This window comes from Serratia montpellierensis, assembly GCF_020858655.1.
Classification (GTDB): Bacteria; Pseudomonadota; Gammaproteobacteria; order Enterobacterales; family Enterobacteriaceae; genus Serratia; species Serratia montpellierensis.
This window is the reverse complement of the sequence record NZ_VOSN01000015.1, coordinates 2,035-58,483: the sequence shown is the minus strand read 5'-3', so window position 1 is coordinate 58,483 and position 56,449 is coordinate 2,035. Positions and strand designations below refer to the sequence as shown.

Below are 56,449 nucleotides of genomic sequence, written 5' to 3'. Positions count from 1 at the left end.
CGCATTCTTGAAGCGTGGCGCAACCAGCTCAGGGACGAAGTGGACCGTACTGTATCGCATATGCAAGAAGAGGCAGCCAACTTCCCTGATCCGGCCGACCGTGCTACCCAGGAAGAAGAGTTCAGCCTTGAACTGCGTAACCGTGACCGTGAACGCAAACTGATCAAAAAGATCGAGAAAACGCTGAAGAAAGTGGAAGACGATGATTTCGGCTACTGCGAATCTTGTGGCGTGGAGATCGGCATTCGTCGCCTCGAAGCGCGTCCGACCGCCGATCTGTGCATCGACTGCAAGACGCTGGCTGAGATCCGCGAAAAGCAGATGGCCGGCTAATACCGTTGTTACCGCTGCGGCGTGCGCACCTGCGTGCGCCGCACAGAGAAAAGGGAACCTCTCCCCTCTGATATGCAAGAAAGTCATTATGTGGGGCGCTTTGCCCCATCGCCTTCCGGGGATCTGCATTTCGGTTCGCTGATTGCCGCTCTGGGAAGCTACCTTCAGGCTCGCGCCCAACGCGGGCAGTGGCTGGTTCGCATCGAAGATATCGACCCGCCGCGTGAAGTTCCCGGCGCCGCCGCTCGCATCCTGTCCGCGCTGGAACATTATGGTCTCCACTGGGACGGCCAGGTCATCTATCAATCCCAACGTCACAATGCCTATCGCGCCGCGCTGGATCTGTTGCAGCGCCAGGGGCTCAGCTATTACTGCACCTGCACCCGCAGCCGCATCCAGCACATCGGCGGATTGTACGACGGCCACTGTCGTGACTTACAGCTCGGCCCGCAGGGCGCCGCCATCCGCTTGCGCCAGACCGCGCCCGTTTACGGGTTCCACGACCGCCTGCAGGGAGAACTGCACGCCGATCCGGCGCTCGCGGGGGAAGACTTCATCATTCGCCGTCGCGACGGGCTGTTCGCTTACAACCTGGCGGTGGTGATCGACGACCATTTTCAGGGCGTGACCGAGATTGTGCGCGGCGCCGATTTGATCGAACCGACGGTGCGCCAAATCGCCCTCTATCGCCAGCTGCAGGCGCCGGTACCCACTTATGTGCATCTGCCGCTGGCCCTGGGCGCCAACGGCATCAAGCTGTCGAAGCAAAACCATGCGCCGGCATTGCCCGCAGGCGATCCGCGCCCGGTACTGATCGCCGCGCTGAAATTTCTGCGCCAACCGCTGCCGGAAAGCTGGCAAGATCTTGACCTGCCATTATTATTGAGCTGGGCGGTCGCACATTGGCGGTTGGAAAACGTGCCGCGTCAGGAGGCTATCCCTCTGGATGAAAACACGCCGGCATTCTCAAAGGAGCCATGGTGAGCTATGATTAGCCGCTATTTTTTGTTAGCTCCATTTTTATCAGTCACTATCGAGGTGTACCATTTTTACCCGAGTAGCCAACTTCTGTCGTAAGGTACTGACCCGCGATGACAAGCTGCCCCGCGACGACGCGGCGGCCGGCGATAAAAACGTAGTCCGCGAAGAGCGTGCCGCGGCGCCAAGCCGCCCTGCGCCGCAGCCGCGCGCCGCCGATAACGGCAGCAACGCCCCTGCCCGCCGCTCAACGCCGCGCAAGCGTCCGCCTTTTCCTATCGCCGAGAGCAACGACTCGATGACCGTGATCCCGCGCGAACAGCACTCGATCTCCCGTAAAGACATCAGCGAAAATGCGCTGAAAGTACTTTATCGCCTGAACAAGTCCGGCTACGAAGCCTATCTGGTCGGCGGCGGCGTGCGCGATCTGTTGCTCGGCAAAAAGCCGAAAGACTTCGACATCACCACCAACGCCACGCCGGAGCAAGTGCGTAAGCTGTTCCGCAACTGCCGCCTGGTCGGCCGCCGTTTCCGCTTGGCGCACGTGATGTTCGGGCCGGAGATCATCGAAGTGGCCACCTTCCGTGGCCACCACGAACAGAATCAGGAATCCGACAAAAACTCGTCACAGCAGGCGCAAAACGGCATGCTGCTGCGCGACAACATCTTCGGCTCGATCGAGGAAGACGCCCAGCGCCGTGATTTCACCATCAACAGCCTGTACTACGGCGTGGCGGATTTCACCCTGCGCGATTACGTCGGCGGGCTGAACGATCTGAAACAAGGCGTGATCCGCCTGATTGGCGATCCGGAAACCCGCTACCGCGAAGATCCGGTGCGTATGCTGCGCGCGGTGCGCTTCGCCGCCAAGCTGGATATGCGCATCAGCGAAGAGACCGCCGAGCCGATCCCGCGCCTGGCCTCGCTGCTGCACGAGATCCCGCCGGCGCGCCTGTTCGAAGAATCCCTCAAGCTGCTGCAGGCGGGTTACGGTTTCCAGACCTACCTGAAGCTGTGCGAATACCAGCTGTTCCAACCGCTGTTCCCGCTGATCGCCCGCAACTTCACGCCGAACCACGATACGCCGATGGAGCGCATTCTGGCGCAGGTGCTGAAGAACACCGATCACCGTCTGCAGAACGACATGCGCGTCAACCCGGCCTTCCTGTTTGCCGCCATGCTGTGGTACCCGCTGCTGGAGCATGCGCAGAAGCTGGCGCAGGAAAGCGGCCTGGCCTACTACGACGCCTTCGCGCTGGCGATGAACGACGTACTCGACGAACAGTGCCGCTCGCTGGCCATCCCGAAACGCATCACCACGCTGGTGCGCGATATCTGGCAGCTGCAGCTGCGCCTGTCCCGCCGCCAGGGCAAACGTGCGCACAAACTGATGGAGCACCCGAAATTCCGCGCCGCTTATGATCTGCTGGCGCTGCGTGCGGAAGTGGAAGACAATCAGGAAATGCTGCGTCTGGCCGAGTGGTGGGGCGAGTTTCAGGACGCCACGCCGGCGCGGCAGAAAGCCATGCTGAGCACCCTGGGGGACGATCCGGCGCCGCGCCGCGCGCGTCAACGCCGTCCTCGCCGCCGGGCACCGCGTAAAGAAGGGGCATAATGATCCGCGTTTATATCGCGCTGGGCAGCAACCTGGCGCAGCCGCTGCAACAGGTTAAAGCCGCACTGGAGGCGCTGGAGCATCTCCCGCGCACCCGGCTGGTCACCTGTTCTTCGTTTTACCGCACCAAGCCGCTGGGGCCGCAAAACCAGCCGGACTTCCTCAACGCGGTGGTGGCGCTGGATACCCTGTTGCCGCCCGAACAGCTGCTCGACCATACCCAGGCGATAGAACGCAATCAGGGACGCGTGCGCAAGGATGAACGCTGGGGCCCGCGCACGCTCGATCTGGACATCATGCTGTACGGCGACAAGGTGATCCATACCGAGCGCCTGACGGTACCGCATTACGGCCTGAAAGAGCGCGAATTCATGCTCTACCCGCTGGCGGAAATCGCCCCCGATCTGATTTTCCCCGATGGCGAACCGCTCGCCAGCTGCCTCAAGCGCGTGCCGGAAAACGGCATGGCGCTGTGGCATCAGCCAAAACCCAAGTCCTGACCCTCCTACAGCGCCAACCGCGCAACAAATCCGCCCGCCGGGCGATTGGCGAAACCGATCTGTAGACCATGCAAGCCGGCAATACGCTGCACAATCGATAACCCCAACCCGCTGCCGGTTTGTTCCTGTCCCGGCGGGCGATAGAAACGTTCTCCGAGCCGCGCCAGATGCTCCGTGGTCACCCCCGGACCGTCGTCCTCCACCGTCAGCGAACGTTCGCTCAGCGTTACGGTGACGACACCGCCCTGCGGGGTATAGCGCACCGCGTTGTCCAGCAAATTGCGCAATAGCAGCGACAGCAGCAAGGTTTCCCCCTGACGCGGCGGTGGCGTTCCCCGATGTTCATAGCGCAGCGTCACGCCCGCCGCATGGGCCTGCCGATCCTGCTCCGCCAGGGTCATCGTTACCAGATCGTTCCAGTCGATCGGCGCCAACTCGGCCAGATCTGACAGCGAATCCAGCCGCGACAGCGTCAGCAGCTGATCCACCAGCCGGGTCGCGCGATCGATGCCGAGCGTCAGATTGTCCAGCGCGTGCTCGCGCATCGGCGCATCCTCCCCCGCCAGCTGCACCACTTCGGTCTGCACCCGCAGCGCCGCCAACGGGCTGCGCAGCTCATGTGCGGCATCGGAGGTGAATCGTCTCTCCCGTACCAGTAAAGCGTTGATGCGGGCGAACAGCGCATTGAGCGCATCCACCAGCGGGCGCACCTCGGTCGGCACCTGGCGCGCATCCAACGGCGTCGCATCATCGGGTGCGCGCCGGCGCAAACCGGCGGCCACCGTGCGCAGCGGCCGCAGTTCGCGCCCCACCATCAGCGCGATCAGCAGCATCAGCACCGGCAGCGTCGCCAGCCAGGGCACCAGTTGGCCCGTCACCATGCCCAGCGCCATATCGCGCCGGTAATCCCACTCCTGGCCGACCACGATGCGGTAGCGCCCGTCCGGGCTGGTCAGCCACACCAAGCGCCAGCTGTCGTCATCGCCTTTGCGCTCACCGTCGGTAAAACCTTCACGTTCCCCGTCAAACAGAAAGTCGGCGCCGTTCTCCCCGTCGTTGAGCAGCATCTTGCCTTGGCGATCGAAGATGGCGAACGCCAGCGCGTCGTCGTCCTGCTCGCCGCGCTTGCCGTGGTGCACCAGCTTCTTGGTTTTCGGCAGGCTGCGCGCGCTTTCATCGGCCAGCAGATCGCCGAGGTTGGCGGTCGCCAGCCGTTTGGCGAACAGCATCTGCTGGGTGTCGAACACTTCGTTGATGGTGTTGCGCGACATCACCCAGGCCACCACGCTGGCGGTGCTCCAGGTCAGCAGCGCCAGCAGGCTGAAGATCAGGATCAGGCGCAGCCGCAGGCTGAGACGCTTCACGGCGCATCCCCCAGCGTGTAACCCACGCCGTGGATGGTACGGATGAAGCCGTTGCCCAGCTTGCGCCGCAGGTGGTGAATATGTACCTCCACCGCGTTGCTGCTCACCTCGTCATCCCAGTTGTACAGCTTCTCCTGAATTAACGGCCGCGCCAGCACCCGCCCCTTGTTGTGCAGAAACAGCTCCAGTACCGCCAATTCGCGCGGCGTCAGCGTCACCGGCTCGCCGTTGCAGCTCACGCTGCGGGTGGCGCTGTCGAACACCACGTTGCCGTGCGTCAGCTGCGGCATCAGTTGGCCGTGGCGACGGCGGATCAGCGCCTGCAGGCGCGCCGCCACTTCGGCCAGCGCGAACGGCTTGCACAGATAATCGTCGGCACCGCTTTGCAGCCCGCTGACCCGCTGCTCCAGCGCGTCGCGGGCGGTGAGGATCAGGACCGGCACGTCCTGCCCGGCCTGGCGCCACTGGCGCAGCAGATCCAGGCCGTCGAGGCCCGGCAGGCTGAGATCGAGGATCACCGCATCGTACGGCGCACTGTCCAGCGCATTTTTGCCGACGGCGCCGTCGGTGAACCAGTCCAGATTGAAGCCGAGTTTGGTCAGCCCGGCCTTGATGCCGTCCCCGATCAGTTTGTCATCTTCGATCAGCAAAATTCGCATGAGTATCCCTTTTCAGTCATGGCACCATTGCACCACAAGGTTCTTAAGAACCGCTTAAGCATGGCGATCCGCGCTACCCACCCCGATCGGGTTACAGTAGAATGGCTGCACTTTTTTGCAGCCTGGGCCTGCGTAAGCCGCACGGCCCGTTTCAGGAGACGTTGTGATGAAACCCACCACCGTGACCCATTTGCGCCAGTGGAAACAGGAGCAGCGCAAGTTTGCTACCCTTACCGCCTACGATGCCAGCTTTGCCAAACTGTTTGAAGAGCAAGGCATCAAAGTCCTGTTGGTGGGCGATTCGCTGGGCATGACGCTGCAGGGCCACGACTCCACGCTGCCGGTCACCGTCGCCGACGTGGCCTACCACACGCGCGCCGTGCGCCGCGGCGCGCCGGCCTGCCTGCTGCTGGCCGATCTGCCGTTCATGAGTTACGCCACCCCGGAACAGACCTTCGCCAACGCCGCCGAGCTGATGCGCGCCGGCGCCAACATGGTGAAACTGGAAGGTGGCAGCTGGCTGTGCGACACGGTGAAAATGCTCGCCGAGCGCGCAGTGCCGGTGTGCGGCCACCTGGGCCTGACGCCGCAGTCGGTCAACGTGTTCGGTGGCTATAAGGTGCAAGGGCGCGACGAACTGGCCGCCAAACAGCTGCTGCAGGACGCGCAGAATCTGGAACTGGCCGGCATTCAGCTGCTGGTGCTGGAATGCGTGCCGACCGAGCTGGCGCGCCAGATCACCGAAGCGTTGTCCATTCCGGTCATCGGCATCGGTGCCGGCAACGGCACCGACGGCCAGATCTTGGTGATGCACGACGCCTTCGGCATCACCGGCGGCCACACGCCGAAGTTCGCCAAGAACTTCCTGGCGCAGAGCGGCAATATCCGCACGGCGGTGCAGCACTACATTCAGGAAGTGGAGCAAGGCCTCTACCCGGCGGCTGAACACTCTTTTAACTAAGCGATGGTTCCAGGAGTCACCCAATGATTATTATCGAAACCCTGCCGATGCTGCGTCAGCAGATCCGCCGCTGGCGCCAGGAAGGCAAACGCATCGCGCTGGTGCCGACCATGGGCAACCTGCACGACGGCCACATGACGCTGGTCGATGAAGCGCGCGCCCGCGCCGACGTGGTGGTGGTGAGCATCTTCGTCAACCCGATGCAGTTCGATCGGCCGGACGATCTGGCGCGCTACCCGCGCACGCTGCAGGAAGACAGCGAGAAGCTGACCCGCCGCGGCGTCGATCTGGTGTTCGCCCCGGCCCCGGCCGCGGTCTATCCGCAGGGGCTGGAGCAGCAGACCTACGTCGACGTGCCCGGCATCTCCAGCATCCTGGAAGGCGCAAGCCGGCCGGGCCACTTCCGCGGCGTTTCCACCATCGTCAGCAAGCTGTTCAACCTGGTGCAGCCTGATTTAGCCTGCTTCGGCGAGAAGGATTACCAACAGCTGGCGCTGATCCGCAAAATGGTGGCGGACATGGGTTACGACATCGATATCATCGGCGTGCCGACCGTGCGCGCCAAAGACGGCCTGGCCCTCAGTTCGCGCAATGGCTACCTGACCGCCGAAGAGCGCAAGATCGCGCCGCAGCTGAGCAAGATCATGAACGCGCTGGCGCAGCAGTTGGCCAATGGCGAACGCCATGTTGAAACGCTGCTGGAGCAGACCGCCGAGCAGCTGCGCGCCGCCGGCTTTACGCCGGATGAGCTGTTTATTCGCGACGCCGACAGCCTGCAGCCGCTGACGGTAGATAGCCAGCGGGCGGTGGTGCTGATGGCCGCCTGGCTGGGCAAGGCGCGTCTTATCGACAACCAGCAGGTCGACCTGACGCTGTAAGCCGTTTTTTATACTATCGTCACCCTGAACCCAGGCCATTGGTAGACAATGGCGGGGCAATCGGTGACGATAGAGATTGCAGGGATGCAGGAGAGATGTTCAACCCCAGCGCCTGTGAAGGCCGATATTCAGTTAGGTAAAGCTATGATACGTACTATGCTGCAAGGCAAGCTGCATCGCGTCAAAGTCACTCAGGCTGACTTGCACTATGAAGGGTCCTGCGCCATCGACCAGGATTTCCTGGAGGCCGCCGGCATTCTGGAATATGAAGCGATCGATATTTACAACGTGGATAACGGCCAGCGCTTCTCCACCTACGCCATCGCCGCCGAGCGCGGTTCGCGCATCATTTCGGTCAACGGCGCCGCCGCGCGCTGCGCCTGCGTGGGCGACAAACTGATCATCTGTTCCTATGTGCAAATGACCGACGCCGACGCCCGCCAGCACCACCCGAAAGTCGCCTATTTCGAAGGTGACAACAACCTGCAGCGCAAGGCGAAAGCCGTGCCGGTTCAGGTCGCCTGACACTAAAACGGGCGCCTTGCGCGCCCGTTCTTCCTTACTGCACCACCACCGTGCCCGGCTTGTTGGCTATCCGATCCGCCATGGTTTGGATCGAGTCGGTGCGCAGAATATACAGCCGCTTCAGCGTATAGGGGTTATCCCCCGGCTTCACCTTGCCCTGCACCGTGGTCACCGCCAGATGGAAACCGGCGTCCTGCGCCGCCTGAATCGCCCGCTGGTTGTAGCCGCCGAACGGGTAGGACAGATACAACACGTGCGGGTTGAACTGCGACAGCGCGCGGCGCGAGCGCTCAAAATCGAACTCAATGTTGTGCAGCGAACGGCTCAGCAAAATCGGCTGGCGATTGCCGTCGGTGCGGTGCAGGAAGTGGGTGTGCGACTGCACGTCGAACACGTCCTGAATCTGCTTCAGCTCCGAGACGCTCATAAACTGCAGCGAGTCCGGGTTCCATTTCTGCGGATGGCGCTTGATGCGCGAAGAGATGATGAACGCCGTCGCGCGGAAACCGTAATCCTTCAGCACCGGATAAGCGTAGCGATAAACCGACTTCAGCCCGTCGTCGAAGGTCAGCACGATCGCCTTGCCCGGCAGGTTGATCTGGTTCTTCAGGTAGGCTTCCAGCTGATACAGCGAAATGGTGTCGTAACCCGCCTGCTTCAGGTAGGTCATCTGGTTGCTGAACGCCACGTCTGAGGTGGTGGTCGAGGTGTGGCGGAAGCGTTTATTCTCTTCGTTTTTCAGCAGGTGGTGGTAAGTCAGCACCGGGATGCCGTTATCGATCTCACAGTCCAACTCATTGACGAACCCCAGCCGATCGCCGATGTTGACCTCGTACCAGGTGTTGTTCAGCCGGTCCTTCAGCTTGCCGATGATCGGATAGCGCAGGTTGCCTTCCAGCGTGCCGAAGACCTCGCTGTCCTTGTCCGCCGCGGTGTATACGTCAATCGCTTTTTGAGTGATCAGATTCTGGTTGGTCAGCGGTTTGTTCAACTCGCCCAAATCGTCTTGCACCTTGCGCGACTTCTTCAGCTCACGCACGTCGTCTTTATCGATAAAGCCGGTGCCGTGCCCGAATTTGAATTCATAGTATTCCGCATCCGCCGGGAACACCTGAATCAGCTGCCCGCGCTTCACTTCCCCTACCGGGATCACATGCTCGCCCACCAACGCATAGACTTCGCTGTCGCGCTGCGCTTCCATGTATTCAGATTTAACCGCGCTGTCTTCCGACAGCAGATTCGCCAGGCTCACAGGGGAAACCAACGACATCAGAATGCCGAGTAACCCAGCCGTTAACGTGTATTGAAGCCGCATGATGATGTTCTGCTTACGAGTGCGTAATAACAAAAGTGAAGGAAATGTGGAGCGCCAGCATAGCACGATTTGAACAGCGGGGAACTAGCGGTTATCTGAGCAATTCTATTGATTTACGCGCCGTCTGCGCCAAATCAAGAAAAGCGCCCCCGCCGGGAAAGCGAGGGCGCGATACGATCAGCTGCGCAGGCCGCGGCCGCGCTCGATCAGGTACCAGGACAGCAGGTAGAACACCGCGATAAACGCCACCAGCACCGCCATGGTGAACGCCAGCGGCACATCGTTGATGCCGAGGAAACCGTAACGGAAGCCGCTGATCATATAGACGATCGGATTCAGCTTGGACACCGCCTGCCAGAATGGCGGCAGCAGCGACAGCGAGTAGAACACCCCGCCCAGGTAGGTCAGCGGCGTCAGCACGAAGGTCGGGATCAGGCTGATGTCGTCGAAGGTGGTGGCGAACACCGCGTTGATCAGCCCCGCCAGCGAGAACAGGATCGCCGTCAGCAACAGCGTCAGCGCAATCACCCACCAGGCGTGCACCTGCAACGGTACGAAGAACAGCGAGATGATGGTCACCAGCACGCCGACGCAGATGCCGCGCGCCACGCCGCCGCCGACATAGCCGGCGATCACCACGTGGGTCGGCACCGGTGCCACCAGCAGTTCTTCAATGTTACGCTGAAACTTGGCGCTGAAGAACGACGAAGCGACGTTGGCGTAAGAGTTGGTGATCACCGCCATCATGATCAGACCGGGCACGATGAACTGCATGTAGCTGAAGCCGTGCATATCGCCGATGCGCGAGCCGATCAGGTTGCCGAAGATGATGAAGTACAGCGTCATGGTGATCACCGGCGGCACCAGGGTCTGGATCCAGATGCGCGCGAAGCGGTTCACCTCTTTGGCCCAGATGCTCTGTAAGGCCACCCAATACAAACGCGTCATGCTTTTTCTCCATTGCCGTTAACCAGGGTGACAAACAGCTCTTCCAGGCGGTTCGCCTTGTTGCGCATGCTCAGCACCTGCACGCCCTGCGCGCTCAGCTGGGCAAACAGGCCGTTCAACCCCTGTTCGCGCATCACCTCCACTTCCAGCGTCGAGGTATCCGTCAGGCGGCTGTGATAACCGTCCAGCTTCGGCAGCGGGCTTTTCGCCGCCAGATCGAGGATAAAGGTTTCCGACTTCAGCTTGGCCAGCAGCCCCTTCATCGAGGTGTTTTCCACCAGTTCCCCGTTCTGGATGATACCGATGTTGCGGCACAGCATCTCCGCCTCTTCCAGATAGTGGGTGGTGAGGATGATGGTGGTGCCCTGGGCATTCAGCTCTTTCAGGAAGCCCCACATCGAGCGACGCAGCTCGATATCCACCCCGGCGGTCGGTTCATCGAGGATCAGCAGCTTCGGTTGGTGCATCAACGCGCGGGCGATCATCAGACGGCGCTTCATGCCGCCGGACAGCATGCGGGCGCGCTCGTTGCGCTTGCCCCACAGATCCAGCTGATTGAGGTATTTCTCGGCGCGCGCCATCGCTTCGCGGCGCGTGACGCCGTAGTAACCCGCCTGGTTCACCACGATCTGCAACACGGTCTCGAACGGGTTGAAGTTGAACTCCTGCGGCACCAGGCCGAGCTGGCGCTTGGCGTTGACGATGTCTTTATCGATGTCGTAACCGAACACCCGCACGCTGCCGGCGGTTTTGTTCACCAGCGAGCTGATGATGCCGATAGTGGTGGATTTTCCGGCGCCGTTTGGCCCCAACAGGGCATAAAAATCCCCTGCCTCGACGCTCAGGTCGATGCCGCGCAGCGCCTTGACGCCACCGGCGTAAGTCTTGGTCAGCTGCGCTAATTCCAGTGCATAATTCATATGTAAAATAGTACCTTATGACGATGAGTATGCCGCCGCGCCCCCTGTTTGCGAGGCTTGAAACAATAACAATAATCCTAGCATCGACGGCGTTTTCACTGCGTCGAATCCGTGCGGAAAATGAGGGTGCACCACTGTTCCGATTTCCAAATTGTGACGCTTACCCTATATTACCCCAACGCAATCTGTTCGTTACGAGCCAATAACCTCCATGAAAGAAATCGAAGCGCTTATCGCCAACAACCATGCCTGGTCGGCCAACATCAGTCAGGAAGACCCGGAATTTTTTGAACGTTTAGCCCAGGCGCAAAAGCCCCGTTTCTTATGGATTGGTTGCTCTGACAGCCGCGTTCCCGCCGAACGCCTGACCGGCCTCGAGCCGGGCGAACTGTTCGTCCATCGCAACGTGGCGAACCTCGTTATCCATACCGATCTTAACTGCCTGTCGGTGGTGCAGTATGCGGTAGATGTGCTGGAAGTCGAACACATCATCATCTGCGGCCACCTGGGCTGCGGCGGCGTGCAGGCGGCGGTGGAAAACCCGGAGCTGGGATTGATCGACAACTGGCTGCTGCACATTCGCGACCTGTGGTACAAGCACAGCTCGCTGCTGGGCGAGGTGCCGCCGGAACAGCGTTTCGACATGCTGTGCGAGATCAACGTCATTGAGCAGGTGTACAACCTGGGCCACTCCACCATCATGCAGTCCGCCTGGAAGCGCGGCCAGAAGGTGATGATCCACGGTTGGGTGTACGGCATTCAGGACGGCCGTCTGCGCGATATGGAGGTGCTGGCGACCAGCCGCGAGAGCCTGGAGATGGGCTACCGCAAAGCGATAGCCAAACTGAAGCAGGATAAAGGCGTATAATCCCGCCGCGGGCGCGGCTTGCCGCGCCCCACATCGATTACTCGTCCAGCAGCACCACTTTGCCGACGTACGGCAGGTGACGGTAGCGCTGAGCGTAGTCGATGCCATACCCCACCACGAACTCATCCGGGATCGAGAAACCGACATATTCGACCGGCACCTGCACTTCACGGCGCTCAGGTTTGTCCAGCAAGGTGCAAATCGCCAGCGATTTCGGCCCGCGCAGCGCCAAAATCTCGCGCACTTTGTTCAGCGTGTTGCCGGAATCGATGATGTCTTCCACGATCAGCACGTCTTTGCCGCGAATGTCTTCGTCCAGATCCTTGAGGATCTTCACGTCGCGGGTGGTGGACATGCCGCTGCCGTAGCTGGAGGCGGTCATAAAGTCGACTTCGTGCGGCACGTCGATCGCGCGGCAGAGATCGGCCATGAACATAAAGGAGCCGCGCAGCAGCCCGACCAGCACCATGTCACTGCCGCTTTCGCGGTAATGTTCGGTGATCTGGCGGCCAAGTTCGGCGATACGGGTCTTAACTTCCTGCTCGGAAATCATTACGTCTACAGTGTGTTTCATAGTATTCAGGTCAGTTGCCGGAAGAAAGGCGCAGAGTTTAGCATAGCCTTTCGCCGGTGGCGACGCGAGCGCGCCACCGCTTGAGCACCGGGCCGCCATCAATCGGCGACGGTGAACCCCATCATCATGCCGGTATCTTCATGTTCCAACAGGTGGCAGTGGGCCATGTACGCATGTTCGCTGCTGGCCGGATGGTCAAAACGCACCAGCACTTCACTGCGCCACCCTTCGACGCGCACCGTGTCCTTCCAGCCACTGCGATGCGCCGCCGGCGGTTTGCCGTTTTCCGACAGGATGCGGAACTGGGTGCCGTGAATGTGGAACGGGTGCAACATCATGTCGCCCTCGCCGGAAATGGTCCATTTCTCATACTGGCCCCGTTTGGCGGCGAACATCGGCTTGGTCATATCGAAGGCCTTGCCGTTGATCATGTTGCCGTGGCTGAAATCGAACGGTTTGGCTTTGCCCTGCGCGCCGCCGTGATCCATCCCGGCCATCTTGCCATGATCCATGCCCTTCATGTTGCCATGGTCCATGCCCTGCATGCCGCCCTTCTCCATGCCTTTCATGTTGCCGTGGTCCATGCCTTTCATGTCCCCACCGCCCGTCGCGCCATGATTCATGCTCATGCCGGCCATCGCCTGGTGACCATAGCGATCCATCAGCGCCTGCATGCCGAGCATATCCAGCTGCGGATCCATCATCAGCTGCAGCCAACGCTCCTGGATGCCGGTGGTGGCAGGCAATGTCGGCAGCTTCACCAGGCTGTCCGGCATGGTTTTGATGCCCTGCGCCAACGATGGCTGAATGCACAACACCGGCAGCGGCCGATCGAACGGCGCCAGCGTCATGCCCATCTGTTTCACCGGCAGCGTCACGATATCGAACGCTTTCCCGTCGGAGGCATCAACCAGCACTTCAAAGCGTTCGCCCATCAGCATCGGCAGCTCGGTCAGCTTCACCGGCTCCGCCAGGAAACCGCCGTCGCTGCCGATAACATACAGCGGACGGTTGTCACTGGCCGCCAGATTCAACGAGCGGGCGTTGCAACCGTTGAGGAAACGCAGGCGCAGCCAGCCGCGCGGCGCCAGATGTTGCGGATACTGCGCGCCGTTGGTGAACATGCGATCGCCAAACCAGCCCACCGCCGCGCTCATCACGTCCAGGCGGTATTCGATCTGCGCGTCTTTGCCCAGCCGCTTATCCTGCAGGATCACCGGAATATCATCCTGCCCCCAGGTTTTCGGCAGCGGCAGTTTGGCGCTCTCTTCGTCTTCCAGCAGCACCAGCCCCGCCAGCCCCATCATCACCTGGCTGCCGGTTTTACCGTGCGTATGCGGGTGGAACCAGCAGGTGGCCGCCGGTTGATCGACAGTGAAATTCACCGTGCGCGTCGCGCCGGGATGAATCAATGCCTGCGGGCCGCCATCGACGTCGCCGGGAATTTCCAGGCCGTGCCAGTGGACGGTGCTGGCCTCCGCCAGACTGTTTTTGATATCGACCGTCACCGGCTGGCCACGCTGCAGCTTCACCGCCGGCCCGAGCAGCGCGCCGTTGAATCCCCAGGTTTTGGTAGCGGCACCGGGTAACCAGCGGGTTTCCCCCGCCTGCAGCGCCAGCGCAATCTTTCCCTGCGCGTCCGGCATCAACAGCGGCGGTACCGGCAGGGCCGGCCGATCGGCCGCCCAGGCGGCCCGGCTCCATAACGGCAATGCGCTCGCGGCGCCCAGCGCAGCAGTTAATTTAATAAAATCACGGCGTAACATCGCTGACTCCCTTTTCTCAGTGACATAACTCAATGCCGCCAGCCTAAACCTTCCCCCTGGCGGAAGGTCAAGCCTTTCCTGGCGGTATTTTAAGCTATGCCTCACAATCAAGAGAGCGCCATCGACGAACGCGATGCCGCGCCCAGCGGCAATAAAATTTGGTGCCTTTACAGGCAAGTGTGTTAACGTCTGCAGACGACAAACAGGCCTATTTCATGATGAAAAAAACAACGTTATCGATGCTGATGCTGGCGATGCTGGGCTTCTCCAACGCCAGTCTGGCGCTGAATGAATCCGAGGCGGAAGATCTGGCCGATCTGACGGCGGTATTTATTTATTTGAAAAATGATTGCGGCTACAACGATTTGCCAAATGCGCAAATCAAACGCGCCATCGTCTATTTCGCGCAACAAAACCGCTGGGATTTGAGCAACTACAACAGCTTTAACATGAAGGCGCTGGGCGAAGACAGCTATCGCGATCTCAGCGGCATCGCCATTCCAACGCCTAAAAAGTGCAAATCGCTGGCGCGCGATTCCTTGAGCCTGCTGGCCTACGCCAATTAATTTCGTCCCTTCTCCCGCCCGTCTAACGCTCTCTCTGTCTGAAATTCAACCGTGCATCACCAGGCAGAGTTAGCTATGATGTTGCGCCGATTTTTCATGGCTGTTATTACGGAGTTTCCCGCACATGACCCAGAAAGAAATTTGGTACGAAACGCTGCATACGGGCTTCGGCCAGTACTTCTCGGTAGAGAAGGTGCTGTACCGCGAGCAGACCGATCATCAGGATCTGGTGATCTTCGAAAACCCGGTGCTGGGGCGCGTCATGGCGCTCGACGGCGTGGTGCAAACCACCGAGCGTGACGAGTTCATCTATCACGAAATGCTGACCCATGTGCCACTGCTGGCGCACGGCGCGGCGAAGAAAGTGCTGATCATCGGCGGCGGCGACGGCGGCATGCTGCGCGAAGTCAGCCGGCACCCTGGCGTGGAGCAGATCACCATGGTCGAAATCGACGCCGGTGTCGTCGAGTTCTGCCGCCAATACCTGCCCAACCACAGCGCCGGCGCCTATGACGATCCGCGCTTCAAGCTGGTGATCGACGACGGCGTCAACTTCGTGAACCAAACCGACGAAACCTTCGATGTGATCATCTCAGACTGCACCGATCCGATCGGCCCCGGCGAAAGCCTGTTCACCTCGGCGTTTTATGAAGGCTGCGCCCGCTGCCTGAATGACGGCGGCATTTTCGTCGCGCAAAACGGCGTCTGCTTCCTGCAACAGGATGAGGCGGTCAACAGCCACGCCAAACTGAGCCGCTACTTTAGCGACGTCAGCTTCTACCAGGCAGCGATCCCGACCTATTACGGCGGCATCATGACCTTTGCCTGGGCAAGCCAGAACCCGGCGCTGCGCCAGCGCGATCTGCCTACTCTGCAACAGCGCTTTAACCAAAGCGGCCTACACTGCCGTTATTACAACCCGGCAATTCACGTCGGCAGTTTTGCCCTGCCGCAGTATTTGCTCAATGCCCTGAACGTAACACGTTAAGCGAGAAGATAAAGGAGGTGGCCCAAATTGCATAAGCTAAAACTGCACGGCTTCAACAACCTGACCAAGAGCCTGAGTTTTTGTATTTACGATATTTGTTACGCCAAGACCGCAGACGATCGCGACGGCTATATCGCCTACATTGACGAACAATATAATGCCAACCGGCTGACCGAGATCCTGAGCGAGACCTGCTCAATCATCGGCGCCAATATTCTGAACATAGCACGTCAGGACTACGAGCCGCAGGGCGCCAGCGTCACCATCCTGGTCAGCGAAGAGCCGATCGATCCAAAAGACGTCGATACGTCGGAACACCCAGGCCCGCTGCCGAACACGGTCGTTGCGCACCTGGACAAGAGCCACATCTGCGTACACACCTACCCGGAAAGCCATCCGGAAGGTGGGCTGTGCACCTTTCGCGCCGATATCGAAGTCTCGACCTGCGGCGTCATTTCGCCCCTCAAGGCGCTGAACTATTTAATTCACCAGCTGGAATCCGACATCGTCACCATGGACTATCGCGTGCGCGGTTTTACCCGCGACGTGAACGGCGTGAAACATTACATCGATCATGAGATCAATTCGATCCAGAACTTTATGTCAGAAGACATCAAAGCGCTGTACCACATGATGGACGTGAACGTTTACCAGGAAAATATCTTCCATACCAAGATGTTGCTGAAAGATTTCGATCTGAAGCACTACCTGTTCAACGCGGAGCCGGAAGCGTTGAGCGCCGCCGAGCGCAAGCGGATCACCGATCTGTTATGGAAAGAGATGCAGGAAATCTATTACGGCCGCAATATCCCGCATCTGTAATGGAAAGGGCGCGGCACGCCGCGCCCTGATGCTTAGTACTTCAGCATGAAAGAACGATAGGCCTTCAACACCAGCAGGAAATCCTCAACGCCGCAGAATGAGAGGCTTTCTTCGTCGTAGTAGTTCATCCCCTCTTCCATTTCATCGCCTTCGAACTCCAGCTGATTGGCGCGGATCATCACTTCTTCACCATCCATCAACAGCGTATATTCATGGCCTTCCAGCTGCCATTGACGCTCGCTACCTTTGACCTCGGCCGCACCGGCTTCTATGCGGTCCAGCAGGTTGAAATCGCCTTTGACTTCTTCGTTGATCCAGTGGCCAATCGCTTCATGCCCCATCGAAAATCTGACGATCACCTGACCGGTGACGTCACGCAGAAATTCGTAATCCATAGCATGCCCTCCGAGCCCTTTTTCTTAGTGTAAACATAAATTGATTGCTAACTCAGTGAGCGCTCGCAAAGTTGGCAACTCGGCCAAATAAAACCTCGGCGGCGCGCAATATAGCGGCTTGCGGCGGCGATGGGAAGACGCCGGCCGCAATCGCTCAAGGAAAGCGAAGCGGTGCGTCATCGCCGCGCGGCGCTTGCCCACCATGCGGAAAGTCTGCGGATAATCCGCCGAGCGCGGGTTATTTATTTGAATCATGTAGATACCGTGGAGATGTATGTCATGATTTTATCGGGATTATATTTTCCCTTTAAAATAAACAAGTTATTAATTCCTGGCGCGACGCGGCTTTATTGACATCCCCTCAATATCGATTAGCTTTTAAATAAAGGAGCTCTAATTATGTGCACCAGCGGCCAGAGGTGTTCTCACCTCCTTCATACCTATCACCACGATCAGGATGTGTGCCATGAAATACATAACCTCCATTATCGCACTGAGCATGATGTTTTCTGCATCGGCGTTCGCCGCCAAACAAATAACGCTTGAGGAATCAGCCAACTACACCAAACTTGGCGATCTCTCCATTCAGCAGACCGGCGTGCCTACCGTCGGCCATAAATATATTTCCTCAGAGGTTGATAAAAAGTGTAATGAGCTTAGCGGGCTGGATGGAAAAGACTGTTTCTATCGCATCGTCTCCGCCAGCGGGCAAGAGAGCGATCACAAGGATATTCATGTAGAGATATTTAAAAAATAGCCCATTTAGCCGCGTGCCGACCTCGTCTCACCACGATGAAGATGCGGCTGGATGCAGGCCAATTCTCGTATCAGAGGCTTGAAAATGAACGCTATTTTATCGAAATATCCAGTGTTGTTACTGGCGTGCTTACTGCTGCTGCCCACGACCCGAGCAGCCGCAGATGTCATCGTCAATATCGGCCCGGAACCCGCCTGTCCCTATGGTTATTACGATTATGCACCTTACTATTGCGCCCCCTACGGTTATTACGGCCCCGATTGGTTTATCGGCGGCAGATTTATCGGCGCAGGCCCTTGGTTTCACGGCCCGCGAGAATTTCGCGGCCATGTGGATAACCGTTTCGATCCCAAACACGGTTACCGAGGCGCATTCCCTGAACGTGGGGATGTCCCTTTCAATCATTTTAGGGGTAATGAGATCCGCAACGGGCGTGGCTAAGCAACAGGATGTCCGGGTGAATACGGCGGCAATAAAAAATGGGGCCCTTAAAGGGCCCCATGGTTTGATCTAATGCAAATTCGAATTAAACCGCGGTTTGGAAGATCACGCCGTCGGCTTTTTCGGTGTACTGCCCCAACTGGTCAAAGTTCAGGTAACGGTAGGTATCCGCCGCCGTCTTGTCGACCTGCGCCATGTAGGTCTGGTATTCGTCCGGCGTCGGCAGGCGGCCCAGCAGGGACGCAACCGCAGCCAGTTCGGCAGACGCCAGATAGACGTTGGCACCGGTGCCCAGACGGTTCGGGAAGTTACGGGTCGAGGTGGAGACCACCGTCGCGCCGTCCGCCACGCGCGCCTGGTTGCCCATGCACAGCGAGCAGCCCGGGATCTCGATACGAGCACCGCTCTTGCCGAAGACGCTGTAGTAGCCTTCTTCGGTCAGCTGAGCCGCATCCATCTTGGTTGGCGGCGCCACCCACAGACGGGTCGGCAGCTGGCCCTTGTGCTGATCCAGCAGTTTGCCGGCCGCACGGAAGTGGCCGATGTTGGTCATGCAAGAACCGATGAACACTTCATCGATTTTGCTGTTGGCCACGTCGGACAGCAGGCGTGCATCGTCAGGATCGTTCGGCGCGCACAGGATCGGCTCTTTGATCTCGTTCAGATCGATGTCGATCACCGCTGCGTATTCCGCATCCGCATCGCCTTCCAGCAGCTGCGGATCCGCCAGCCATTTTTCCATGCCCTGAATACGGCGCTCCAGCGTACGGCGATCGCCGTAGCCTTCGGAGATCATCCACTTCAGCAGCACGATGTTGGAGTTCAGGTACTCTTCGATCGGCGCCTTGTCCAGCTTGATGGTACAACCGGCGGCGGAACGTTCGGCGGACGCATCGGTCAGCTCAAACGCCTGCTCGACCTTCAGGTCCGGCAGGCCTTCGATCTCCAGAATGCGGCCGGAGAAGATGTTTTTCTTGCCCTTCTTCTCGACGGTCAGCAACCCTTGCTGGATCGCGTAGTAAGGGATGGCATGCACCAGATCGCGCAGGGTGATGCCCGGCTGCATTTTGCCTTTGAAGCGCACCAGCACCGACTCAGGCATATCCAGCGGCATCACGCCAGTCGCGGCGGCAAATGCCACCAGGCCGGAACCGGCCGGGAAGGAGATACCGATCGGGAAGCGGGTGTGGGAATCGCCGCCGGTGCCGACGGTGTCAGGCAGCAGCATGCGGTTCAGCCAGGAGTGGATCACGCCGTCGCCCGGACGCAGCGAGACGCCGCCGCGGTTCATGATGAAGTCAGGCAGCGTATGGTGCGTGGTCACGTCGACCGGTTTCGGATACGCGGCGGTGTGGCAGAACGACTGCATGACCAGATCGGCAGAGAAGCCGAGGCAGGCCAGGTCTTTCAACTCATCGCGGGTCATCGGGCCGGTGGTGTCCTGAGAACCGACGGAGGTCATCTTCGGTTCGCAGTATTCGCCAGGGCGAATACCGGCGACGCCGCAGGCGCGGCCGACCATTTTCTGCGCCAGCGAGAAGCCTTTGCTGCTCGCGGCAACCGGTTTGGCGATACGGAACACCTCGCTGTGCGGCAGACCCAGCGCTTCGCGCGCCTTGGTGGTCAGACCGCGGCCGATGATCAGCGGGATACGGCCGCCGGCGCGCACTTCATCCAGCAGCACGTCGGTTTTCAGCTCGAAGTTGGCGATCAGCGCACCGGTCTCGTGGTTGCGCACTTCACCTTTGTACGGGTAAACGTCGATCACGTCACCCATGTTCAGCTCGGACACGTCCACTTCGATCGGCAAGGCGCCGGCATCTTCCATGGTGTTGAAGAAGATAGGCGCAATCTTGCCGCCCAGCACCACGCCGCCGCCGCGCTTGTTCGGCACATGCGGGATGTCATCGCCCATAAACCACAGCACGGAGTTGGTGGCGGATTTACGGGAAGAACCGGTGCCGACCACGTCGCCGACGTAGGCCAGCGGGAAGCCTTTCTTGTTCAGCAGCTCGATCTGTTTGATCGGGCCTACGCTGCCCGGCTGATCCGGCACGATGCCTTCACGTTCGTTTTTCAGCATCGCCAGCGCGTGCAGCGGGATGTCCGGGCGCGACCAGGCGTCCGGCGCCGGAGAAAGGTCATCGGTGTTGGTTTCACCGGTGACTTTGAACACGGTGACGGTGATCTTTTCCGCCAGCTCAGGGCGCGACAGATACCATTCGGCGTCGGCCCAGGACTGCATGATCTGTTTGGCGTGCGGGTTACCGGCCTTAGCCTTATCTTCCACGTCGTAGAAGTTGTCGAACATCAGCAGCGTGTGGGACAGCGCTTTAGCGGCGATAGGCGCCAGCTTTTCGTTGTCCAGGGCATCGATCAGCGGATGAATGTTATAACCGCCCTGCATGGTGCCTAACAGTTCAATGGCTTTCTCAGGGGTAACCAGGGGGGATGTCGCTTCGCCTTTGGCGATGGCCGCCAGGAAACCTGCTTTGACGTAGGCGGCTTCGTCGACGCCCGGTGGAACACGGTTAATCAGCAGGTCTAACAGGAATTCTTCTTCGCCTTTTGGCGGATTCTTCAGTAGTTCGACCAGCGCGGCCATTTGGGTGGCGTCTAGCGGCTTAGGGGCGATGCCCTCAGCAGCACGCTCGGCTACGTGCTTACGGTATTCTTCTAGCACGACGTTCTCCTCGCTCTCATTGTCATTTATTGTGCCTGGCGTATATGCAAACCGGGTTTATACCCTTGGGGTTTCACTCTGTGGCTAGGCGATCGGCCCGTAAAGGCCCCGAAACGGTGATTGGGGCAAACAAGCACGGTCAAACAGCGTTACAGCATGAAAGACTGATGGGTAGAGCGCACGGCGATATTGATGCCATCTATCCTGACGGGGCACTGCTGTCGATGTCCTGGACTGTAAGGTACAGTGCCCGGTTCCGCTCAGCCAGCATATCAGGATTTGAAACGGTTGTTAATTCGTTCACATAAAAGCAACATTAAATCTTTGCTGAATCGTTGAGCGCAGCGTAATCGGCTGCCGGACTAGCAGGGCATTATATCCATATAGTTATAGAGGATATAAGCAGGAGGATCGGAATTTGGCGCAGCGGCCACAAAAATACCGCTTGGTGCATCTGAGCAAAAAAAAACGGCCCCTCCTCAGGAGCCGCTTGTTAACCGGTCAAGCCAGCAGAATTACTTCTTCTTGGCTTTCGGGTTAGGCAGGTCGGTGATGCTGCCTTCGTAGATTTCCGCCGCCAGGCCCACGGATTCGTGCAGGGTCGGGTGAGCGTGGATGGTCAGCGCGATGTCTTCCGCGTCGCAGCCCATCTCGATAGCCAGACCGATTTCACCCAGCAGCTCGCCGCCGTTGGTGCCGACAATCGCGCCACCGATGATGCGGTGAGTTTCTTTGTCGAAGATCAGTTTGGTCATGCCGTCTGCACAGTCGGAAGCGATCGCACGGCCGGAAGCCGCCCACGGGAAGGTGGAGGTTTCGTAGCTGATGCCTTTCTCTTTCGCTTCTTTCTCGGTCAGACCCACCCATGCCACTTCCGGCTCGGTGTAAGCGATGGATGGGATCACTTTCGGATCGAAGTAGTGCTTCATGCCGGCGATAACTTCTGCGGCAACGTGGCCTTCGTGCACGCCTTTGTGCGCCAGCATCGGCTGACCGACGATGTCGCCGATAGCGAAGATGTGCGGCACGTTGGTACGCAGCTGTTTGTCGACGTTGATGAAGCCACGCTCGTCAACTTCAACACCGGCTTTACCGGCATCCAGCAGTTTGCCGTTCGGCACGCGGCCGATCGCCACCAGCACCGCGTCGTAACGCTGTGGTTCTGCCGGCGCTTTTTTACCTTCCATCGTGACGTAGATGCCGTCTTCTTTGGCTTCTACCGCGGTCACTTTGGTTTCCAGCATCAGGTTGAACTGCTTGCTGATACGTTTGGTGAAGACTTTCACCACGTCTTTATCTGCCGCCGGGATAACCTGATCGAACATTTCAACGACGTCGATCTGTGAACCCAGCGCATGGTATACGGTGCCCATTTCCAGACCGATGATGCCGCCGCCCATAACCAGCAGACGCTCTGGGACGGTTTTCAGTTCCAGCGCATCGGTGGAATCCCACACGCGTGGATCTTCATGAGGAATGAATGGCAGTTGGATCGGACGAGAACCTGCAGCGATGATGGCGTTGTCGAAGTTGATGGTGGTTGGACCGTTTTCGCCTTCCACAACCAGGGTGTTAGCGCCGGTGAACTTGCCCAGGCCGTTGACCACTTTCACTTTACGGCCTTTCGCCATGCCAGCCAGACCGCCGGTCAGCTGAGTGATGACTTTTTCTTTCCAGACGCGCACTTTGTCGATGTCGGTTTTCGGCTCGCCGAAAACGATGCCGTGTTCGGCCAGCGCTTTGGCTTCTTCGATCACTTTGGCAACGTGCAGCAGTGCTTTGGAAGGGATACATCCCACGTTCAGGCAAACCCCGCCCAGAGTGGAATAACGTTCAACCAGAACGGTTTCAAGACCTAAGTCAGCGCAACGAAAGGCTGCAGAGTAACCTGCCGGGCCCGCCCCAAGTACCACGACCTGAGTTTTAATTTCAGTACTCATCATGACCTCTTAATTGATTGTCCGGCGGGTCAGACGTCATTTTTATTGCTAATCGATCTCATAACGCCCTTCATCCACCGGGACGCTTACACCGCGAGCAGTTTACAGAATTGTTAATAATCTGCAAAGCGTGTTCGAGTGACCCGTGTCTCAACAATTTTGTCGAGTTGTGCAAAATCCGACAAAACTGCTACAGAATCGTCAGGGGCGCAGCATGCTGCGCCCCTTTTGCATTACATCACCAGACGGCGAATGTCGGACAACATGTTGTTGATGATGGTGATGAAGCGCGCCCCATCGGCACCGTCGATAACGCGGTGGTCGAAGGACAGCGACATCGGCATCATCAGGCGCGGCATGAACTCTTTACCGTTCCAGACCGGCTCCATCGCAGACTTGGAGACGCCCAGGATAGCCACTTCCGGCGCGTTGACGATCGGCGCGAAGTGAGTCGTCCCGATACCGCCCAGGCTGGAGATGGTGAAGCAGCCGCCCTGCATCTCGCCCGCGGTCAGCTTGCCGTCGCGCGCTTTCTTGGAGATGGCCATCAGTTCACGAGACAGCTCGGTGATGCTCTTCTTGTTCACGTCCTTGAACACAGGAACCACCAGGCCGTTCGGGGTATCTACCGCCACGCCGATGTTGATGTATTTCTTCAGCGTCAGCTTCTGGCCATCTTCGGACAGCGAGCTGTTGAAGCGCGGCATCTGCTCCAGAGCGGCAGCAACGGCTTTCATGATGAACACGACAGGCGTGAACTTCACGTCCAGCTTGCGCTTGGCCGCTTCTTCGTTCTGTTGCTTGCGGAAAGCTTCCAGATCGGTGATGTCGGTTTTGTCGAAGTGAGTCACGTGCGGGATCATCACCCAGTTGCGGCTCAGGTTCGCGCCAGAGATCTTCTGGATACGGCCCATTTCGACTTCTTCGATCTCGCCGAACTTGCTGAAGTCCACTTTCGGCCATGGCAGCATGCCTGGCAGACCGCCGCCGGCAGCCGCCGGAGCCGCTTCAGCGCGTTTCACCGCGTCTTTCACGTAAGTCTGAACGTCTTCGCGCAGGATGCGGCCTTTACGACCGGTGCCCTTCACTTTCGCCAGGTTAACGCCGAATTCACGCGCCAGACGACGAATGACCGGGGTCGCGTGCACGTATGCCGCGTTCTCGGCGAACTCGCCTTTATCGTCAGCTTTCGCAGCCGGAGCGGCGGCTTTAGCGGCGGCCGGCGCCGGCGCAGCGTCCGCTTTAGCGGCTGGAGCGGCGGCAGCGGCAGGCGCAGCGCCTTCCACTTCGAACACCATGATCAGGGAGCCGGTTTTCACTTTGTCGCCGGTCGCGATCTTGATCTCTTTCACGGTACCCGCGAACGGCGCAGGCACTTCCATGGAGGCCTTGTCGCCTTCCACGGTGATCAGAGACTGCTCGGCGGCAACCTTGTCGCCCACCTTAACCATCACTTCGGTCACTTCGACTTCGTCACCGCCGATATCCGGCACGGCGACGTCTTTGGCTGCAGAGGCCGCAGGTCCGGCTGCGGCGGCAGGGGCTTGCGCCGCAGCCGGGGCCGCAGCGGAAGCGGCGCCGGCCACTTCGAACACCATGATCAGGGAACCGGTTTTCACTTTGTCGCCGGTCGCGATCTTGATCTCTTTCACGGTGCCCGCGAACGGCGCAGGCACTTCCATGGAAGCCTTGTCGCCTTCTACGGTGATCAGGGACTGCTCGGCTTCCACCTTGTCGCCCACTTTCACCAGGATCTCGGTCACTTCGACTTCGTCGGCGCCGATGTCCGGCACGGCAACGTCTTTGGCCGCAGCGGCGGCCGGGGCAGCTGCTGCTGCCGCCGGTTTTTCTTCCGCTTTCGCCGCCGGTGCAGCTTCCGCTGCGCCTGCCGCTTCGAAGATCATGATCAGTTTGCCGGTTTCGGTTTTATCGCCGACCGCCACTTTGATCTCTTTCACCACGCCCGCCTGCGGGGAGGGCACTTCCATGGAAGCCTTGTCGCCTTCCACGGTGATCAGCGATTGTTCCGCTTCAACTTTATCGCCGACCTTCACCAGAATCTCGGTGATTTCGACTTCATCTGCACCGATGTCCGGTACGTTGATTTCGATAGACATTATTCAGTACCTCTTAGGCCAGACGCGGGTTAACTTTTTCCGGGTTGATGTCGAATTTCTTGATTGCATCAGCAACCACAGAAGCTTCGATCTCACCGCGTTTAGCCAGTTCACCCAGAGCAGCAACCACCACGTAAGATGCATCGACTTCGAAGTGGTGACGCAGGTTTTCGCGGCTGTCCGAACGACCGAAGCCGTCGGTGCCCAGTACGCGATAATCGCTGGCCGGCACATAAGTACGAACCTGTTCGGCGAACAGTTTCATGTAGTCGGTAGACGCTACCGCTGGCGCGTCGCTCATCACCTGAGCGATGTAAGGTACGCGTGGCGTTTCGGTTGGGTGCAGCATGTTCCAGCGCTCGCAGTCCTGGCCGTCGCGCGCCAGTTCGGTGAACGAGGTCACGCTGTAGGTGTCGGAACCCACGCCGTAGTCCTTCGCCAGGATCTGCGCAGCTTCGCGCACGTGGCGCAGGATGGCACCGGAGCCCAGCAGCTGTACCTTGCCTTTGCTGCCTTCCAGCGTTTCCAGCTTGTAGATACCCTTGCGGATACCTTCTTCCGCACCCTGCGGCATCGCAGGCATGTGGTAGTTTTCGTTCAGCGTGGTCAGGTAGTAGTACACGTTTTCTGGGTTGTCGCCATACATGCGCACCAGACCGTCGTGCATGATCACCGCCACTTCGTACGCGTAAGCCGGATCGTAAGAGATGCAGTTAGGGATGGTCAGAGACTGAATGTGGCTGTGGCCATCTTCGTGCTGCAGACCTTCGCCGTTCAGGGTAGTACGGCCCGAGGTCCCGCCGATCAGGAAGCCGCGCGCCTGTTGGTCGCCCGCTGCCCAGCACAGGTCGCCGATACGCTGGAAACCGAACATCGAGTAGTAGATGTAGAACGGAATCATCGGCAGATCGTTGGTGCTGTAGGAAGTCGCTGCGGCCAGCCAGGAAGAGGCTGCACCCAGTTCGTTGATGCCTTCCTGCAGGATTTGGCCTTTCTCGTCTTCTTTGTAGTAAGCAACCTGCTCACGGTCCTGCGGAGTGTACTGCTGGCCGTTCGGGCTGTAGATACCGATCTGACGGAACAGACCTTCCATACCGAAGGTACGCGCTTCGTCGGCGATGATTGGTACCAGGCGATCTTTGATCGACTTGTTCTTCAGCATCACGTTCAGGGCACGCACGAAGGCGATAGTGGTGGAGATCTCTTTGTTCTGCTCTTCCAGCAGCGAGCTGAAATCTTCCAGCGCCGGCATTTCCAGTTTCTGGGTGAACTCAGGCAGACGCGTCGGCACGTAGCCTTTCAGCGCCTGGCGACGTTCGTGCAGGTATTTGTACTCTTCGGACTCTTTGTCGAAGGTGATGTACGGCAGTTTTTCGATGTCAGCATCGGCAACCGGCACGTTGAAACGATCGCGGAAGTGGTGAACCCCTTCCATGTTCATTTTCTTCACCTGGTGAGCGATGTTTTTACCTTCCGCGGTTTCACCCATGCCGTAACCTTTGATGGTGTGGGCCAGGATAACGGTCGGTTTGCCTTTGGTGTCCTGCGCTTTTTTCAGTGCAGCGAAGATTTTCTTCGGATCGTGACCACCACGGTTCAGCGCCCAGATTTCGTCGTCGGTCATGTCTTTGACCAGCGCCGCGGTTTCCGGGTAACGGCCAAAGAAGTGCTCACGCACGTAAGCGCCGTCTTTGGATTTGAAGGTCTGGTAGTCGCCGTCCAGGGTCTCGTTCATCAGCTGAACCAGTTTACCGCTGGTGTCTTTACGCAGCAGTTCGTCCCAACGGCCGCCCCAGATCACTTTCAGCACCTGCCAGCCTGCGCCGGAGAAGATGCCTTCCAGTTCGTTGATGATCTTGCCGTTGCCGGTAACCGGGCCGTCCAGGCGCTGCAGGTTGCAGTTGATGACGAACACCAGGTTGTCCAGCTTCTCGCGGGTCGCGATGGTGATGGCGCCTTTGGATTCCGGCTCATCCATTTCACCGTCGCCCAGGAAGGCGTAAACGGTCTGCTCAGAGGTATCTTTCAGGCCACGGTGTTCCAGGTATTTCAGGAACTTCGCCTGATAGATGGCGCTGATTGGGCCCAGGCCCATGGAAACGGTCGGGAACTGCCAGAATTCCGGCATCAGCTTAGGATGCGGGTAAGAGGACAGGCCATTGCCGTGCACTTCCTGACGGAAGTTGTTCATTTGTTCTTCGGTCAGGCGGCCTTCAAGGAAGGCACGCGCGTAAACGCCCGGAGAGATGTGGCCCTGGAAGTACACCAGGTCGCCGCCGTCTTTCTCGTTGCGTGCGCGGAAGAAGTGGTTAAAGCAGACTTCATAGAAGGTCGCGGAAGACTGGAAGGAAGCCATGTGGCCGCCCAGCTCCAGGTCTTTTTTGGATGCGCGCAGAACGGTCATGATCGCGTTCCAACGGATCGCAGAGCGAATGCGGCGTTCCAGATCCAGGTTGCCTGGGTAGGCCGGTTCGTCTTCTACCGCGATGGTGTTGACGTAGTTGTGCGCTGCAGCACCGGCCGCAACGTTAACGCCGCCTTTGCGGGCTTCTCCCAATACCTGATCAATCAGAAACTGAGCTCGCTCAACACCCTCTTCACGGATGACCGATTCGATCGCCTGCAGCCAGTCGCGGGTTTCGATCGGATCCACGTCATTGTTTAAACGTTCTGACATGGTGGTATTCCTTATCTGTCTAATGGTTTGTTTGGAGCCTGTCTTCCTGTGCTCTGTGCAAAAACACACGAAGACAGGCCCATCAGTTTAGTTGCCGCTTAAGTACTTAACTAAGTACCTCGAACTTAACCCCCGCAGGCTGGTGTACCCTGAAGAGGACAGCTCTTAATCCTTGCGTTGCTGGAGACGCCGTAGCGATCTCTCGCGCCGAGTATGCTCCCGGCTGAGATCCAGCAAGATTTCCTCGATAAACGCCAAGTGGCGATGCGAGGCTTCACGGGCCTTTTCCGGCTCGCGTGCCACAATCGCCTCAAAAATTCCGGCGCGGTGGCTGCTCACTTTTGCCAACATCTCACGGCGCGAGTAGAGCAATTCAAAGTTCTGACGCACGTTCTGTTCCAGCATCGGCCCCATGCAGCGTAGCAGGTGAAGTAACACAACGTTGTGGGCAGCTTCGGTCACGGCGATTTGATACTGCATGACCGCATCGGCTTCGGCGTCGAGATCGCCGCTGTCTTGAGCCTGTTGAATCACGATGTGGCAGTCGCGGATGCGCGCCAGATCTTCATCGGTGCCGCGCAGCGCCGCGTAATAGGCGGCAATGCCTTCCAGCGCGTGACGGGTTTCCAGCAGATCGAACTGTGATTCGGGATGGTCGGCCAGCAGCTCGGCCAGCGGATCGCTGAAGCTCTGCCACAGATTAGTTTGCACGAAGGTGCCGCCGCCCTGACGGCGCAGGAGCAGCCCTTTCGCTTCCAGGCGCTGAATGGCCTCTCTCAGAGAAGGACGGGAGACATCAAATTGTTTCGCCAGCTCGCGCTCCGGAGGCAGTTTTTCGCCTGGGCGCAGTGTCCCCTCGAGGATCAGGTATTCGAGCTGTTGCTCGATAACATCTGACAACTTGGGTTGGCGGATTTTGCTGTAGGCCATGAGTGAATTCTTCTCTGCGAATGGCGCGGAGTCAATTGGTAATACCAATTTCAAAAACGTGACGGTAAAGTAACAAAGTATTCACCTCCTGTCCATACGGGCCTTGATCGAAATCAGGTTACCCGCACATTTTAACACCCCGCTGAAAACCCCGCTGCAAACCGGTAACGCCGTGATGGTATTACCATTTACGCGCCCGGTTGGGGATTTAACTTTTACCAAACCTTACGCAAGGCAGAGTGCAAACTTTTTGCCCGAGTTTTATTGCATGGTTATGACGCTTTAATGAATGGCTATTTGGCGAGCGGCGCAACGGGAGTTCGTTCATTATTTGAACGCACGCCGCCGCTCGGATCTACGTTATTTTTGCGCATTATGTGATTTGTTGCTTATTTCATGCACTGAATCCCCCCCGCCGTCACACAACCCGCATTTTGTTTCCTAAACTGCTGCAATCTTAATCACTCACACGACAAAGCAGGTGCAAACCGACGCACATAACATTATTCTCTGCCAAACGGTAGCGGCGCCGTGGAATTAATAGCTATAACGCCGTAAATAAAACAAAACACACATCGTAACCACTGCTTTACAGGCATGTGGGCATTCACAACGACAGAGGGTTAGATTGATGGATGGTCAACAGCATGGTGACCAGCTGAAACGCGGCCTGAAAAACCGCCATATTCAGCTCATCGCCTTAGGTGGCGCAATCGGCACCGGGCTATTTCTCGGTATCGCTCAAACAATAAAAATGGCCGGCCCGTCAGTGCTTCTCGGCTACGCCATCGGCGGCTTCATCGCGTTTCTGATCATGCGCCAGTTGGGGGAAATGGTGGTGGAAGAGCCGGTCGCCGGTTCCTTCAGCCACTTCGCCTACAAATACTGGGGCAACTTCGCCGGCTTTGCCTCCGGCTGGAACTACTGGGTGCTGTATGTCCTGGTGGCAATGGCGGAGCTGACCGCGGTCGGTATCTACGTGCAGTACTGGTGGCCAGAGATCCCTACCTGGGTCTCCGCCGCAGTGTTCTTCCTGGCGATTAACGCCATCAACCTCGCCAACGTTAAAGTTTACGGCGAGATGGAGTTCTGGTTCGCCATCATCAAGGTGGTGGCGATTATCGGCATGATCGTGTTCGGCGCCTACCTGCTGTTCAGCGGCATGGGCGGCCCGGAAGCCACCGTCACCAACCTGTGGGCGCAGGGCGGGTTCTTCCCGAACGGCTTCATGGGCCTGGTGATGGCGATGGCGGTGATCATGTTCTCCTTTGGCGGCCTCGAGCTGGTCGGTATCACCGCCGCCGAAGCCGACAACCCGCAAAAGAGCATTCCGAAAGCCACCAATCAGGTGATCTACCGCATCCTGATCTTCTATATCGGTTCGCTGGCCATTTTGCTGTCGCTGTACCCGTGGGGCAAAGTGGTTGAAGGCGGCAGCCCATTCGTGCTGATCTTCCACGCGCTGAACAGCAACCTGGTGGCGACCGTGCTGAACGTCGTGGTGCTCACCGCTGCGCTGTCGGTGTACAACAGCTGCGTCTACTGCAACAGCCGCATGCTGTATGGCCTGGCGCAGCAGGGCAACGGCCCGAAAAGCCTGCTGAAGGTCGACGGCCGCGGCGTACCGGTAGTGGCCATCGGCATCTCCGCCCTCGCCACCGCGCTGTGCGTGCTGATTAACTACCTGATTCCGGGCCGCGCCTTCGAACTGCTGATGGCATTGGTGGTATCGGCGTTGGTGATCAACTGGGCGATGATCAGCCTGGCGCACCTGAAATTCCGCGCCGCCAAAAACCGCGAAGGCGTGGTGCCGAAGTTCAAAGCGTTCTGGTACCCGTTCAGCAACTACCTGTGCCTGCTGTTCATGGCCGGCATCCTGGTGATCATGTACCTGACGCCGGGCATTCAAATCTCGGTGCTGCTGATCCCGGTGTGGGTGGCGATCCTGGCCGTCGGTTACGCCATCAAACAGCGCAGTCAGCGCGTCGACGGCGTAACCAGCCGTTGAATCCCGTGACCGCACAATAAATAAAATGGCCCGCAGATGCGGGCCATTTTTTTCGCCTGAACGCCGCTTACTTGCGCAGCGCTTTCACCTGCTCGGCGGTGACGTCCGCCGGCAAGCCGCCCCAGGTCACGCGCAGGTAATTCACCAGTTCCGCCACGTCGGCATCGCTCAGCCGCTCGCCAAAGCCCGGCATGCTCTGCATGCTTTCATCGTTCGGGAACTGCTGGGCCGGCAGGCCATCCAGCACCGACACGATCAGGTTCTTGCCGTCGGCCTGACGCAGCGTGGCGTTATCACGCATCGCCGGTGCGACGTGCGGTTTGCCCTCGCCTTCGCGCGCATGGCAGCCGGCACACTGATCCAGATAGACCATACGCCCGCTATCGCTGCCCTGGCCCATTTTCACCGGCACCGCCGCAGGCGGCTGCTCGCCCATCAGATACAGCGCCAGCGCCTGATGGTCTTCCGGCGTCAAATGACGGGTGCTGAGATCCACCACCATGTGCATCTCGCTGAAGGCGGAACCCTGCGGCGCGAGGCCGGTGCTGAGGAAGCGGCTGACGTCCTGCGGCGTCCAGCCGCGCTGCGCCAGGCCGTGCGGCGTAATGTCCGGCGCCGTGAAGCGGCCGAGATCGCCGCCCTGCATCGGCTTAGCGAGATCCATCTGCCCCAGTGCGCCGCGCGGCGTGTGGCATTCGCCACAGTGGCCCAGCACGTCGGCCAGATAGCGGCCGCGCTGCCATTGCGGCGAGTTGCCCTGCGAACTGGCCGGCAGCGGATCCTGGCTACGGAACAGCAGGTTCCAGCCGATCAGCGCCATGCGCTGGTTGAACGGGAACGGCATCTCATTGGCCGGAATGGCGACGTCCACCGCCGGGCGCGTCATCAGGTAAGCGTAGATGTCGTCGGCATCCTGACGCGATATGCCCTTGTACGAGGTGTAAGGCATCGCCGGGTACAGGTGTCGCCCGCCCGGCGCCACGCCCTGCGTCAGCGCCAGGAAGAAGTCGTCCTTGGTCCAGCGCCCGATGCCGTGGTCGGCCGACGGCGTCAGGTTGCTGCCGTAAATCGTGCCAAACGGCGTGTCCAGCGGATAGCCACCGGCCAACGGCGCCCCGCCGCTGGCGGTATGGCAGGCGGCGCAGTCGGCGGCCTGCGCCAGATAGCGGCCGCGGGCGATCTGTTCGGCGCCGGCGCTCACCTGCTGCACCGGGCCGTCGTAACGCCGGTTTTCCCGCCACCACAGCAGCGCAATCACCACGATCGCCACCAGCACAATCAATACTGCGAGACGTTTTTTCATTGCGCCGTCTCCTTCAGCAGGCCCGGCGTTTTCAGCACCACGTCGCGCACCGCTTCGTAGTAACGCACATAACCGGTGCAGCGGCAGATGTGGCTGTCCAGCGCCTGCTCGATGGCGCTTTCCAGCTGTTCGCGAGCGATAGGTTCACGCTTGAGCTTTTCCACGAAAATGGTGGCGGCGTTGACGAAGCCCGGCGTGCAGTAGCCGCACTGGAAGCTGTAGTGCTCCAGAAACGCCTGCTGGATCGGCGACAGTTCAACCACCTCGCCCTGCTCGTCCACCTTGGCGTGGCCTTCGACGGTACGCACTTTCTTGCCGTTGAAGAAATGCGCGCCGGTAATGCAGGTGCGCACCTCTTCGCTGGTGCCGCTCGGGTGATCGACGATCGCCACGCAGGCGTGGCAAATGCCCTGCCCGCAGCCGAGGCGCGAACCGGTCAGGTCAAGGTACTCGTGCAGGAAATCGATCATCATCAAGCCTTCCGGCACCTCGATCGGACCGTATTGCTTCTCGTTGATGGTCAGGGAGATCGGCTGGGTTTTAATGCTCATTGTAATACCTCACGAATATTTTCTGCACGAACGGGCAAATCACGGAAACGGTGGCCGGTGGCGTCGGCGATGGCGTTGACCAGCGCGGCCACGATCGGGATCATCACCACCTCCGCCATGCCTTTCGGCGGATCGGTTTCCGACAGCGCCGGCAGGATGTCGCCGCTCTGTTTCCACACCGCCACGTCGCTGGCGCGCGGCAGGTGGTAACGGTTGAAGTTCCAGGTGCCGTTGCCCGGGCCGTCTTCGTACAGCGGTAAATATTCGTGCAGCGCATGGCCGATCCCCATCGCCAGCCCGCCCTGCAGCTGGCCGGAAACCAGTTCCGGCACGATCAGGTTGCCGCACTCCATGATCGAATGGTGATTCAGCAATTCCACCTGGCCGGTGGCGATATCCACCGCCACTTCCGCCAGCGTGCCGACGGCGCTGTAGTAGGTCACCGCCGCATTGTTGCGCTGGGTTGGCGGGTAGTAGACCTGCCCGCGCGCCAGCGGTTTGAATTCGCCGCCGGCGATACGCAGCGCCATGCCGTCGACCGGCAGGCGTTCGCTTTTGCCGTTCAGCGTGAAATCGGCCTCCGCCCACTGCCAGCGGTTGAAGACGTGCACCGCAGCGCCGGTGACGCCGCCCATCTGATAAGCCGTCTTGGCCAACAGCGCGAGGCTCAGCACCGACATGCCCGCCGCCGTCAGGCCGCCTTCGACCCAACGCGCATCTTCACGCCGCACCACCAGCGGCGCCGCCTGGCCGCCGCCGATACCGGCCTGCCACAGCGCCATCGCCGCCGGCCACAGGCCGTGATCGAAGATCAGGCGCGCCGCTTCGCGGGTGCTGTGCGAGAAGTAATAGGCCGAGTTGCTGGCGCTGGACGGCGAACAGTAGCTCGGCGTCCAGTTGGGGTTGGTTTGCAGCTTGTCCTGCTCTTCTTGCGACATCAGGTAAGGATCGCCGCTGGTGACCATCGGCAGTACCGACCAGTCGGTGACCGAGAAGTGCGCTTGGTCGGCCGGCTTGCCCAGCCACTGCGCACACAGCACCGACTGCGAGGTCGACATGCCGGTGCCCATCTCCGCGCCGCTGTGATGCAGCGTGATGCGGCCGTCTTCACTCAGCTCCACCCGGGCGAACGAGGTTTCCGCCCCGGTGCCGAAGTCTTTCTGCACGCAGCCGAAGCCAACGCCATAGCGCTTGCCGGGATGGAGGCTCTCAAACTCGGCCTTGCGTTCGGCGCGCTTGAGCCACATCTCATGCTTCGCCGCCTTCTCCAGCACTTCATCGGCGCGGATCGCACCGGCCGGGATCGCCCCCTGGGTGTTTTTCATGCCGGATTTCAACACGTTGCGCAGGCGGAATTCGATCGGATCGATCTTCAGCTCGGCGGCCAGCTCATCCACCATCATCTCGGTGGCGGCCATGCTCTGCAGCGTGCCGTAACCGCGCGCCGAACCGGCGTCGATGGCGCGTGAGGCCAGCCCGACCGACGACAGATCGCTTTTCGGGAAGTAGTAAATCGACTGGGCGGCGGTCGCGCCGACCATCACCACCGAAGGGGTAAAGTTGCTGCGGCCGCCGCCGTCCGCCGTCATGTCACCGAGGAACGACTGCATAACGCCGGTCTGGCGATTCACCGCGATGCGATAGTTCATGTCGAACGCGTGGCGCTTCAGCGCCGTCTGGAACTGCTCGAAGCGGTCATTGGCCAGGCGCACCGGGTGGCCGTCGCCGTACATCGCCGCCACCGCGCCGTAATAGGGGAAGTTATAGTGATCTTTCGAGCCGTAGCCCACGGTGTAGCACGGGTGCAGGATCAGCTGTTTCACCGGCGGGTTGCGCTTGGCCAGCATGCGCGGCATCTCGTCGGCCACTTCCTGCGGCGACTGGGTCGGCACCACCAGATGCAGGGTTTGCGTCTCGGCGTCGAACCAGCCGTTGGCGTTGTCCGGCTCCAGCGCCGAGGTATCGATCGACTGCGTAGTGTAGCGGCGTGACATCACCAGCCAATCGGCCGGCGGGTTTGCCATCTCGTCGGCGATCTGGCCCGCATAGCGCATGCCTTCCTGATCCAGCTTGCCGCCCTCGCGCCCTTCCGGCCACACCGGCAGGTGTTTTTTCATCGATACCGGGAAGATTGGCGTGTCCTTCAGGCTGGAGAAGCGATCGTCGTCGAACGGTCGATCGCCCCCCACTCGCACATAGCGGAAGCTGCCCCAGGGATCGCGCTCCAGCGGGCCGGTGACCGCGCCGTATTTGATGGTTTCTTCACGAAATTTCAGCTTGTCCTTGGCGAAGCGGAAACGGGCGAAGTCGTGATAGATCAGGATCGCCACCGCCTGGCCGAGGTAGGCCGGGGTTTTGCCGCTCGGCAGCAGCATGTCGTCACCGTAGAACGCCGGGAAGGCCAGGCCATCGCGCGCCAGATCTTCCGCCGTCACCAGGCGATCCGGCTGCAGGTCGTCCCCCAACAGCGACAGATCGACCCCTTCGAACAGCCGGTCGGCTTTGGTGACGCGCAGAATGAAGGCGTGCGCCTGTTTCTGCGGCCAGTGCGGCATGTCCACCGCACGGATATCGCGCGCGAACACCTTCTGCCCCATGACCTTGGCGCGGCCATCGATACGGAAACGGACGCGTTTGGTCTGCGGATCCCAGTTGGGTGACTGGAGGATTTTTTGCTCGAACAGCGCGGCATAGGCGCGGCTGTACAGGGGTGCGAGATACACAGACACCCCCGCAATCACGGCGCTTTTGATAAAGCGGCGCCGCGACGGGTTGAAATTGCTCATAAATAAGTCCTTCACGTCTTTCTTGTAATTGGTTTTTGTTCGCGGTGTTGTTGCGCAAACGCTGACGACCTTGCCGTAGACGTCATAAGCATATGCTTATAACTAAAATTATGTGATGATTAACAGGCTGTTTTCAACAAAAAAACATTTGCAAAACACAGGTAGTTTGTAGGCTAATAAATAATTTGCGCAAACGCGGACTTCAACCATGACTACGGGCATTGTCATTACCGCCGCCGGACGCGGGGAGCGCTTTATTCAGGCCGGCGGTCAGGGCAACAAATTGAACGCCGGATTCGCCGATGCAGCGGGCGAGCAGCGATCGCTGTTCGAACACACTCTGCGCCAGGCGCTGGCTTCCGGCCTGCCGGTACAGGTAGTAACCCGGCCGGATAATCTGCCGGTGCTGGCAGCCTGCGCCGCCAAGCAGGTGCCGGTCACCCTGCTCGCCAGCGCGGGCCTCGGCGACTCGATCGCCGCGGGCGTTGCGGCCACGCCGCACTGGCAGGGCTGGCTGATCCACCTGGCCGATATGCCGTTCGTCAACGCCGAGGTTTTCCGGCAGGTGGCGGATGCCTTACGGCAGCACCCGATCGTGCGCCCCTGTTATGCGCAACAGCCCGGTCACCCGGTTGGCTTTTCCGCCCGATTGCGCAAACCGCTTTGCCAACTGCGCGGCGATAATGGCGCCCGTGAACTGCTGCAAGGCGCGGCGGCACACCTGCTGCCGCTTGAGCACCCCGGCGTCGTGCAGGATATTGATCTTCCATCGCAACTCCCGGCCAGCGAGTAAATTCACCTATGCAACATCTTGATGTCACCGTGGTCAGCCAGGCGATAAGCTGGCTGCAGCAACAGCCGGTCTGGTTATGCACCGTGCTCAGCACCTACGGCTCTTCGCCGCGCTCGCCGGGCGCGTTGATGGCGGCGACCCGCGACGGCCGCTACAGCGGTTCGCTGTCGGGCGGCTGCGTGGAGGAGGATTTTCTGCGGCGCGTGGCCGGCGGGGCGTACCAGGCATCCAGCCAGGTGATCCGTTACGGCGAAGGCGGCATGACGCCCAACGTGGCGCTCCCCTGCGGCGGCGTGCTGGACGTGCTGATCGAATACCTGCCGGCGGGTGAAGACAGCATCGCTTACCTGCAACGCATCGCCGGCGCGCTGGAAGGGCATCACGCGTTGATCAAACGCCTGACGCTGCCCAACGCCTGCCACAGCCTCGAGCAAAGCCACTTCACCAGCGCTACGCAGGTCGAACGCCGGCTCGAGCAGATCACCCTGCACATCGCGGCCGCGCCGCGCCTGCTGATCGCCGGGCTGTCCAGCGTAGCGCTGTACTGCGCCGATTTCGCCGTGGCGCTGGGGTTTGAGGTGCTGGTGTGCGAGAACCGCCCGGAGGCGCTGGATAACTTTGCCGCCGAGCTGAAACCGGGCGTGACGCTGCTGCGCCAGTTTCCGGCCAAATTTATTGAAGAAGGGGGATGCCACGCCAATACCGCCGTCGTGGCGCTGACCCACGATCCGCGCATGGACGACCTGACGCTGATGGAAGCGATCCACACCCCGGCGTTTTACATCGGCGCCATGGGCTCGCTCAGAAACAGCGCGCGGCGGCGCCAGCGTTTGCAGCAGATTGCCGAATTCACGCCGCAGGAGCTGGAACGCATCCATGCGCCGATCGGCCTGCCGCTGGGCAGCAAAACCCCGGCGGAGATCGCCCTGGCGGTGATGGCAGCGATCGTGCAGCAAAAAAACCGGCTGCCGGCCGCCGACGGGATCAGTGCAGCGGCACCACCGGCACCAAATGTTGCAGCTCCAGATGCAGCTCCTCTTTCCCGCTCAGCGAATAGCTAAACACCGTAATGTCCGGCCCGTCACCGCGGGCCAGCCCCATTTCGGGCAACACCTGCGTGTAGATTTTAATGATGTGATCGTTGAGTGCCACCGGCTTGCCGGAATAGCGAAAACGGCAAAATTCGCCGTGGATCTCCGGCAGCGCCTCCAGCACCACGCCTTCGCGCAGCGGGTATTCCGTCGTCACGCCCAGGGTATAATCGACCCTGACCCGCTCGCCGTCCGGCACCAGCTGGGTAAACGAATAGGTTTGTGCCGGGCGCTCACCCAGCAAGGTATAGAACTGCCCACGCAGCGCGCTGCGCTGCGGCAGGTGCGACTTGTCCAGCTTCTCGATATCCAGATGGTACGCGTAATGTTTGCCGTGAAAGGCATATTGCCCTCTGGCAATGCTGACGCGTTCAACCTGAATATCGCCGGGCTGGCTGGCCGCCAGCGAACGCACCAGATTGCTGAAGTCCTGCTTGCGGGCATGGCGATACACGCTGGGCGATTCGGCGAAGTGTTTCTTGAAACAGCGCGAGAACGTCTGCTGGTTATCGAATTGGTATTCGACCGAGATATCGAGGATGCTCTTCTGCGTGAAACGCAAGGCGAAGGCGGCGAGGTAGAGGCGGCGAGCGCGGATATACGAGGCTAACGATAATCCGGTCTGCTTCTTGAACATACGCTGCAGGTACCATTTCGTATAGCCAGACTTGGCGGAAACGATATCCAACGACAGTGGATTGGTCAGGTTGTCTTCAATCCAGACCAGCAATTCCCTGATATGACTTTCCTGCGTTCCCATGTGCTTGCCGAAACCTTCTGTTGCCGATATTCCATTAGTCGAATTTTAGTGCTATCCGCGTAGGGTATACAGGTTAAAACTCGACGTCCAGCGGGCTACAGGACTTTACACAATCCCCTTCACCGCCCGCAGGCGGCGAAGGGGGCAACGCTTATTTCAGGCAGCTGGAGCATTGACCGGCCTGGATCTTCTGGAAGAAGTCATTGCCTTTGTCATCCACCAGGATAAACGCCGGGAAATCTTCCACTTCGATTTTCCAGATCGCTTCCATACCCAGCTCAGGGTACTCCACACACTCCAGGCTCTTGATGCTCTGCTGCGCCAGTACCGCCGCCGGGCCGCCGATGCTGCCGAGGTAGAAACCGCCGTGCTTGTGGCAGGCATCCGTCACCTGCTGGCTGCGGTTGCCTTTCGCCAGCATGATCATGCTGCCGCCGTGAGATTGCAGCAGATCGACGTAGGAATCCATACGTCCGGCGGTGGTCGGCCCCAGCGAACCTGACGCGTAGCCTTCCGGCGTTTTGGCCGGGCCGGCGTAGTAGATCGGGTGATCCTTGACGTACTGCGGCAGGCCTTCACCGCGATCCAGACGCTCTTTCAGCTTGGCGTGCGCGATATCGCGGCCGACGATGATGGTGCCGCTCAGCGACAGGCGGGTGGAAACCGGGTACTGCGACAGCTGCTTGAGGATCTCGGCCATCGGACGGTTGAGATCGACTTTGATCGCCTCGCCTTCCCCGGCCTGGCGCAGTTCCTGAGGAATGAATTTACCCGGGTTGTGCTCCAGTTTTTCCAGCCAGATGCCGTCGCGATTGATCTTGCCTTTGATGTTGCGGTCCGCCGAGCAGGAGACGCCCATGCCGACCGGGCAGGACGCGCCGTGGCGCGGCAGGCGCACCACGCGGATATCGTGCGCGAAGTATTTGCCGCCGAACTGCGCGCCCAGACCCAGGTTCTGCGCTTCTTGCAGCAGTTCCGCTTCGAGTTCCAGATCGCGGAACGCCTGGCCATGCTCGTTGCCTTCGGTCGGCAGGCCATCGTAATACTTGGTCGAGGCCAGTTTGACGGTTTTCAGCGTCGCTTCCGCCGAGGTGCCGCCGATGACAAACGCCACGTGGTACGGCGGGCAAGCCGCGGTGCCCAGCGTACGCATCTTGTCGACCAGGTAATTTTTCAGTTTGCCCGGCGACAGCAGCGCCTTGGTTTCCTGATATAGATAGGTTTTGTTGGCGGAACCGCCGCCCTTGGCGATGCACAGGAACTTGTACTCTTCGCCGTCCACGCTGTAGAGATCGATCTGCGCCGGCAGGTTGCTGCCGGTATTGACCTCTTTGTACATATCCAGCGCGGCGTTCTGCGAATAGCGCAGGTTCTCTTCGATGTAGGTGTTGTACACCCCGCGCGACAACGCCGCTTCATCGCCGCCGCCGGTCCAGACGCGCTGGCCCTTTTTGCCGACGATGATCGCCGTGCCGGTGTCCTGGCAGGTCGGTAAAATACCCTTGGCGGCGATTTCTGAGTTACGCAGAAATTGCAGCGCAACGTACTTGTCGTTTTCGCTGGCGTCCGGATCGTCGAGGATATCGGCCACCTGCTGTTGGTGCGCCGGGCGCAGCATGAACGAGGCGTCGTGGAACGCATGCTGGGCAAGCAGGGTTAACGCTTCAGGGGCAACTTTCAGAATTTCCTGGCCTTCAAATTCGCTCACGGAAACGTGGTCGCGGCTCAGCAGGTAGTATTCGGTATCGTCTTTCTTCAGCGGGAACGGATCTTGATAGTGGAACGGTTTATTCGACATTGATCTCTCACTTGCAACATCAGCTGCGTTAAATTCACACTTGCGGCGCACGGCTCGGCGCCTTGTCAAAAAACTGCCTCCACCTTACGTATTTTTAATCAGTCAGTTATTGCGCCAAATCGCAAAATAACCGCTCTTTGCGTAAGGGATTACCACAGGCGGCGTTTCAACCTTGCTCGGTGAGAACTGCGGGTACAGGCTCATCATGCACGCTTTATTATCCCGCAGTTAACACATTGATTACAATCCATCGGCGGCGATCGCCTTATCAATGTGGCGAAAAACCGGCGCACAGCGCCAAGAAAGCGTCGGATGCGGATTTAGGCCGGGGCATATTGTCAGCCGCCGCGCCATTGCTTAAGCTAGGCCGCAATGAACAAACCAAGAATCCCCATCGCGCTGCAACAAGCGGTGATGCGCTGCCTGCGAGAAAAGCTGCAGTTGGCACGCCGGCATTTTGCCGTCGAGTTCCCCGAACCCAGCATCGTCTATCAGCAACGCGGCACCAGCGCGGGCACCGCCTGGCTGCAAAGCTGGGAAATCCGCCTGAATCCGGTGCTGCTGCTGGAAAACCAACAGCCGTTTATCGATGAGGTGGTGCCACACGAGCTGGCGCACCTGCTGGTATTTCGCCAATTCGGCCGGGTGGCGCCGCACGGCCGCGAATGGCGCTGGATGATGGAAAGCGTGCTGCTGACCCCCGCCAGCCGCACTCACCGTTTCGAAACCGCCTCGGTGCAGAGCAAAACCTTCCCCTACCGCTGCGGCTGTGGGCAGCACCAGCTCACCATTCGCCGCCATAACCGCGTGCTGCGCGGCGAAAGCGAATACCGCTGCCGCCGGTGCGGCGAAAAACTGAAATTTCTCGCTAGCGAGAACCATTAGTTAAAGGATTTATACGTTAAAACAAGCAAATATCGCCATTTGCCACTGCCGGCAAGTTCCGTTACCCTGCCTGCTTTTCCAATTTTGAGCTGTTTTGGAATATGCTTCGCAGAATTTTGTTTATCGCGGTTTTCGCCGCAGGCGCCGTACAGGCGCACGGCATCAATAACTTTTCTCAGGCCAAGGCGGCGGCGGCCAAGATTAATCAGGATGCGCCGGGCAGTTTTTACTGCGGCTGCCGCATCGACTGGCAAGGCAAGAAGGGCATCCCGGATCTCGCCGGCTGCGGCTATCAGGTGCGTAAAAACGCCCAGCGCGCGCAGCGCATCGAGTGGGAACACGTGGTGCCGGCCTGGCAGTTCGGCCACCAGCTGCAGTGCTGGCAGGACGGCGGGCGCAAGAACTGCAACAAAGACGCCACCTATCGCCAGATAGAAACCGATCTGCACAACCTGCAACCGGCGATTGGTGAGGTGAACGGCGATCGCAATAACTTCATGTACAGCCAATGGAACGGCGGCGAAGGCCAATACGGGCAATGCCCGATGAAGGTGGACTTCAAGAATAAACAGGCAGAGCCGCCCGCCCGCGCACGCGGCGCCATTGCCCGCACCTACTTCTACATGCGCGATCGCTACCAGCTGCGGCTGTCACGCCAGCAAACCCAGCTGTTCGAGGTGTGGAACCGGCAATATCCGGTGAGCCAATGGGAATGTCAGCGTGAAGCACGTATCGCCAAGGTGCAGGGCAATCACAACCCCTATATTCAACAGGCTTGTCAGCAGCGGAAAAGCTAACCTACTATAGCCTTTATCTTTCATGGCGCCGCCAACCCGCGGCGCCGTTTCGTCAGGATCAGACAACCCATGCGCATACCCCGCATTTACCATCCACAGCCGTTGACCGATCGGGCGGAGATCGCCCTCAGCGAGGACGCCGCCAACCACGTCGGCCGCGTGCTGCGCATGAGCGCCGGCCAGGCGCTGCAGCTGTTCGACGGCAGCAACCAGGTGTTCGACGCCGAGATAGTTCGGGTGGACAAAAAGAGCGTGCTGGTGCGCCTCGGCGACGGCCGCGTGGATGACATCGAATCGCCGCTCAACCTGCATCTGGGCCAGGTGATCTCGCGCGGCGAGAAGATGGAGTTCACCATTCAGAAATCCATAGAGCTGGGCGTCAACGTCATTACCCCGCTATTTTCCGAGCGCTGCGGCGTCAAACTGGACGGCGAGCGTCTGGCGAAGAAAATCCAGCAATGGCAAAAGATCGCCATCGCCGCCTGCGAACAGTGCGGCCGCAACCGCATTCCCGAAATCCGCGAGGCGATGTCGCTGGAGGCCTGGTGCGCCGAGCAGGACGGCAGCCTGAAGCTCAACCTGCATCCGCGCGCCAGCCACAGCATCAACACGCTGCCGCAGCCGGTAGACCGCGTCCGCCTGCTGATCGGCCCGGAAGGCGGTTTGTCCGCCGACGAAATCGCCATGACCACCGACCACGGATTTACTGATATTCTGTTGGGACCACGCGTTCTGCGTACCGAAACCACAGCGCTCACCGCCATTACCGCTCTGCAGGTCCGCTTCGGCGACCTGGGTTAAAGGAGAAAAGATGATTAAGCTCGGCATCGTGATGGACCCTATCGATTCCATCAACATCAAGAAAGACACCAGCTTCGCCATGCTGCTCGAAGCGCAGCGCCGCGGTTACGAATTGCACTACATGGAGATGAACGATCTCTATCTGCACGCCGGTGACGGGCGCGCCCGCACCCGCCTGCTGAGCGTGAAGGAAGACAAGGAGAACTGGTTCAGCTTCGGCAGCGAGCAGGATCTGGCGCTGCACGATCTGGACGTGATCCTGATGCGCAAGGATCCGCCGTTCGATACCGAATACATCTACGCGACCTACATTCTGGAGCGCGCCGAAGTCAAAGGCACGCTGGTGGTCAACAAGCCGCAAAGCCTGCGCGACTGCAACGAGAAGCTGTTCACCGCCTGGTTCCCTGAGCTGACGCCGGATACGCTGGTCAGCCGCAGCGCCGCGCACATCCGCAAATTCCACCAGCAGCACGGCGACATCATCCTGAAACCGCTGGACGGCATGGGCGGCGCGTCTATCTTCCGCGTGAAGCAGGACGATCCCAACCTGTCGGTGATCATCGAAACCCTGACCGAACACGGCAGCCGTTTCTGCATGGCGCAGAACTTCCTGCCGGCGATCAAGGACGGCGACAAACGCATCCTGGTGGTGGACGGCGAGCCGGTGCCTTACTGCCTGGCGCGCATTCCGGCGCAGGGCGAGACCCGCGGCAATCTGGCGGCCGGCGGCCGTGGCGAAGCGCGTCCGCTGAGCGAGAGCGACTGGAAAATCGCCCGCACCGTCGCCCCGACGCTGAAAGAGAAAGGGCTAATCTTCGTCGGCCTGGACGTGATCGGCGATCGCCTGACCGAGATCAACGTGACCAGCCCAACCTGCGCACGCGAAATTGAGGCGGCATTCCCGATCTCGATTACCGGCATGCTGATGGACGCGATTGAAAAGCGCCTGGCGGCGAAGTAATGCGTCATGCGGGCGGCCTGCCGCCCGCTAACCTGCATCGCGCCCGCCAAAGCGCGCCTTTCGGCAACGGCTTGAAAGGCGGCGGGTATAGCCGCATACTGGCGGCTGTTTATTTTCTCACCCATTGATTACCTTATACTAACGCCATGAATTTACAGCACCATTTTCTGATCGCCATGCCCACCCTGCAGGATCCTCGCTTCAAGCGCTCGGTGATTTACGTCTGCGAGCACAACGAAGAAGGCGCCATGGGTTTGGTGATCAATAAACCGGTGGAGCAGTTCACGGTAGCCACGGTATTGAGCAAGCTGAAGATCATGCCACCTGCGCGCGATCCGGCCATCAGCCTGGACAAGCCGGTGTTCGCCGGCGGCCCGCTGGCGGACGATCGCGGATTTATCCTGCATACGCCGCGCCACGGCTTCGGTGCCAGCATTCAAATTTCGCCCAACACCATGATCACCACCTCGAAAGACGTGCTGGAAACGCTCGGCACCCCGGAACAACCGGACGACGTGCTGGTGGCGCTGGGTTATGCAGGTTGGGAAAAGGGCCAGCTGGAGCAGGAGGTGTTGGAAAACGCCTGGCTGACCATCGAAGCCAACACCGACATTCTGTTCCGCACGCCGATCGCCAGCCGTTGGCGCGAGGCGGGGAACCTTCTGGGTATCGACATTCGCAGCATCGCCAACCACGCAGGACACGCCTGATGAGCAACCGCACCATTATCGCCTTCGACTTCGGCACCAAAAGCATCGGCGCGGCCGTCGGCCAGGAGTTGACCGGCAGCGCCCGCGCCCTGCCGGCCTTCAAAGCGCAGGACGGCTCGCCGGACTGGCTGAAAATCGAAAAACTGCTGAAGGAGTGGCAGCCGGATCTGGTGGTGGTCGGCCTGCCGCTGAACATGGACGGCACCGAACAACCGGTAACCGCCCAGGCGCGCAAGTTCGCCAACCGCCTGCACGGCCGCTTCGGTATCCAGATCGATCTGCATGACGAGCGCCTGAGCACCGTGGAGGCGCGCGCCAACCTGTTCGATCGCGGCGGCTTCCGCGCGCTCGACAAAGGCAGCGTGGATTCCGCCTCTGCGGTAGTGATCCTCGAAAGCTGGTTCGAACGGCAGCAGGGCTAAACGCCCGCCGATTCCCCCGCACACTCTCCCAGCATTCCGGCGTCGATCCGCTGCTGCAAACCTTGCTCAAAGGTTTGCATGCCGGACTGCGCGCCGGTTTGCAACACGCTCGCCAACTGATGGGTTTTCCCTTCGCGGATCAGGTTGCTGACCGCCGCTGTCGCCGTCAGCACCTCAAAGATCGCCACGCGTCCGCCGCCGGGCCGCCGCATCAGCTTTTGTGCGATCACCGCCTGCAGGCTGCCGGCCAGCTGGGCACGCACATAGGGTTTCTCTTCCGCCGGAAACACGTCCACCAGCCGTTCCACCGCCTGCGGCGCGCTGCGGGTGTGCAGCGTCGCCAGCACCAGATGGCCGGTCTCCGCCGCGGTGAGCGCCAGCCGAATGGTGGCGATATCGCGCAGCTCGCCCAGCAGGATCACATCCGGATCTTCACGCAGCGCAGCGCGCAACGCCGCATCGAAGCTGTGGCTGTCGCGGCCGATCTCCCGCTGCTGGATCAGCGAACGCCGGCTGCGGTGCAGAAATTCGATCGGATCCTCCAGCGTCAAAATGTGCCGCGGCTGGTGCCGGTTGATCTCGTCGATCATCGCCGCCAGCGTGGTGGACTTGCCGCTGCCGGTGGCGCCGGTGACCAGGAGAAGCCCGTCGTCGCGCCGCAGCAGCGCCGGGACGATGGCCGGCGCCGCCAGCTCGGCAAGCGAAGGCGCCTGCCCGGCGATGCGCCGCAATGCGAGAGACATCCCCGCGCGTTGCTGAAAAACGTTGGCCCGCAGCCGCTCCCCACCCGGCCTGTGCAGCGCCAGATCGATCTGCCCCAGCCGCCGCAGGCTCTCGCGCTGCTGCGCATTCAGCAATCCGTCGCAGAGGGTCTGCACGCCTTGCGCCGTCAGCGTTGGCGCCGCCGCCAGCGGCTGCAGTTCACCGTCGATGCGCAACATCGGCGGATGACCGGCACAAAGGTGCAGATCGGAAGCATTATGCTTTACACTAAGGGCCACGAATTCATCGATATCCATATCACTCTCCCGGGTCAATAATGAGCACTATCCAACAGAACCTGCAGGATGTCAGAAACCGCATCGCGGCCGCCGCGCAAAACTGCGCGCGGGCGCCAGAAGAAGTTGCTCTGCTTGCAGTCAGCAAAACCAAACCTGTGGCGGCGATCGAAGAAGCCATCGCCGCGGGCCAGCGCGCCTTCGGCGAGAACTACGTGCAGGAAGGGGTAGACAAGATCCGGCATTTCGCCGAGTCGCCGCAGAGCGGCGAGTTGGTGTGGCACTTTATCGGCCCGCTGCAATCCAATAAGAGTCGGCTGGTGGCGGAACACTTCGCCTGGTGCCATACCGTGGATCGGCTGCGCATCGCCCAGCGCCTGAGCGATCAGCGCCCGGCCGACCTGCCGCCGCTCAACGTGCTGATTCAAATCAATATCAGCGATGAGCAGAGCAAATCCGGCATCGCGTTAAGCGAACTGCCGGCGCTGGCCGAGGCGATCGCTGCGCTGCCGAACCTGACGCTGCGCGGCCTGATGGCCATCCCGGCGCCGGAAGCGGATTATCAGCGGCAGTTGGCGGTATTCAACCGGATGAACGACGCCTTTCTCGCCCTGCGCCAGCGTTATCCGCAGGTCGATACGCTATCGATGGGCATGACGGACGACATGGCGGCAGCGATTGCCGCAGGCAGCACCCTGGTGCGCATCGGCACCGCAATTTTTGGCGCCCGCGACTATTCGCAGGCCTGACAAACAGACGAGGGATTTGATGCAACATCGCAAGATTACCTTTATCGGCGCCGGCAACATGGCGCGCGCAATCATCGCCGGCCTGGTGGCAGGCGGCTATCCGGCCAAATCCATCAGCGTCTGCGCCCCTTCGGCGAAAAACCGCGATGCGCTGGCGGCGGACTACGGCATCGTCAGCAGCGGCGACAACGTCGCCTGCGCGCGTGAGGCCGAGGTGGTGGTGCTGGCGGTCAAACCGCAGCTGATGGCCGATGTTTGCCAGCCGCTGCGCGAGCAGGTCGATTTCGGCGGCAAGCTGGTGCTGTCGATCGCCGCCGGTATTCAGGTCAGCCGCTTCTATCAGTTGCTCGGTGACCAGCTGGACATCGTGCGCATCATGCCCAATACCCCGTCGCTGGTCGGCAAGGGCATGAGTGGATTGTACGCGCCGGCGCAGGTCAGCCAACAGGATCGCAACTACACCGGCGATTTAATGGCGTCGGTCGGTAAAGTTTGCTGGGTCGATGACGAAAATGACATCAACGGCGTGATCGCCGCCGCGGGCAGCGCCCCGGCCTATTTCTTCCTGTTTATGGAGGCGATGCAAAAAGAGGCCGAACGCATGGGCTTCGACAGCCAGACCGCGCGCGATCTGGTGCAGCAGGCCGCTTCCGGCGCCGCCGCGCTGGTGGAAGCCAACCCGGACACGCCGCTGGGTACGCTGCGCGAGCAGGTGACCTCCAAAGGCGGTACCACCGCCGAAGCGCTGCGGGTGTTCAACGAACGCCAACTGCCGGAAACCGTGGCGCAAGCGATGCAGGCCGCCGTTTCTCGTGCCCAAGAGATGGAAAAATTATTTTAAATAACCATGAGTTAAGGAGAAGGACCACTTCATGCTAACGCTGACTTTCCTGGTCAAGACCGTTATTGATCTGTACGTGATGGTGCTGTTGCTGCGCATTTGGATGCAATGGACGCGCACCGATTTTTACAACCCGTTCTCGCAGTTTGTGGTGAAGATCACTCAGCCGATCGTCGGCCCGCTGCGCCGCATCATTCCGTCGCTGGGGCCTATCGACAGCGCTTCGCTGCTGCTGGCGTTCCTGCTGATGACCATCAAGTACCCGCTGCTGCTGCTGATCCAGGGCGGTGCGATGTCGCTCAGCCCCTATAACCTGCTGTTTGGCCTGATCTCGCTGGTGAAATCCGCCGGCTACCTGATCTTCTGGGTGATGATCATTCGTGCGCTGATGAGCTGGGTAAGCCAGGGCCGCAGCCCGATCGACTACGTGATGTACCAGCTGACCGAACCCTTGATGGCGCCGATCCGTCGCATCATCCCGGCGATGGGCGGTATCGACTTTTCCGCCATGGTGGTGATCCTGATCCTCTATCTGATCAACTACCTGGGCATGGATCTGTTCGGCGAGATCTGGTTCCTGCTGTGAGTGCAGTCACTCCGGTGCTGGACGGGCTGGCGATCAGGCTATATATTCAGCCGAAAGCCAGCCGCGACCAAATTATCGGCTTGCATGGCGACGAACTGAAAGTCGCCATCACCGCCCCGCCGGTCGACGGCCAAGCCAACGCCCATTTGATCAAGTTTATCGCCAAGCAGTTCAAAGTGGCGAAAAGCAACGTCACCATCGAGAAAGGCGAACTGGGGCGGCATAAACAGTTACGCATCGTGAATCCGCAACAGATCCCCGCCGTGGTCGCGGCGCTCATCGAATAATTTTCAAGGTAGTCATTATGCAAAAAGTCGTTCTTGCCACCGGTAACCCGGGCAAAGTGCGCGAACTTGCCGACCTGTTGGCCGATTTCGGCCTGGACGTGGTCGCGCAAACCGATCTGGGCGTGGAATCCGCCGAAGAAACCGGGCTGACGTTTATTGAAAACGCCATTCTCAAAGCGCGCCATGCGGCACAGGTCACCGGCCTGCCGGCGATCGCCGACGACTCCGGCCTGGCGGTCGACGCGCTGGGCGGCGCGCCGGGCATCTACTCCGCACGCTATGCCGGTGAAGACGCCGACGATCGGCAGAACCTCGACAAGCTGCTGGCGGCGCTGAAAGGCGTAGCGCCGGGCCGGCGCGGCGCACAATTCCACTGCGTGCTGGTCTATCTGCGCCATGCAGAAGATCCGACGCCGCTGGTGTTCCACGGCAGCTGGGCCGGTGAGATCACCGAGCAGGCCGCCGGCGAAGGCGGCTTCGGTTACGATCCTGTCTTCTACGTGCCGGAGCTGGGCCGCACCGCCGCCGAGCTGAGCCGCGACGAGAAGCGGGCGATTTCGCACCGCGGCAAAGCGCTGAAGCTGATGTTGGAAGCCATGCGCAATGCTTAAGCTGCCCCCGCTGAGTCTCTACATTCACATCCCGTGGTGCGTGCAGAAATGCCCGTACTGCGACTTCAACTCCCATGCGCTGAAGGGTGACGTGCCGCATCAGGAGTATGTCGATCATCTGTTGGCGGATCTGGATGCCGACCTGCCGCTGGCCGGCGGCCGGGAGATAAGCACCATCTTCATCGGCGGCGGCACCCCCAGCCTGCTGAGCGCCGAGGCGATGCAAGCCTTGCTGGACGGCGTGCGGGCGCGCATACGCGTCGCCGACGACGCCGAAATCACCATGGAGGCCAACCCCGGCACCGTGGAGGCCGATCGCTTCAGCGGCTACCAGCGCGCCGGCGTCAACCGCATCTCCATCGGGGTGCAAAGCTTCAGCGCCGAGAAGCTGACCCGCTTAGGGCGCATCCACGGCCCGGAAGAGGCCAAGCGCGCGGCAACGCTGGCGACCGGCCTCGGCCTGCGCAGCTTCAACCTCGATCTGATGCACGGCCTGCCGGATCAGTCGCTGGAAGAGGCGCTGGACGATCTGCGCCAGGCTATCGCCCTGAACCCGCCGCACCTGTCGTGGTATCAGCTGACCATCGAGCCGAACACCCTGTTCAGCTCACGCCCGCCGGTTTTACCGGACGACGACGCGCTGTGGGACATCTTCGAGCGCGGCCACCAGCTGCTGAGCGCCGCCGGCTATCAGCAGTATGAAACTTCGGCCTATGCCAAACCGGGCTACCAATGCCAGCACAACCTCAACTACTGGCGCTTCGGCGACTACCTGGGGATCGGCTGCGGCGCGCACGGCAAGGTGACCTTCAGCGACGGGCGCATCCTGCGCACCGCAAAGACCAAGCACCCGCGCGGCTTTATGCGCGGCGACTACATGGACAAACAGCATGAGGTGGCGGCGGTAGATCGGCCGTTCGAGTTCTTCATGAACCGCTTCCGCCTGCTGGAAGCTGCGCCGCGCGCCGACTTCGTCAACTACACCGGGCTGGCGGAAAGCGTCATTCGCCCGCAACTGGACGAAGCGCTGGCCAAAGGCTATCTGGAAGAAACCGCAGAGCACTGGCAGATCACCGAGAAGGGCAAACTGTTCCTCAACTCGCTGCTGGAACTGTTCCTGGCGGACGACGAGTAAAAAAAAGCGCTGAATAATCAGCGCTTTTTTATTGGTGTTAATCCGGGTAAAACGTCTGAGACAGAATCTGCCGAGTTTCCCAGATGCCGTTTTCCGGATACACATCCAGCCCGGTTTCGGCCGTGGCGAGCGCAACGGCCTTCGACCAGACGACATCCAGCCAATCAGCATCGCCCAGTTTACCTTTTAGGCTGGGAGACTCTTTCAAGCTGTAAAGCACCTCTTTGCGCTGCGCTTTAATCGTTCTCTCCCAACTGGTTCCGCGCCTGGCCGGCTGATATTTCCATTTAAGTAAATGTGCAATCAGCACCGTCATCCGGCGAGCAAGTTCCCTTTGCTCGCTCTTCCCCACGTCCTCAATCTCCTCGGCGATCTTTTCAATATCGATCTCAGACAATTTTCCGGAGCGCAAAAGAGCGGCCTGTTCATTTGCCCAGGCAACAACATCGGTTTCGTAACGTGTATGGCTCATAGCGTCCTCCGTAAACATCCCTAAATCTGTACGTAGTTTGACCAGTCTGTCAGATAAGCTTCAGAAGGTCAAAAAACGTTCTCCCGAGGAAATTCTTAAATTACTTCAACGTCTTCAGCAGATCCTTGCGCTGGGTTTCCAGTGCGGTGACGCGGTTGCAAACGTCGTGACCGAAGTTCTGGAAGTCCTGCTCCTGGTTGTTCCACTCGTTCTGGATCGCCTTCTGCAAGCCGCCCAGGTTGCCCATGATCGCCTGCAGCGGGTTGCCGCCGCTGTTGGCGGCCTGTTTGACGCCCATCTCGTTCAGGCTGTCCTGCAGCACGCCGCCCATGCTCTGCTGCACGATGTTGCGGCCGTCCTGTTCCACCTGGTCAATCGCCTGGTGGTGGAAGGTCAGACCGTCGCTGCGGTGTTCGATGATGCGATTCATCTGCTGTTTCAGCTGGCCGTTCAGGGTGGTCAGCCGGTTACGCACGTTGCTGTTACTGCCCAGCTCTTTGACGATCACCTTATCCAGCGCCGAGCGGGCTTTCTCCAGGTGCTTCTGCGCGCCGTCGTCGATCCACGGCAGCTGCTTGCGCAAGGCGCTCTGGTAACTGAAGGCTTTCTGCCGCTGGCTGTCGCTCAGGCTCAGCGCCTGGCCGTTGCGGATCACGTCGCCATCCGGCGAAATTTGCAGGTCGCCGCTGGCGCCTTTCACCTGCACGCTCTGCGGGCTGATGATCACATCATCCTGGGGTTTAACGCTGCATTGGTACTCGGCGTGGGCCTGTGCGGCAGTCGCCGCCAGCAGCAGTAAGGCTAACCCGGTTTTCTTCAACATAGCTTCTCCTGACTCCCATCCAGATTGGGATTAAAAAATCGAACGACCGATACGTTGAGACAACAGTTCCAGCGCCGCAGTTCCCGCCAGTGAGTTGCCGGAGGCATCCAGCTCCGGCGACCAGACGACGATCGACAGCTCGCCCGGCACGATGGCCACGATGCCGCCGCCCACGCCGGACTTGCCCGGCATCCCCACCCGATAGGCGAATTCGCCGGCGCCGTCGTACATGCCGCTGGTCATCATCAGGGCGTTGATCTGCCGGGCCTGCAGCGGGCTGATCACCGCCTCGCCGCTGAGATCGCGGCCGTGATTGGCCAGATAGACGAAGCTGCGCGCCAGCTCCACGCAGCTCATGCGCAGCGCGCAGTAGTGGAAATAGGTTTGCAGCACGGTAATCACATCGTTCTCGAAGTTGCCGAACGACTTCATCAGATAGGCGATGGCCGCATTGCGATCGGAGTGTTCGAACTCGGAGCGCGCCACCCGCAGGTCATAGGCCAGGTCGTCTTCGCCGGCCAGCTGGCGCACCACCTCCAGCATGCGCTGCTTGGGGGCGCTGAGCCGAGTTTGCAGCATGTCGCACACCACCAGCGCGCCGGGGTTGATAAACGGATTGCGCGGTTTGCCCTGCTCCATCTCCAGCTGCAGCAGCGAGTTGAACGGCAGGCCGGAAGGCTCTTTGCCGACGCGCCGCCAGATCTCAGGCTCCTGATAGCGCGTCAGCGCCAGCGTCAGGCTCAGCACTTTGGAGATCGACTGAATGGAGAAGCGCTCCGCGGCGTCGCCGGCCTGGAACAGTTCACCGTCCACCGTGCAGACGGCGATCGCCAGCCGATCGGCGGGCACTTCCGCCAACGCCGGGATGTAGTCGGCCACTTTCCCCTGGCCAATCAGCGGGCGCACCTGTTGCAGGATCTCCTCCAGCAGCGCGTTATCCAATGTTGTTACCACCTCGGTCACACTCCGGGCAAAACAAAGGCGCCGTTAAGGCACCTTAGATCAATAAAACGGCGCGGCGCGAAGCCGCGCTCATCGGGCAAGCGCGATCAATCCCACCAGATATCGAACAGATCGCTGACCTTAACGTCGGTCAGTTTGCGCGCTTCCAGCCAGTTTTTCACCAGCTCGCGCTGCTCGTCGGTGCAGTGGCCGATCTTCTGCAGGCAGATCAGACCTTCCCACTGCAGGTAGCCGCTGCCGTCAAACGCCAGGCCGTTCGGCTCGATCACTTCATCGATGAAGGTATCCAGCGTGCTGTCGATGTCTTCCACCGACGTGCCTTCGGCGAAGCGCCAGGCTACGGAGAAACCCAGCTCCTGAAATTCTTCAATGTGCAACTTTTTACGTAAACGACGACTGCGGTTCTTAGCCATTATTCTTTCCTCTCAAACATCAAGTCCCAAACGCCATGTCCCAGGCGCTGGCCGCGTAATTCAAATTTCGTCAGTGGGCGCGAATCCGGACGCGGCACGTAATCATTATCGCTGGAAAGATTACGGTAGCCTGCGACCCCGTTCATAACCTCTAACATATGTTCCGCATAAGGTTGCCAATCGGTAGCCATGTGGAAGACGCCGCCGGTCTTCAGCTTGCGCAGCACCAGTTCGACAAACGGCGTTTGCACGATGCGGCGCTTGTTGTGGCGCGCCTTGTGCCACGGATCGGGGAAGAACAGCTGCACCATGTCCAGCGAGCCGTCCGGGATCATGTTTTCCAGCACTTCAACCGCATCGTGGCACATCACGCGCAGGTTGCTCAGCTTCGCCTCGTGGGCGTCGGCCAGGCAGGCGCCCACGCCTGGCGAGTGCACCTCAATCCCTAAAAAGTTCTGCTGCGGGTTGTTGCCCGCCATGGTCACCAGCGAGGCGCCCATGCCAAAACCGATCTCCAGCACCGTCGGCGCTTCGCGGCCAAACAGCGCGGTGAGATCGACAGCGTCAGTCTGATACTCCACGCCCATCACCGGCCAATAGTTCTCCAGCGCGTGCTGCTGGCCTTTGGTCAGCCGCCCCTGGCGGCGGACAAAACTGCGGATACGGCGCATCGCGCGGCCGTTCTCATCAAATTCCGGGGAGATGACGTCATTAATCATAGTGCTTTCTGTCTGTTTGGCTGCCAATTAGGGAAACGCGCATTATGCAAAGATACATTGGTTTAGCAAGTGTTCATCTTCTGTACCCGCCGTGCGGCGTCGGAAAGTTCCGGTTTACAGCACCATGACTCTATGCTGCAATCTCGCTTCATTTTCTGCCGGATAACGACGCTGCCCATGATGCAAGCACAACAATTCGCACAGGTGGTGCTTGACTGGTATCAGCGCTACGGTCGCAAGACTCTGCCGTGGCAGCTGGAAAAAACCGCCTATCAAGTATGGCTCTCCGAGGTGATGTTGCAACAGACCCAGGTTGCCACCGTCATTCCTTATTTTCAGCGCTTTATGGCCCGTTTTCCCAACGTGCGCGCGCTGGCGGAGGCCCCGCTGGACGAAGTGCTGCATCTGTGGACCGGTCTCGGCTATTACGCCCGCGCCCGCAACCTGCACAAGGCTGCGCAGACCATTGTCTCACAGCACGGCGGCGAGTTCCCGACAACCTTCGCAGAAATCGCCGATTTACCGGGCGTCGGCCGCTCTACCGCCGGCGCGGTGTTGTCGTTGGCGCTGGGCCAACACTATCCGATCCTCGACGGCAACGTGAAGCGCGTGCTGGCCCGCTGCTACGCAGTGGAAGGCTGGCCGGGCAAGAAAGAGGTCGAAAACCGGCTGTGGAAAATCAGCGAAGAGGTGACCCCGGCGCAGGGCGTCGGCCAGTTCAACCAGGCGATGATGGATCTGGGCGCCATGGTCTGCACTCGCTCCAAGCCCAAGTGCGAGCTCTGCCCGCTCAACGTCGGCTGCCTGTCTTACGCCAATCACAGCTGGGCCAACTATCCCGGCAAGAAACCCAAACAGACCCTGCCGGAAAAAACCGCCTACTTCTTATTGCTGCAATACGGCGACCGCGTGTGGCTGGAACGGCGCCCGGCGGTGGGCCTGTGGGGCGGCCTGTTCTGCTTCCCGCAGTTCAGCGCGCGCGTGGATTTGGAACTCTGGCTGCAGCAGCGCGGTCTGAAAGGCAAGCGCCTGGAACAGCTGACCGCGTTTCGCCACACGTTCAGCCATTTCCATCTCGATATCGTGCCGATGTGGCTGTCGCTCGACGCGGCGGGCAGCGGCATGGATGAGGGCGCGGGTCTCTGGTATAACTTAGCGCAGCCGCCGTCGGTCGGGCTGGCAGCGCCGGTAGATCGCCTGTTGCAACAGCTGGCGAAGCAGCCCCCGATCCAACAAAACTTATATGGCGATAGCGCCATCGATGAGGAATTAGCATGAGCCGCACCATTTTTTGTACTTTCCTGCAGCGCGACGCCGAAGGCCAGGACTTCCAGCTTTATCCCGGTGACGTCGGCAAGCGCATCTACAACGAGATCTCCAAGGAAGCCTGGGGCGAGTGGATGAAGAAGCAGACCATGCTGATCAACGAGAAGAAGTTGAACATGATGAACGTGGATGACCGCAAGCTGCTGGAAGAGGAAATGATCAAGTTCCTGTTCGAAGGGCACGACGTGCACATCGAAGGCTATACGCCGCCGAGCGAATAACGCTGTTGGGGCCAGGCGCTGGCCCGCTTCAATCCTCTTATACTTCTTCCAAACGGCTTTAAGATGAAGAAAATTTTAGCTTTGCTCGTAATAGCGCCTTTGCTGATCTCCTGTTCCGGCAAAAAAAGTGAAGAAATCAACGAAGCCTGGATTAAAGATACCAACGGCTTCGACATTCTGATGGGCCAATTCGCCCACAACATCGAGAACATCTGGGGTCTGAACGAAGTTCTGATCGCCGGGCCGAAAGACTACGTCAAATATACCGACCAATACCAAACCCGCAGCCACATCAACTTCGACACCGGCGCCATTACCATCGAGACCATCGCCACCACCGATCCGGCCACGCACCTGCGCCAGGCGATCATCAGCACGCTGCTGATGGGTGACGATCCGGGTTCCATCGATCTCTATTCCGACGCCAACGATATCCAGATCAGCAAAGAGCCGTTCCTGTACGGCCAGGTGCTGGATAACAAGGGCGCGCCGATTCGCTGGGAATGGCGCGCGGCGCACTTCGCCGATTACCTGCTGCAGACCAAGCTGCAAAAACGCACCTCCGGCCTGCACGTGATCTACTCGGTCACCATCCAGCTGGTGCCGAACCACCTGGACAAACGTGCGCATAAATACCTGCCGATGGTGCGCAAGGCGTCGGAAAAATACGGCGTGGACGAGTCGCTGATCCTGGCTATCATGCAGACCGAATCGAGCTTCAACCCGTATGCGGTGAGCGGTTCGGACGCGCTGGGCCTGATGCAGGTGGTGCAGCACACCGCCGGTAAGGATGTGTTCCAGATGCGCGGCAAATGGGGCACCCCGAGCCGCAGCTACCTGTTCGATCCAGAGAACAACATCGACACCGGCACCGCCTACCTGGCTATCTTGCAAAACAACTACCTGGGCGGCATTCAGAACCCGACCTCGCGCCGCTATGCGGTGATCACCGCTTACAACGGCGGCGCAGGCAGCGTGCTGCGGGTGTTCTCCAGCGACAGAACGCGCGCGGTGGGCATCATCAACGGCATGCAGCCGGGCGACGTGTATCAGACGCTGACCACCAAGCACCCGGCCGCCGAGTCGCGCCGCTATCTGGTGAAAGTGAATACCGCGCAGAAGAGCTACCGCAGAAAGTAACGTTTCCCGCGTGGATAAATGAGAAGGGCCGGTGCGAACCGGCCCTTTTCTTTATGGCTTGATCATATAGCCGAAGATGCGCTTCCAGCCGTGATCTTTCTTCTCGATGTAGACCCCCTGCAGCTCCGGCGAGAAGCCCGGCAGGCGGTTGATCCCCTCTTCCAGCGCCAGGAAGTAGCGCTGCACCGCGCCGCCCCACACTTCGCCCGGCACCACGCACAGCACGCCCGGCGGGTACGGCAAGGCCCCCTCCGCCGCGATGCGCCCTTCCGCCTGGCCGATCGGCACCAGCTCGACGTTATCGCGGATAAACTCCACGTTGGCGTCCTGCGGGTTCATCACCACCGGCGGGAAATGATCCTGGCGGAACATCTCTTTTTGCAGCTGTTTGACGTCGAAGCTGACGTACAGATCGTGCATCTCCTGGCACAGTCGGCGAATGCTGTAACCACGGTAGCGCTGCTCGTTCTTGCGGTACACCGTCGGCAGCACCACGCTTAGCGGCGCGTCCTCTGCAACATAGCGCTCGAACTGCGCCAGCATCTCCACCAGTTGTTCCATCTTGGTCGGGTTTTCTGCCGGGGTCAGCAGGAACAGGATCGAGTTGAGATCGCACTTCTCCGGCACGATGCCGTTCTCGCGCAGGAAGTTGGCCAGAATGGTGGCCGGCACGCCGAACTCGGTGTATTGGCCGGTCGCGGCGTCAATGCCCGGCGTGGTCAGCAGCAGCTTGCACGGATCCACCAAATACTGATCCTGGGCGTAGCCTTCGAAGCCGTGCCACGTTTCCCCCGGCACGAAGGTGAAGAAGCGCGCGTCGTTGGCGATAAGGTCAGTATCGTGATCCTGCCAGTCTTTGCCCGCCACCTGCTGCGGAATAAACGGCTTCAGCTGCGAGCAGCGTTTGAGCAATTGTTTGCGAGTCTCGATGCCCAGCTTGACGCAGTCCATCCACATGCGGCGCCCAGCGGCGCCGGCA

56 protein-coding genes (1 of these 56 cut by a window edge) are annotated in these 56,449 nt (G+C 59.9%); 31 read left to right on the top strand and 25 right to left on the bottom strand.

Going from position 1 to position 56,449, the window contains the following annotated elements; genetic code table 11:
- The 4 genes from dksA to folK form a co-directional block, all read left to right on the top strand.
- Window positions 1-333: the 3' portion of an RNA polymerase-binding protein DksA gene (dksA, locus tag FUU19_RS16990; protein ID WP_004937569.1), read on the top strand. The gene continues 123 nt to the left of window position 1, outside the view; the window shows 333 of its 456 coding nt (coding positions 124-456); its start codon lies off the left edge, out of view; its stop codon occupies window positions 331-333.
- Between the two features lie 72 nt (window positions 334-405).
- A complete protein-coding gene (gene gluQRS, locus FUU19_RS16985; protein WP_230490365.1) occupies window positions 406-1,317 on the top strand; it encodes a tRNA glutamyl-Q(34) synthetase GluQRS in 912 nt (303 codons plus the stop codon).
- A 61-nt stretch (window positions 1,318-1,378) separates the two neighbouring features.
- The gene (gene pcnB, locus FUU19_RS16980; RefSeq protein ID WP_071826146.1) at window positions 1,379-2,926 is read left to right on the top strand and encodes a polynucleotide adenylyltransferase PcnB; all 1,548 of its coding nucleotides are present in this window, start codon (window positions 1,379-1,381) and stop codon (window positions 2,924-2,926) included.
- Window positions 2,926-3,426 (top strand): 2-amino-4-hydroxy-6-hydroxymethyldihydropteridine diphosphokinase, encoded by a 501-nt coding sequence (gene folK / locus FUU19_RS16975; protein ID WP_019456064.1) that lies wholly within the window; start codon window positions 2,926-2,928, stop codon window positions 3,424-3,426. The genes pcnB and folK overlap by 1 nt, the downstream gene beginning before the upstream one ends.
- 5 nt (window positions 3,427-3,431) lie before the next feature.
- Here folK and qseC read toward each other — a convergent pair whose 3' ends face one another.
- Window positions 3,432-4,790, bottom strand: a complete 1,359-nt coding sequence (gene qseC, locus FUU19_RS16970; RefSeq protein ID WP_060448069.1) for a quorum sensing histidine kinase QseC — start codon at window positions 4,788-4,790, stop codon at window positions 3,432-3,434.
- A complete protein-coding gene (gene qseB, locus FUU19_RS16965) occupies window positions 4,787-5,449 on the bottom strand; it encodes a quorum sensing response regulator transcription factor QseB (protein WP_004937550.1) in 663 nt (220 codons plus the stop codon). The genes qseC and qseB overlap by 4 nt, the downstream gene beginning before the upstream one ends.
- 166 nt (window positions 5,450-5,615) lie before the next feature.
- On the opposite strand from qseB, the gene panB reads away from it, so the two are divergent.
- The 3 genes from panB to panD all read left to right on the top strand — a co-directional run bounded on the left by panB (window position 5,616) and on the right by panD (window position 7,813).
- Window positions 5,616-6,410 carry a 3-methyl-2-oxobutanoate hydroxymethyltransferase gene (gene panB, locus FUU19_RS16960; protein ID WP_230490364.1) on the top strand — a complete coding sequence of 265 codons (795 nt, stop codon included), beginning with the start codon at window positions 5,616-5,618 and terminating at the stop codon, window positions 6,408-6,410.
- 23 nt (window positions 6,411-6,433) lie between these two features.
- A complete protein-coding gene (gene panC / locus FUU19_RS16955) occupies window positions 6,434-7,288 on the top strand; it encodes a pantoate--beta-alanine ligase (RefSeq protein ID WP_141966690.1) in 855 nt (284 codons plus the stop codon).
- Window positions 7,289-7,432: 144 nt separating this feature from the next.
- Complete coding sequence (gene panD, locus FUU19_RS16950; protein ID WP_004937544.1) at window positions 7,433-7,813, top strand: aspartate 1-decarboxylase; 381 nt, start codon at window positions 7,433-7,435, stop codon at window positions 7,811-7,813.
- Between the two features lie 34 nt (window positions 7,814-7,847).
- Here panD and FUU19_RS16945 read toward each other — a convergent pair whose 3' ends face one another.
- From FUU19_RS16945 to FUU19_RS16935, 3 genes are all read right to left on the bottom strand, one after another.
- Window positions 7,848-9,128 carry a polysaccharide deacetylase family protein gene (locus FUU19_RS16945; protein WP_141966689.1) on the bottom strand — a complete coding sequence of 427 codons (1,281 nt, stop codon included), beginning with the start codon at window positions 9,126-9,128 and terminating at the stop codon, window positions 7,848-7,850.
- 177 nt (window positions 9,129-9,305) lie between these two features.
- Complete coding sequence (locus FUU19_RS16940; RefSeq protein WP_004937535.1) at window positions 9,306-10,076, bottom strand: ABC transporter permease; 771 nt, start codon at window positions 10,074-10,076, stop codon at window positions 9,306-9,308.
- Window positions 10,073-10,996, bottom strand: coding sequence for an ABC transporter ATP-binding protein (locus FUU19_RS16935; RefSeq protein ID WP_015379030.1), 924 nt, complete (start codon window positions 10,994-10,996; stop codon window positions 10,073-10,075). The genes FUU19_RS16940 and FUU19_RS16935 overlap by 4 nt, the downstream gene beginning before the upstream one ends.
- 211 nt (window positions 10,997-11,207) lie before the next feature.
- Here FUU19_RS16935 and can point away from each other — a divergent pair, with 211 nt between their 5' ends.
- The gene (can, locus tag FUU19_RS16930) at window positions 11,208-11,864 is read left to right on the top strand and encodes a carbonate dehydratase (RefSeq protein WP_141966687.1); all 657 of its coding nucleotides are present in this window, start codon (window positions 11,208-11,210) and stop codon (window positions 11,862-11,864) included.
- Window positions 11,865-11,901: 37 nt separating this feature from the next.
- Here can and hpt read toward each other — a convergent pair whose 3' ends face one another.
- Entirely contained in the window at window positions 11,902-12,438 is a 537-nt protein-coding gene (gene hpt, locus FUU19_RS16925; RefSeq protein ID WP_141966685.1) for a hypoxanthine phosphoribosyltransferase, read from the bottom strand.
- 98 nt (window positions 12,439-12,536) lie between these two features.
- Window positions 12,537-14,204 (bottom strand): multicopper oxidase CueO, encoded by a 1,668-nt coding sequence (gene cueO, locus FUU19_RS16920; protein WP_230507261.1) that lies wholly within the window; start codon window positions 14,202-14,204, stop codon window positions 12,537-12,539.
- Between the two features lie 218 nt (window positions 14,205-14,422).
- On the opposite strand from cueO, the gene FUU19_RS16915 reads away from it, so the two are divergent.
- From FUU19_RS16915 to speD, 3 genes are all read left to right on the top strand, one after another.
- Window positions 14,423-14,770: a YacC family pilotin-like protein gene (locus FUU19_RS16915; RefSeq protein ID WP_230490377.1), complete on the top strand. Its 348-nt coding sequence runs from the start codon at window positions 14,423-14,425 to the stop codon at window positions 14,768-14,770.
- 124 nt (window positions 14,771-14,894) lie between these two features.
- On the top strand, window positions 14,895-15,758 hold the full coding sequence (gene speE, locus FUU19_RS16910) for a polyamine aminopropyltransferase (protein WP_230490362.1): 864 nt from the start codon (window positions 14,895-14,897) through the stop codon (window positions 15,756-15,758).
- Between the two features lie 27 nt (window positions 15,759-15,785).
- A complete protein-coding gene (speD, locus tag FUU19_RS16905) occupies window positions 15,786-16,580 on the top strand; it encodes an adenosylmethionine decarboxylase (protein ID WP_141966679.1) in 795 nt (264 codons plus the stop codon).
- Between the two features lie 32 nt (window positions 16,581-16,612).
- Here the strand turns inward: speD and yacL are convergent, their stop codons facing one another.
- Complete coding sequence (gene yacL / locus FUU19_RS16900; RefSeq protein WP_004937507.1) at window positions 16,613-16,975, bottom strand: protein YacL; 363 nt, start codon at window positions 16,973-16,975, stop codon at window positions 16,613-16,615.
- A 466-nt stretch (window positions 16,976-17,441) separates the two neighbouring features.
- Here yacL and FUU19_RS16895 point away from each other — a divergent pair, with 466 nt between their 5' ends.
- Window positions 17,442-17,732, top strand: coding sequence for a hypothetical protein (locus FUU19_RS16895; protein ID WP_228011744.1), 291 nt, complete (start codon window positions 17,442-17,444; stop codon window positions 17,730-17,732).
- 84 nt (window positions 17,733-17,816) lie between these two features.
- Complete coding sequence (locus FUU19_RS16890; protein ID WP_141966675.1) at window positions 17,817-18,173, top strand: hypothetical protein; 357 nt, start codon at window positions 17,817-17,819, stop codon at window positions 18,171-18,173.
- An 85-nt stretch (window positions 18,174-18,258) separates the two neighbouring features.
- On the opposite strand, the gene acnB is transcribed toward FUU19_RS16890, so the two are convergent.
- The 5 genes from acnB to pdhR all read right to left on the bottom strand — a co-directional run bounded on the left by acnB (window position 18,259) and on the right by pdhR (window position 28,520).
- Entirely contained in the window at window positions 18,259-20,856 is a 2,598-nt protein-coding gene (acnB, locus tag FUU19_RS16885; protein WP_049200102.1) for a bifunctional aconitate hydratase 2/2-methylisocitrate dehydratase, read from the bottom strand.
- Window positions 20,857-21,371: 515 nt separating this feature from the next.
- On the bottom strand, window positions 21,372-22,796 hold the full coding sequence (lpdA, locus tag FUU19_RS16880; RefSeq protein ID WP_004937500.1) for a dihydrolipoyl dehydrogenase: 1,425 nt from the start codon (window positions 22,794-22,796) through the stop codon (window positions 21,372-21,374).
- 233 nt (window positions 22,797-23,029) lie between these two features.
- Window positions 23,030-24,913, bottom strand: coding sequence for a pyruvate dehydrogenase complex dihydrolipoyllysine-residue acetyltransferase (gene aceF / locus FUU19_RS16875; RefSeq protein ID WP_230507259.1), 1,884 nt, complete (start codon window positions 24,911-24,913; stop codon window positions 23,030-23,032).
- A gap of 13 nt (window positions 24,914-24,926) precedes the next feature.
- Window positions 24,927-27,590 carry a pyruvate dehydrogenase (acetyl-transferring), homodimeric type gene (aceE, locus tag FUU19_RS16870; RefSeq protein WP_047729862.1) on the bottom strand — a complete coding sequence of 888 codons (2,664 nt, stop codon included), beginning with the start codon at window positions 27,588-27,590 and terminating at the stop codon, window positions 24,927-24,929.
- Between the two features lie 165 nt (window positions 27,591-27,755).
- Window positions 27,756-28,520: a pyruvate dehydrogenase complex transcriptional repressor PdhR gene (gene pdhR / locus FUU19_RS16865; protein WP_004937490.1), complete on the bottom strand. Its 765-nt coding sequence runs from the start codon at window positions 28,518-28,520 to the stop codon at window positions 27,756-27,758.
- Window positions 28,521-29,151: 631 nt separating this feature from the next.
- Here pdhR and FUU19_RS16860 point away from each other — a divergent pair.
- Window positions 29,152-30,528, top strand: coding sequence for an amino acid permease (locus tag FUU19_RS16860; protein ID WP_141966668.1), 1,377 nt, complete (start codon window positions 29,152-29,154; stop codon window positions 30,526-30,528).
- 67 nt (window positions 30,529-30,595) lie between these two features.
- Here FUU19_RS16860 and FUU19_RS16855 read toward each other — a convergent pair whose 3' ends face one another.
- The 3 genes from FUU19_RS16855 to FUU19_RS16845 are packed head-to-tail and all read right to left on the bottom strand — an operon-like array spanning window position 30,596 to window position 35,168.
- On the bottom strand, window positions 30,596-31,831 hold the full coding sequence (locus tag FUU19_RS16855) for a cytochrome c (protein ID WP_202670543.1): 1,236 nt from the start codon (window positions 31,829-31,831) through the stop codon (window positions 30,596-30,598).
- Window positions 31,828-32,382 (bottom strand): (2Fe-2S)-binding protein, encoded by a 555-nt coding sequence (locus tag FUU19_RS16850; RefSeq protein WP_038879260.1) that lies wholly within the window; start codon window positions 32,380-32,382, stop codon window positions 31,828-31,830. Before FUU19_RS16850 ends, FUU19_RS16855 begins: the two co-directional genes overlap by 4 nt.
- Entirely contained in the window at window positions 32,379-35,168 is a 2,790-nt protein-coding gene (locus FUU19_RS16845) for a xanthine dehydrogenase family protein molybdopterin-binding subunit (RefSeq protein WP_202670542.1), read from the bottom strand. Before FUU19_RS16845 ends, FUU19_RS16850 begins: the two co-directional genes overlap by 4 nt.
- A 208-nt stretch (window positions 35,169-35,376) precedes the next feature.
- Here FUU19_RS16845 and FUU19_RS16840 point away from each other — a divergent pair, with 208 nt between their 5' ends.
- Window positions 35,377-35,961, top strand: a complete 585-nt coding sequence (locus FUU19_RS16840) for a nucleotidyltransferase family protein (RefSeq protein ID WP_202670541.1) — start codon at window positions 35,377-35,379, stop codon at window positions 35,959-35,961.
- Window positions 35,962-35,969: 8 nt separating this feature from the next.
- Window positions 35,970-37,022 carry an XdhC family protein gene (locus FUU19_RS16835; protein ID WP_202670540.1) on the top strand — a complete coding sequence of 351 codons (1,053 nt, stop codon included), beginning with the start codon at window positions 35,970-35,972 and terminating at the stop codon, window positions 37,020-37,022.
- On the opposite strand, the gene FUU19_RS16830 is transcribed toward FUU19_RS16835, so the two are convergent.
- Together FUU19_RS16830 and fumA are read right to left on the bottom strand one after the other, a co-directional pair.
- Entirely contained in the window at window positions 36,946-37,812 is an 867-nt protein-coding gene (locus tag FUU19_RS16830; RefSeq protein WP_129993412.1) for a helix-turn-helix domain-containing protein, read from the bottom strand. The genes FUU19_RS16835 and FUU19_RS16830 overlap by 77 nt on opposite strands.
- Window positions 37,813-37,963: 151 nt before the next feature.
- Complete coding sequence (gene fumA / locus FUU19_RS16825; RefSeq protein WP_033635936.1) at window positions 37,964-39,610, bottom strand: class I fumarate hydratase FumA; 1,647 nt, start codon at window positions 39,608-39,610, stop codon at window positions 37,964-37,966.
- 372 nt (window positions 39,611-39,982) lie between these two features.
- On the opposite strand from fumA, the gene FUU19_RS16820 reads away from it, so the two are divergent.
- From FUU19_RS16820 to ruvX, 6 genes are all read left to right on the top strand, one after another.
- Complete coding sequence (locus FUU19_RS16820) at window positions 39,983-40,495, top strand: SprT family zinc-dependent metalloprotease (protein ID WP_141966660.1); 513 nt, start codon at window positions 39,983-39,985, stop codon at window positions 40,493-40,495.
- A gap of 101 nt (window positions 40,496-40,596) precedes the next feature.
- Window positions 40,597-41,292, top strand: coding sequence for a deoxyribonuclease I (gene endA / locus FUU19_RS16815; RefSeq protein ID WP_141966658.1), 696 nt, complete (start codon window positions 40,597-40,599; stop codon window positions 41,290-41,292).
- A gap of 69 nt (window positions 41,293-41,361) precedes the next feature.
- Complete coding sequence (gene rsmE / locus FUU19_RS16810; protein ID WP_049194742.1) at window positions 41,362-42,093, top strand: 16S rRNA (uracil(1498)-N(3))-methyltransferase; 732 nt, start codon at window positions 41,362-41,364, stop codon at window positions 42,091-42,093.
- A gap of 10 nt (window positions 42,094-42,103) precedes the next feature.
- Window positions 42,104-43,054: a glutathione synthase gene (gene gshB, locus FUU19_RS16805; protein WP_033635939.1), complete on the top strand. Its 951-nt coding sequence runs from the start codon at window positions 42,104-42,106 to the stop codon at window positions 43,052-43,054.
- A gap of 146 nt (window positions 43,055-43,200) precedes the next feature.
- Complete coding sequence (locus tag FUU19_RS16800) at window positions 43,201-43,764, top strand: YqgE/AlgH family protein (RefSeq protein WP_033635940.1); 564 nt, start codon at window positions 43,201-43,203, stop codon at window positions 43,762-43,764.
- A complete protein-coding gene (ruvX, locus tag FUU19_RS16795; protein WP_197833785.1) occupies window positions 43,764-44,186 on the top strand; it encodes a Holliday junction resolvase RuvX in 423 nt (140 codons plus the stop codon). Before FUU19_RS16800 ends, ruvX begins: the two co-directional genes overlap by 1 nt.
- Here the strand turns inward: ruvX and FUU19_RS16790 are convergent.
- Window positions 44,183-45,205: a type IV pilus twitching motility protein PilT gene (locus tag FUU19_RS16790; protein ID WP_202670539.1), complete on the bottom strand. Its 1,023-nt coding sequence runs from the start codon at window positions 45,203-45,205 to the stop codon at window positions 44,183-44,185. The two genes, ruvX and FUU19_RS16790, sit on opposite strands and share 4 nt — an antisense overlap.
- Before the next feature lie 20 nt (window positions 45,206-45,225).
- Here FUU19_RS16790 and FUU19_RS16785 point away from each other — a divergent pair, with 20 nt between their 5' ends.
- From FUU19_RS16785 to hemW, 6 genes are read left to right on the top strand one after another with little or no spacing between them, the layout of a single operon-like run.
- The gene (locus FUU19_RS16785; RefSeq protein WP_202670538.1) at window positions 45,226-45,933 is read left to right on the top strand and encodes a YggS family pyridoxal phosphate-dependent enzyme; all 708 of its coding nucleotides are present in this window, start codon (window positions 45,226-45,228) and stop codon (window positions 45,931-45,933) included.
- A gap of 19 nt (window positions 45,934-45,952) precedes the next feature.
- Window positions 45,953-46,774: a pyrroline-5-carboxylate reductase gene (proC, locus tag FUU19_RS16780; protein WP_202670537.1), complete on the top strand. Its 822-nt coding sequence runs from the start codon at window positions 45,953-45,955 to the stop codon at window positions 46,772-46,774.
- A 31-nt stretch (window positions 46,775-46,805) separates the two neighbouring features.
- Window positions 46,806-47,360 carry a YggT family protein gene (locus tag FUU19_RS16775; RefSeq protein WP_060434544.1) on the top strand — a complete coding sequence of 185 codons (555 nt, stop codon included), beginning with the start codon at window positions 46,806-46,808 and terminating at the stop codon, window positions 47,358-47,360.
- Window positions 47,357-47,647, top strand: coding sequence for a DUF167 family protein YggU (gene yggU, locus FUU19_RS16770; RefSeq protein ID WP_004948014.1), 291 nt, complete (start codon window positions 47,357-47,359; stop codon window positions 47,645-47,647). The genes FUU19_RS16775 and yggU overlap by 4 nt, the downstream gene beginning before the upstream one ends.
- 17 nt (window positions 47,648-47,664) lie before the next feature.
- A complete protein-coding gene (locus FUU19_RS16765) occupies window positions 47,665-48,258 on the top strand; it encodes an XTP/dITP diphosphatase (protein WP_038879287.1) in 594 nt (197 codons plus the stop codon).
- Window positions 48,251-49,393, top strand: a complete 1,143-nt coding sequence (gene hemW, locus FUU19_RS16760; RefSeq protein WP_202670536.1) for a radical SAM family heme chaperone HemW — start codon at window positions 48,251-48,253, stop codon at window positions 49,391-49,393. The genes FUU19_RS16765 and hemW overlap by 8 nt, the downstream gene beginning before the upstream one ends.
- A 37-nt stretch (window positions 49,394-49,430) precedes the next feature.
- On the opposite strand, the gene FUU19_RS16755 is transcribed toward hemW, so the two are convergent.
- The 5 genes from FUU19_RS16755 to trmB all read right to left on the bottom strand — a co-directional run bounded on the left by FUU19_RS16755 (window position 49,431) and on the right by trmB (window position 52,783).
- A complete protein-coding gene (locus FUU19_RS16755) occupies window positions 49,431-49,865 on the bottom strand; it encodes a DUF29 domain-containing protein (RefSeq protein ID WP_202670535.1) in 435 nt (144 codons plus the stop codon).
- Window positions 49,866-49,965: 100 nt separating this feature from the next.
- Entirely contained in the window at window positions 49,966-50,688 is a 723-nt protein-coding gene (locus FUU19_RS16750; RefSeq protein ID WP_202670534.1) for a YggN family protein, read from the bottom strand.
- 30 nt (window positions 50,689-50,718) lie between these two features.
- Window positions 50,719-51,642 (bottom strand): glutaminase B, encoded by a 924-nt coding sequence (gene glsB, locus FUU19_RS16745; RefSeq protein WP_044031973.1) that lies wholly within the window; start codon window positions 51,640-51,642, stop codon window positions 50,719-50,721.
- Between the two features lie 95 nt (window positions 51,643-51,737).
- Window positions 51,738-52,064, bottom strand: a complete 327-nt coding sequence (locus tag FUU19_RS16740) for a YggL family protein (RefSeq protein WP_019456098.1) — start codon at window positions 52,062-52,064, stop codon at window positions 51,738-51,740.
- On the bottom strand, window positions 52,064-52,783 hold the full coding sequence (gene trmB / locus FUU19_RS16735; RefSeq protein WP_043141355.1) for a tRNA (guanosine(46)-N7)-methyltransferase TrmB: 720 nt from the start codon (window positions 52,781-52,783) through the stop codon (window positions 52,064-52,066). Before trmB ends, FUU19_RS16740 begins: the two co-directional genes overlap by 1 nt.
- A 177-nt stretch (window positions 52,784-52,960) precedes the next feature.
- On the opposite strand from trmB, the gene mutY reads away from it, so the two are divergent.
- The 3 genes from mutY (at window position 52,961) to mltC (ending at window position 55,470) form a co-directional block, all read left to right on the top strand.
- Entirely contained in the window at window positions 52,961-54,061 is a 1,101-nt protein-coding gene (gene mutY / locus FUU19_RS16730; RefSeq protein WP_230490359.1) for an A/G-specific adenine glycosylase, read from the top strand.
- Window positions 54,058-54,330 carry an oxidative damage protection protein gene (locus FUU19_RS16725; protein ID WP_004937404.1) on the top strand — a complete coding sequence of 91 codons (273 nt, stop codon included), beginning with the start codon at window positions 54,058-54,060 and terminating at the stop codon, window positions 54,328-54,330. The genes mutY and FUU19_RS16725 overlap by 4 nt, the downstream gene beginning before the upstream one ends.
- Before the next feature lie 63 nt (window positions 54,331-54,393).
- Entirely contained in the window at window positions 54,394-55,470 is a 1,077-nt protein-coding gene (gene mltC, locus FUU19_RS16720; RefSeq protein WP_080490907.1) for a membrane-bound lytic murein transglycosylase MltC, read from the top strand.
- A gap of 51 nt (window positions 55,471-55,521) precedes the next feature.
- On the opposite strand, the gene FUU19_RS16715 is transcribed toward mltC, so the two are convergent.
- Window positions 55,522-56,449: Orn/Lys/Arg family decarboxylase (locus FUU19_RS16715; protein WP_488266385.1), on the bottom strand; the 928-nt coding region annotated here is incomplete at its 5' end.

Bases quoted from the DNA above. Each gene is read 5' to 3' on its own strand.
- gluQRS (WP_230490365.1), top strand. From the start codon at position 406: ATGCAAGAAAGTCATTATGTGGGGCGCTTTGCCCCATCGCCTTCCGGG.
- folK (WP_019456064.1), top strand. From the start codon at position 2,926: ATGATCCGCGTTTATATCGCGCTGGGCAGCAACCTGGCGCAGCCGCTG.
- qseB (WP_004937550.1), bottom strand. From the start codon at position 5,449: ATGCGAATTTTGCTGATCGAAGATGACAAACTGATCGGGGACGGCATC.
- panB (WP_230490364.1), top strand. From the start codon at position 5,616: ATGAAACCCACCACCGTGACCCATTTGCGCCAGTGGAAACAGGAGCAG.
- panC (WP_141966690.1), top strand. From the start codon at position 6,434: ATGATTATTATCGAAACCCTGCCGATGCTGCGTCAGCAGATCCGCCGC.
- panD (WP_004937544.1), top strand. From the start codon at position 7,433: ATGATACGTACTATGCTGCAAGGCAAGCTGCATCGCGTCAAAGTCACT.
- FUU19_RS16945 (WP_141966689.1), bottom strand. From the start codon at position 9,128: ATGCGGCTTCAATACACGTTAACGGCTGGGTTACTCGGCATTCTGATG.
- FUU19_RS16940 (WP_004937535.1), bottom strand. From the start codon at position 10,076: ATGACGCGTTTGTATTGGGTGGCCTTACAGAGCATCTGGGCCAAAGAG.
- FUU19_RS16935 (WP_015379030.1), bottom strand. From the start codon at position 10,996: ATGAATTATGCACTGGAATTAGCGCAGCTGACCAAGACTTACGCCGGT.
- can (WP_141966687.1), top strand. From the start codon at position 11,208: ATGAAAGAAATCGAAGCGCTTATCGCCAACAACCATGCCTGGTCGGCC.
- hpt (WP_141966685.1), bottom strand. From the start codon at position 12,438: ATGAAACACACTGTAGACGTAATGATTTCCGAGCAGGAAGTTAAGACC.
- cueO (WP_230507261.1), bottom strand. From the start codon at position 14,204: ATGTTACGCCGTGATTTTATTAAATTAACTGCTGCGCTGGGCGCCGCG.
- FUU19_RS16915 (WP_230490377.1), top strand. From the start codon at position 14,423: ATGAAAAAAACAACGTTATCGATGCTGATGCTGGCGATGCTGGGCTTC.
- speE (WP_230490362.1), top strand. From the start codon at position 14,895: ATGACCCAGAAAGAAATTTGGTACGAAACGCTGCATACGGGCTTCGGC.
- yacL (WP_004937507.1), bottom strand. From the start codon at position 16,975: ATGGATTACGAATTTCTGCGTGACGTCACCGGTCAGGTGATCGTCAGA.
- FUU19_RS16895 (WP_228011744.1), top strand. From the start codon at position 17,442: ATGAAATACATAACCTCCATTATCGCACTGAGCATGATGTTTTCTGCA.
- FUU19_RS16890 (WP_141966675.1), top strand. From the start codon at position 17,817: ATGAACGCTATTTTATCGAAATATCCAGTGTTGTTACTGGCGTGCTTA.
- lpdA (WP_004937500.1), bottom strand. From the start codon at position 22,796: ATGAGTACTGAAATTAAAACTCAGGTCGTGGTACTTGGGGCGGGCCCG.
- aceF (WP_230507259.1), bottom strand. From the start codon at position 24,913: ATGTCTATCGAAATCAACGTACCGGACATCGGTGCAGATGAAGTCGAA.
- aceE (WP_047729862.1), bottom strand. From the start codon at position 27,590: ATGTCAGAACGTTTAAACAATGACGTGGATCCGATCGAAACCCGCGAC.
- pdhR (WP_004937490.1), bottom strand. From the start codon at position 28,520: ATGGCCTACAGCAAAATCCGCCAACCCAAGTTGTCAGATGTTATCGAG.
- FUU19_RS16860 (WP_141966668.1), top strand. From the start codon at position 29,152: ATGGATGGTCAACAGCATGGTGACCAGCTGAAACGCGGCCTGAAAAAC.
- FUU19_RS16855 (WP_202670543.1), bottom strand. From the start codon at position 31,831: ATGAAAAAACGTCTCGCAGTATTGATTGTGCTGGTGGCGATCGTGGTG.
- FUU19_RS16850 (WP_038879260.1), bottom strand. From the start codon at position 32,382: ATGAGCATTAAAACCCAGCCGATCTCCCTGACCATCAACGAGAAGCAA.
- FUU19_RS16845 (WP_202670542.1), bottom strand. From the start codon at position 35,168: ATGAGCAATTTCAACCCGTCGCGGCGCCGCTTTATCAAAAGCGCCGTG.
- FUU19_RS16840 (WP_202670541.1), top strand. From the start codon at position 35,377: ATGACTACGGGCATTGTCATTACCGCCGCCGGACGCGGGGAGCGCTTT.
- FUU19_RS16835 (WP_202670540.1), top strand. From the start codon at position 35,970: ATGCAACATCTTGATGTCACCGTGGTCAGCCAGGCGATAAGCTGGCTG.
- FUU19_RS16830 (WP_129993412.1), bottom strand. From the start codon at position 37,812: ATGGGAACGCAGGAAAGTCATATCAGGGAATTGCTGGTCTGGATTGAA.
- fumA (WP_033635936.1), bottom strand. From the start codon at position 39,610: ATGTCGAATAAACCGTTCCACTATCAAGATCCGTTCCCGCTGAAGAAA.
- FUU19_RS16820 (WP_141966660.1), top strand. From the start codon at position 39,983: ATGAACAAACCAAGAATCCCCATCGCGCTGCAACAAGCGGTGATGCGC.
- endA (WP_141966658.1), top strand. From the start codon at position 40,597: ATGCTTCGCAGAATTTTGTTTATCGCGGTTTTCGCCGCAGGCGCCGTA.
- rsmE (WP_049194742.1), top strand. From the start codon at position 41,362: ATGCGCATACCCCGCATTTACCATCCACAGCCGTTGACCGATCGGGCG.
- gshB (WP_033635939.1), top strand. From the start codon at position 42,104: ATGATTAAGCTCGGCATCGTGATGGACCCTATCGATTCCATCAACATC.
- FUU19_RS16800 (WP_033635940.1), top strand. From the start codon at position 43,201: ATGAATTTACAGCACCATTTTCTGATCGCCATGCCCACCCTGCAGGAT.
- ruvX (WP_197833785.1), top strand. From the start codon at position 43,764: ATGAGCAACCGCACCATTATCGCCTTCGACTTCGGCACCAAAAGCATC.
- FUU19_RS16790 (WP_202670539.1), bottom strand. From the start codon at position 45,205: ATGGATATCGATGAATTCGTGGCCCTTAGTGTAAAGCATAATGCTTCC.
- FUU19_RS16785 (WP_202670538.1), top strand. From the start codon at position 45,226: ATGAGCACTATCCAACAGAACCTGCAGGATGTCAGAAACCGCATCGCG.
- proC (WP_202670537.1), top strand. From the start codon at position 45,953: ATGCAACATCGCAAGATTACCTTTATCGGCGCCGGCAACATGGCGCGC.
- FUU19_RS16775 (WP_060434544.1), top strand. From the start codon at position 46,806: ATGCTAACGCTGACTTTCCTGGTCAAGACCGTTATTGATCTGTACGTG.
- FUU19_RS16765 (WP_038879287.1), top strand. From the start codon at position 47,665: ATGCAAAAAGTCGTTCTTGCCACCGGTAACCCGGGCAAAGTGCGCGAA.
- hemW (WP_202670536.1), top strand. From the start codon at position 48,251: ATGCTTAAGCTGCCCCCGCTGAGTCTCTACATTCACATCCCGTGGTGC.
- FUU19_RS16755 (WP_202670535.1), bottom strand. From the start codon at position 49,865: ATGAGCCATACACGTTACGAAACCGATGTTGTTGCCTGGGCAAATGAA.
- FUU19_RS16750 (WP_202670534.1), bottom strand. From the start codon at position 50,688: ATGTTGAAGAAAACCGGGTTAGCCTTACTGCTGCTGGCGGCGACTGCC.
- FUU19_RS16740 (WP_019456098.1), bottom strand. From the start codon at position 52,064: ATGGCTAAGAACCGCAGTCGTCGTTTACGTAAAAAGTTGCACATTGAA.
- trmB (WP_043141355.1), bottom strand. From the start codon at position 52,783: ATGATTAATGACGTCATCTCCCCGGAATTTGATGAGAACGGCCGCGCG.
- mutY (WP_230490359.1), top strand. From the start codon at position 52,961: ATGATGCAAGCACAACAATTCGCACAGGTGGTGCTTGACTGGTATCAG.
- FUU19_RS16725 (WP_004937404.1), top strand. From the start codon at position 54,058: ATGAGCCGCACCATTTTTTGTACTTTCCTGCAGCGCGACGCCGAAGGC.
- mltC (WP_080490907.1), top strand. From the start codon at position 54,394: ATGAAGAAAATTTTAGCTTTGCTCGTAATAGCGCCTTTGCTGATCTCC.